We start from the raw sequence: 57,671 nt of genomic DNA, 5'->3' as shown, positions 1-57,671 counted from the left end.
ACCTCAACTCTCACAGATCCGGACGAGCCCAATTAAGGCATCCGGTTCCTCATAGTTACTGGTTCACTAATTGATGCCCATGGTAGTACTGATGCAGGATTCTTGGCGGTGTCAGGGGGAAGCGTTTCAGGAACTGGGAGAATTGTTCCCACGGAATATAACTTGTCCGTGATCGGCGGCCCAGCCACTTATGCCAGATTCTTTGTACACGACGGTGTACTGCTTTCAGGGCTTTGTAGTTTCCCGTTATGCCGAAGTACGCAAAGTGTCCCCGTAATTTCCGGTTCAATTTGTCGTACTGTTCTTTCAATGAGTCATGTTTATGCTTACGACAATATTCATTGAATGACTTCAGCGCTTTGGCTACTAGCCCTTTGGCTGTTTTCCGGAATATTGCAAACCCACCTTTCCGGGTTTTACCCCAGTAATGTGTGAACCCAAGGAAGTCAAAGCTGATCGGAAGTCCACAACGCTTATTTTCTCTCCGGTGCTGAACCCGAAAGTCAATTCTTTGCGTCTTTTCCGGGTGCAGTGTCAAGCCATATACGCTAAAACGCTCAGGCAGTACCCTCTCTATTCGACGACAATCGTCAGGGTTTTGAAACACCATGACAAAATCATCGGCATAGCGGGTCAGACTACACCTTCCCTGAATTCTTGGCTGTACAGTTTGAATAAACCAGTCATCCAGTACATAGTGCAGGTAGATATTGGCTAGCAGTGGTGAAATAACACCACCCTGAGGGGTTCCCATTGTCGGGTAGCAGAGCTGCCCTGACTCAAGTATACCGACCTTCAGCCATTTATCGATCAGTTTTCGTACCACACCATCAATTACTCTTCTGGCAAGAAACTGCCTTAATTGGTTGTGGTCAATCGTATCGAAATACTTTTGGATGTCCACATCCAGTACCCACTGACCTCCATCTCGCATTATGTGGCTACGTAGACTTTGTAAGGCATGATGCGCTGACTTGCCTTTGCGGAACCCAAACGAGCAGTTATAGAAATCTTGCTCGTAAATAGGCTCCAATAACATCGCCACCGCTCTCTGGGCAACCTTGTCCTCGAAGGTCGGTATGCCCAAAGATCGTTTCTGACCTTTCCCTTTTGGAATATAAACGCGTCGTAACGCAGGGGCCCGATATTGACCGGATTTCAGTCGATCCAGCAGATTAAGGAGATTACTCTCCAGCTGTCGCTCATACATCTCGGCCGTTTGATTATCTACGCCTGTCGCACCATCCTTGCGGGTCAGTTGATAGGCCTGTAAAAGCCAGTTGTAGTCCATGTATTGATTTAGCGAGGTGAAAGCCATGGCTTGGTTGTCTCTGGCCAGTTTGGCTATCCGTCTCTGTTTCGTTGACACAAACATAAGGTTTCAATGTACCTCTTGTGTTTCCCACAAACGGTTCAATAACTATGATGTCCCCTTTCCTCGTCCGGGTCCTCCTGAGCAGAGTTCCCCGTTGTCATCAGTACTATGGGACACTAAGACTTCCAGCACCTACTATCCGGTCACTTATGGATTCGCTTCCAGACTCCTGAGTGTTGCTTCATGTTTTGTCTCATCAGGCCTGAAGCGAAGCCTGACGACACTGGGTTCTGTTCAGCCATAGAACCAATGGCCAGTTAACTCAGGTCAGCACTGGATCTCGCAGGTTCCTGAGAAATCCATCCTGTACCTTTGCCCCGGTCTCGGACTCCGGTCGGACTGATTATGTCTCACCAATTCGACATTTCAGTGCTGACCCCATACCCTTCAGAATGAAGCCTCCAACAAGGTGTCCATTTCGGAGCTCAATCCCGCGGCTTTAGTACCCGCTGTTTACGCTTCACAACCAGGATTACCCCTGACTATGCAAAACTCACTTCCGGCTGATGGTTAGTCTCTACCGGGTGGGAGTCGAACCCACTGGATTTCAACGAATGATTTCAGTTCATAGAACCTCCCACATTCTCAGGCTTAGCCTGTCGCGAGAAGGGCGGAAACTCCGAACTCTGATAGATCGTGCCAAGCACCCTTCGACTCCGCCTCAGGATGAACGGGGTGTACGGGTATTAACGCTTTTCTGCGCTAATCCCTCGGCACTAACACCTCCTCCATGGGAGGGCTGGCAGAATCATCCCGGGAACCGAAAAAGTCTGGTAGCGGTGGCAACAGGTAATTGGTAATTAATGAGGTCGCGATTATAGCCACCAGGCTAAAGGTTACAGAGCTGATTGATCCGGGCAGCATTCGCCGGAGGTACTCCGATAAAAACTCCGACTCTGAAACGAATTGCCGGGCATTTTCCAGGGAAACGCCAGCTTGCAGGGCGTCGGTCATGACCACTCTATCAAGTAGCTCGTCCAGGCCAATATAAGGCAGTAATGATCGAGCCAGGCGGTCAGCCAGTGGTTTGACAAAGCAGGGAATGTGGGCGTTGCAGTCAGTCTGGGGGCAACACCGGAAGCAATCCCGCTGAATCAGGCAGCTACGGTGGAATGCGTGCCCCCCGGCGCATTTGACCATATCATCGTCAGCGGGTGGGGTGCTGCTATCAGGAGCATGAGTGTCAAGGCACAGAAAACAACTGCTGGCCGAATGTACATTATCCATGTGGCAAGAAACTCCGGGTGATGAAATTCATCAGTTGCCAATTGTTTTTGAATTTTCATTAGACCCCTTGTTTTCCCAAAAGGTTCAATGAAATGCTGTTTAAGGATGCCTTTTTTGACAGGTCAGCCAACTATTGACTGCTGCCTTGCCGGCCTTGATGGTGCGTACGGTATTCTCAGGCAGCCTTTGATTTCTCCCCGGAATTCTGCGCTGCTTCAACCACTGAACCAGAGGTCAGCAGTGACTCACCGGATTCATCAGGTGAATTGGCGCAAAAGCCCTGATAATAGGTACAAATGCCGGTTCAATGGGACTCCTCGCTGATCCACTATTAGGCCAATCATCTACAATGATCTGGTTGATGACAGAAAGACATCCCCAATGGCCTGACAGCCTCCAGGGACATCTGTGCCCCTGGCAGATGCTCAAAGGCGGGATGCTGGAAATTACCGAGAACAGGAGTCGAAATGAAGGCTGATTTTTATCAAGGGCTGCGCCGGCAGCTGGATGAGCTCAAACAGGAAGGGCTTTATAAAAGTGAACGGGTGATCAGCTCCCAGCAACAGGCTGAAATCAAAGTGCTCGCCAATGGTGAGAGCGGTGATGAAGTGCTTAACTTCTGTGCCAATAACTACCTGGGCCTGGCCAATGCACCGGAGCTGATTGAAGCGGGTAAACAGGGGCTTGATCAATATGGCTTTGGCATGGCTTCCGTACGCTTTATCTGCGGTACCCAAACTGTCCATAAAGATCTGGAAGCTCATATCTCCCGGTTCCTGGGCATGGAAGATACCATCCTCTATCCTTCCTGTTTTGATGCCAATGGTGGTCTGTTTGAAACCATCCTGGGGCCGGATGACGCCATTATCAGTGATGCGCTCAACCATGCCAGTATTATTGATGGTGTGCGCCTGTCCAAAGCCAAACGTTTCCGCTACGCCAATAACGATATGGCCGATCTGGAAGCGCAACTGCAGGCGGCAGAAGCTGCCGGTGCCAAAACCAAACTGATTGCTACCGATGGCGTATTCTCCATGGATGGGGTTATCGCCAACCTGAAAGGCATCTGCGATCTGGCCGATCAATACGGTGCGCTGGTGATGGTGGATGACTGTCATGCCACCGGTTTTATTGGTGAGAAAGGGGTTGGTACTCCGGAGTTCTGTGATGTTATGGGACGTGTGGATATTCTCACCGGTACCCTGGGTAAAGCACTGGGTGGTGCTTCCGGTGGTTACACCTCCGGTAAAAAGGAAGTGATTGACTGGTTGCGTAACCGTTCCCGTCCATACCTCTTCTCCAACACGCTGTCACCCAGCATTGCTGCCGCTTCGGTCAAAGTGTTTGAGATGCTGGCTGAAGGCGCAGAACTGCGCCGGAAAGTACGTGATAATGCCGACTATTTCCGCGCTGAAATGACCAAGCTGGGCTTTACCCTGGCCGGTGCCGATCATCCGATTGTACCGGTGATGCTGGGCGATGCGTCACTGGCTGGCCAGTTTGCCGACCGTATGCTGGAAGAGGGGATTTACGTGGTTGGTTTCTCCTTCCCGGTGGTGCCAAAAGGGCAGGCGAGAATTCGTACCCAGATGTCCGCTGCCCACAGCAGAGAGCACCTGGACAAAGCCATTGCTGCTTTCGCCAGGGTTGGTCGAGAGTTGGGCGTTATCCACTGATTTAAGCCATTGATTTACAAAACAGCCGGCTTGCTATTCTGAATAGCAGGCCCATTGAGAAAACTGACACTGTGAAGACATTAGCCAAAAGCAAAGCAGAACCCGGAATCTGGATGGAAGACCGCCCCATGCCAGAAGTGGGTTACAACGATGTACTGATCAAAATCCGCAAAACCGCCATTTGTGGTACTGACATGCATATCTATCACTGGGATGAGTGGTCGCAGAACACCATTCCGGTGGGTATGCACGTTGGCCATGAATTTGTCGGCGAAATTGTTGACATGGGTGACGGTGTGCGTGGCTTTGAGGTCGGTCAGCGGGTTTCCGGTGAAGGCCATATTACCTGTGGCCACTGTCGTAATTGCCGTGCTGGCCGCCGTCATCTCTGCAACTTTACTGTGGGTGTTGGCGTCAATCGTGACGGTGCGTTTGCCGAATACCTGGTGATTCCGGCGGTCAATGCCTTCCCGATTCCTGATGATATCAGTGATGACCTGGCCGCAATTTTTGACCCGTTTGGTAATGCGGTGCACACCGCACTCTCTTTTGACCTGGTGGGAGAAGATGTACTGATCACCGGTGCCGGCCCCATCGGCATTATGGCGGCAGCCATTTGTCGGCATGTTGGTGCCCGCAATGTGGTGATTACCGATGTCAACGAATACCGTCTGGATCTGGCTCGTAAAATGGGTGCGACCCGCGCCGTGAATGTTGCCAATACCGGTCTGCCGGAAGTGATGGCTGAGCTGGGCATGGTTGAAGGCTTTGATGTGGGCCTTGAAATGTCGGGCAATGGTCGTGCATTTAAGCAGATGCTGGAAAATATGAACTACGGTGGCAAGATTGCACTGTTGGGCATTCCAGCCAGTGACACGGTGATTGACTGGAACCAGGTGATCTTCAAAGGTCTGGTGATCAAAGGTATTTATGGTCGCGAGATGTTTGAGACCTGGTACAAGATGACCAGCATGTTGCAGTCTGGTCTGGATATTTCTCCAATCATTACGCACCGCTTCCCGGTTGATGATTTTGACCAAGGTTTTGCAATCATGGGGTCCGGACAATCTGGAAAAGTGATTCTGGACTGGTGTTGAATCCAGACCACAAAAAGCCAGCATTCGCTGGCTTTTTGTGGTCAATGATCAGGTTTGTCACCGAATAAAACGCAGAAACTCTTCCCGGGTTGGCTGATTATCTTTCATCAGGCCACGCATGACCGAAGAGGTCATGGATGAGTTTTGTTTTTCTACACCGCGCATCATCATGCACATATGTTGCGCTTCAATGACCACGGCAACTCCTTTGGCGTCGGTGACTTCCATAATGGCATCGGCAATCTGTTTGGTCATGTTTTCCTGAATCTGCAGGCGGCGGGCGAACATATCCACAATACGGGCAAATTTGGATAGGCCGAGCACCTTACCATTGGGTACATAGCCAATATGACACTTGCCAATAAAGGGCAGCAGGTGATGCTCACACATTGAGTACAGTTCAATGTCTTTGATCACGACCATTTCGCTGATGTCGGATTCAAACACCGCACCATTAACGATCTCTTCCAGTGTCTGGCTGTAGCCTCTGGTCAGGTATTGCATTGCTTTGGCAGCGCGAAGCGGCGTATCTCTAAGGCCTTCCCGATGAATATCTTCACCGACGGACTCAATAATGGCCTTGTAGTGTTCGCTGATTCTTTGAGACATTGGAAGAATTATCACTGCATGGTTATCGAAGTGGACGGCAGTTTAACACAATTAATACATAACCCGGAAAGCAGCTGAACGACTTTCTTTGCAAGGTTTGGCACAGGCTGAGCAATTTGAACAAGAAGAAGGGATGGCCAGGACAAACATGAGCGGCATAACAGTTGCTAGTGTTTTTGCTTGCAGGTATGGTTGAAAAACCATGAGCCAAAGCGCGGTTGCAATGGTCAGGTGGTTGAGCAGGATTAACCTGTGCCGGACATCCCGTGCTGAAAATAATAACAACACCAAAGGAAAGATCTCATGCTGAAAAGTCTGAAAACAGTCGCTGCGCTGGGTGCATTGGCGGCAGCGGGTTTGGCACCGGTTGCCAGCGCTTCGGCAACGCTGGAGTCGGTAAAGGAAAAAGGTTATGTGGCCTGTGGTGTCAGCACCGGCCTTCCGGGCTTCAGTAACCCGGATGATAAAGGGCAGTGGAGTGGGCTGGATGTTGATGTCTGTCGTGCCGTTGCTGCAGCGACTTTAAAAGATGCTGACAAGGTCAAGTTTGTCCCGCTTACCGCTAAAGAGCGTTTTACCGCTCTGCAATCAGGAGAGATTGATGTGCTCTCCAGAAATACCACCTGGACCCTGACCCGTGATGCCTCCCTGGGCCTGAACTTCACCGGCGTCTCTTACTACGACGGCCAGGGCTTTATGGTGAAGAAAGACCTGGGTGTGAAAAGTGCCAAAGAGTTGGATGGTGCTTCTATCTGTATCCAGTCCGGTACCACCAGTGAGCTGAATCTTGCCGATTATTTCCGGGCTAATAATATGGAGTATCAGCCCGTGGTCTTTGATACCTCTGACGGTACGGCAAAAGGCTTTGATGCAGGGCGTTGTGATGTCCTGACGTCTGACCAATCTCAGCTTTATGCCTTGAGAGTTCGTCTGTCCAAACCTGATTCCGCAGTGGTTCTGCCCGAAGTGATTTCAAAAGAGCCGCTCGGCCCCGTAGTACGTCAGGGTGACGACCAGTGGTTCAACATTGTCAAGTGGAGCCTGGCCGCCATGATTAATGGTGAAGAGCTGGGCCTGAACTCGGGCAATATCAACGCGCAAAAAGCCTCTTCTGATCCCAATGTACGTCGTTTGCTGGGTATTGACGGCCCTAAAGGTAAAGGCCTTGCCCTGGATGATGACTGGTCTCTGCGGATTATCGAGCAGGTGGGTAACTATGAGGAGATCTTTGAGCGTAACGTGGGTGCGGAATCACCGCTTCAGATCGATCGTGGCCTGAACGCCCTCTGGAACGAAGGTGGTATCCTCTACGCTCCTCCCTTCCGTTAATTCAATCTTTATGACATATACCCCGCTTGCACGCAACGCGTGCGAACGGGAGTATGGATAGTCCTGCATTTTTTGCAGAACTTATGAAGCGCGGGAACAAGATAAGAAAAAGGGAGTTAGGTCGTGAGTGATCCTGAGCACGTATCCCATAAAAAGTATAAAAGACCTTCCTTATTGAATGAGATATTGAGGCTATGGCGTGATGCCTCCTTCAGACCGCTGTTGATGCAGGGGATTGTGGTGCTGTTGGTGGTGATGCTCGGTGTCTGGGTGATCAATAACACCATGAACAACCTGGAGCATCGGGGCATCAGCACCGGATTCGATTTTCTTTCCCAGGAAGCGGGCTTTGGCATTATTCAATCGCTGGTGGCCTATGACGAATCCCACAGCTACGGCCGCACCTTTGTTGTAGGCATACTCAATACCCTGCTGGTGTCCGGATTAGGCATCTTCTTCGCCACCCTGCTGGGTTTTCTGGTGGGTGTTGCCAGACTGTCGTCTAACTGGCTGCTGGCCAGAATGGCATCGGTGTTTATTGAAACCTTTCGCAATATTCCATTACTGCTGCAAATCTTTTTCTGGTATTTCGCCGTTCTGGCGGCGTTACCCCATCCCCGGCAAAGTTATGCCCTCGGGGATACCATTTTTTTAAATCTGCGTGGTCTTTTTCTGCCCAAACCCATTATTGAGCAGGGGCTGCTGCCGGTTCTGGTCAGTTGCCTGGTGGCCATTGGTCTGGCGTTATTGTTAAGGGCCAGAAACCGGCAGAGAAGAGTGGCAACCGGTAAGGGCATTTCCGGTGCGCCCTGGTATATGGCTGCACTATTAATGGGCGTTCCTGCGCTTGTCTGGCACTTTTCTGGTGCATCGTTGGTTCTGGATACGCCAGCGCTGAAAGGTTTTAACTTCCGTGGTGGTATTGCCATCATTCCTGAGCTGGGCGCATTGTTACTGGCCCTGACCATTTATACCGCTGCCTTTATTGCCGAGGTAGTGAGAGCCGGTATTGAGTCTGTCCAGAAAGGGCAGAAAGAAGCTGCCGCATCACTGGGGCTAAAGCCAGGGAAAGTGTTGACCCTGGTGGTGATTCCCCAGGCGATGAAGGTGATTATTCCACCATTGACCAATCAATATCTGAATCTGGCCAAAAACTCTTCACTGGCGACAGCGATTGGTTATCCGGACCTGGTCAGTGTCTTTGCCGGCACTACTCTGAACCAGACCGGGCAGGCGGTGGAAGTGATTGCCATGACCATGGCCGTTTATCTCACCATCAGTTTGAGTGTATCTCTGCTGATGAATATCTATAACAGACGTGTGGCGCTTATCGAGCGGTAAGGTTGAGAGAAATGATCAGTCACGATAGCAACATGATCCCTGCCCGTGAGCCACCGGCAACAGCCGTCGGTGTACTGGCATGGGTAAAAATTAATCTGTTTGCCAACCCGCTGAGTGCGCTGACCACGCTGCTGATTGCTTACGGTCTGTATTTATTGGTACCACCGCTGGTGCAGTGGGCATTTATCGAGGCTACCTGGTTTGGCACCGACAGCACTGCCTGCAGCAGTGACGGGGCCTGCTGGGCTTTTATCACCGCAAGGCTTGATCAGTTTATTTACGGGTTCTATCCAGAAGAACAGCAGTGGCGGGCAGATCTCTTTTTTGCTCAACTGGCCCTGTTGATTGCCTGGCTGTCGTTTAAAGTGACACCCGGTAAAAAGTGGGTGTTGGGCTACAGCCTGGTACTGATGCCGGTGGTTTCCTGGTTTTTGCTTTATGGCGACCTGTTGGGGCTTGAGAAAGTGGAGACCCATCAGTGGGGCGGGGTGATGCTGACACTGTTGCTGGCACTGTGCGGGATGATCGCCTCTTTACCATTCGGTGTGCTGCTGGCCCTTGGCCGTCGTTCCAATATGCCGGTCATACGGTCTTTATGCACCGGGTATATTGAACTCTGGCGGGGTGTTCCCCTGATCACTGTGCTCTTTATGGCCTCGGTCATGCTGCCACTGTTTGTGCCGGAAGAGGTGGTGTTCGATAAACTGCTGCGGGCGCTGATTGGCATTATTCTGTTTCAGGCGGCCTATATGGCGGAAGTGGTGCGAGGTGGGTTGCAGGCTATCCCCAAAGGACAGTTTGAAGCGTTTAACAGCCTTGGCCTGAGTTACTGGCAGGGGATGATTATGATTATCCTGCCCCAGGCCATGAGACTGGTGATTCCCGGGGTGGTAAATACCTTTATTGCCCTGTTTAAAGACACCAGTCTGGTACTGGTTATCGGCTTGTTTGATCTGCTGGCCATTATTCAGGCCGGGCTGAATGACCCCGCCTGGCTGGGTAACTCCATAGAGGGCTATCTGTTTGCCGGGCTGGTTTTCTGGGTCTTCTGTTTTGGCATATCAAAGTACAGCCAGCGACTGGAACAACAATTACAGCGATAATGAAATCAGGGATGCCAATGGTATGAGTGATTATCTTGATGAGCCTCGTCTGCAAAAGCCATTACCGAAAAGTGGCCAGCCAGAGGTGACGATTCAGCGTGAAGCCGCTGTTGAGCAGGCCAGCCTGATTGAGATCAGTGGCCTGAATAAATGGTATGGTCAATTTCATGTGCTGCGTGATATTAACCTGAACGTTAAGAAGGGAGAGAAGATCGTTATCTGTGGGCCTTCCGGCTCCGGTAAGTCCACATTGATCCGTTGCATTAATTGCCTTGAGGAGCATCAGGAAGGCAGCATTGTGGTGGATGGCACCCGACTGACCAATGACCTGAAAAATATAGAAACCATCCGTCGTGAAGTGGGGATGGTATTCCAGCAGTTTAATCTGTTTCCACATCTGACCATTCTGGAGAACTGTACACTGGCACCTATCTGGGTCCGTAAGCAGTCAAAAAAGGCTGCGGAAAAGGTGGCCATGGAATACCTGGAGCGGGTGAGGATTCCGGATCAGGCCAATAAATATCCCGGACAACTGTCTGGTGGCCAGCAGCAGCGGGTGGCGATTGCCCGAAGCCTGTGTATGAATCCGGAAGTCATGTTGTTTGATGAGCCCACATCTGCCCTTGATCCGGAGATGATTAAAGAAGTGCTGGAGGTTATGGTCGAGCTGGCGCAGGAAGGGATGACCATGCTCTGTGTTACCCATGAAATGGGCTTTGCCCGGACGGTGGCTGACCGGGTGATCTTTATGGATGAAGGTCAGATTATTGAACAGGCTCCGCCGGAAGCGTTTTTCAGCAACCCACGTTCAGAGCGAACCCGCAGGTTTCTTGGGCAGGTGTTGAATCACTAGTCCTTCGTTTTTCTCCACTTGAAAGATCATTACTGGAGAAAGCACATTAACCGCTTGGTGATTATCGGTGTCCAGGCTGGAGTATGAGTTGCTTATTTATCTGATGCTAGGTGCTTCATAATTTGCATAAATCCTACTTTGTGGTACGTTTTTTGTTAAAATGCAGGATTAAATATGGAATTTGTAGAAGCCAGCATATTTACCAAAATCATCACCCAGCTCATGTCTGATGATGATTATCGAGCCATGCAGGAAGCCATGATCGCACAGCCTGATATAGGCAGTGTTATCAGGGGTACTGGGGGGCTACGGAAGTTCCGCTGGAAGTTGGGTGACTCGGGCAAGCGAGGAGGTGTGCGAACCATCTATTACTGGCAGGTACATGAAGAGACCTTCTACATGCTGTATGCCTATACCAAAAACCGGCAAAAAGACTTAACAAGTGTTGAGAAAAAAGTACTTTCAGAACTGGCGAGGGAGTTTTGCAATGAGCGACCATGAATTTAACTTTGATGAATTGGTGGAGAGCGTCAGGGAAGCGATTGACATTAATAAAGGCATTAAGAAACCTTCACGGTCGTTCAAATATGAAGAGATTGATGTCTTTGCTATCAGGAAAGCAACACACCTTTCGCAGGAGAAGTTTGCGGCGCTTATTGGGGTGAGCATCAAGACAGTGCAGAGTTGGGAACAAAAGGTGAGAAAACCGCTCGGGCCAGCCAGATCGCTACTGATTATGTTTCGCAACAACCCTGACCAGGCAATGGCTCTACTTCATCAATCAAGATAGACCCTTTAATCAAAAAATACCGGCACGAATGGTTCACGCCGGTATTTTATGCCACTTGGCAATCGAACTTAGAACTTGTAGCGCAGAGTGGCGTGCAGTGCCCAGGCATTGGTGTCGTACTTGCCAGAGGGAGATTTTGATGAACTAGTTTGTTGACCACCACCTTTTACCGAATCGTTTTCAGCAAAGTTGTATTCTGCGCCCATATCAAGTGCCAATTTGCCGCCCATCAAGGTAGTACCTGCACCCATGGTAAAGGTATGAGCACCAGCAGGAGTAGAGAAGGTTGGAGCCGCGAATTTTTCTGGCGTCACGGCTGTTGTGTAGATATAACCCGCTCGCAACGCCCAGTTGTCCATGCCAGTGTACTCAGTAGCAAAGCGGAAGTTCCACTGGTCATCCCAGTTAGTATTAATGCTGTCAACAGACAGATTTCCTTCACTGCTGACAAACTTGATCGCTTCAATAGAGCTGTACTGCGACCAGGTAACTTCACCAAACAGCTTCCAGTCATCATTCAGGGTGTAGTCCACACCTGTGGAAATCTGGGTTGGTAATGCTGTTTCAGCGGTAGCGTTTACGCCTGCATAGTCCAAAGGAATCATCCCACCAAAACCCGGTGCCCCCGATTCAAAACTGGCTTTACCGTCTGCTTCTATACTGACATCTGAACGGTAATTCAGACCCCAGCCCCAGCGGTTATCATCGGAGCGATACATCGCGCCGAGACGTAAACCAAATGTGTTAAAGCCAGAGAGGTCGTTATAACCCACGAGCGCACCAACAGTACCACCACCAACAGCAGAAGCCAGATTAATATCAGCCAGGGCATAGGTAATACGGTAGGTGCCACCGATGGACCAGTTGTTATTGATCTGGTATGCCAGGGCCAGTCCGGCTTCCATTATCTTGATATCGGTTGAATACTCGCCAGTCATTGGTGCGAGACTACCAACAGTAACCCCTTCATAACTGGTATTAGAACCACCGGCACCGTAGAACCCATAACCCATAACCAACTGGTCATTCAGGCGATAAGCACCCGTCAAACCGGCATTGGGCACAAAGTTTCTCTCACCTTTCATATAGGTGTCACTGCCAGCGGCAGGACCATTGGTCTGAACAAAGGTAGGGGACACATTCAAGGCAATTTCATTGCCCTCAAGACGGGCCAAACCAGCCGGGTTGTAGAAAACGGCACTGGAAGTATTAACGGAAGAAACAGCGGCACCCGCCAGGGCAGCGTATTTCGCGTCCCACATGGTCGCTTTTTCAAAGCCACCTGCAACGGCATTACCGGTGAATACGGCAAAAGCCAGAGAGGAAAGAACAAATAAACGGCCTTGGCGCGAAACCATAGACATGAAACTCCACAAAAGTCTATTGAGCAGTACTCTGACCAGTCGCTTCTTGAAATCGACCGTCAGTGGATGATACCGCTAAGAAAGAAGCACGCAGAAAATGTGCCGCATAAAACTGACAGGAATATTATTCAGATTTAAAAAAAGTTTCTGTTATGTTTTGTTTCTAACATGTTGTAAATTTTAACTTTTTTAATACTTTATCATCTTAGTAAAGTAGAAGCCGAGATAGGGGTACGCGTTTGTAAGCGGAAAACCGGCACAAAGACCTGAGAGACGGTTATAATTGCATTTTCATAATCATAAAGCTCAAAGAACCCCGCAGGCATGACAGATACGGGAACGTTATCGCCTAAAGGCGACATTACCGTTCAGCCAGGTTACATAGGACTCACCGGAATGTGTGGTGCTCAGTTAAGCCCGTCTTGTTCGTCTTCTTTGTCTTTATCATCATCATTGGCTTGTCTGATTGGAAACAATTTCTTTCTCAGAGAACCAAACAGATCATTGGGGTTGGGTGTCTGCTCTTTTTTTTCCTTTGCCTCTTTTTTTGCCTCTTGGATTTGTTGCTCAATATCCTTGTCGCTGCTCTGACGTTTGTTTTCCATGGCGGTAGCAGCGCTTTTCAGGGCTGTTTTGAATATCTCACTGCCAAAGAAGCCCTGGTCGGATGGCTTGCTTTTAGCTACGTTACCTGATTCCGTTTTGTTTGCATTGTCTGGGCTATTGGCCGGAGCAGAGCTGGTTGATGCCGGAGCCTTCCTGGTCCTGGCGGACAAAATTTCCTGGGATATTGGTGGAGGTACTGGTGGTGCAGCGGGAGCCAATGGCGTTGTGGCTTCATTGTTCAAAATTGGCTGAGCGGTTTCTCCCGGTTCTTCTGGAGAGAGGGCAGCATTTATGTTGTTCAGGTCAGCGGTTACATCCTCCGGGAGCTGGTCATCAGATACCGACGAGTCTGTGATGTCGTCAGCATCCATGGTATCTGAACTTCTTCTCAGCATCTTTGCCACGGCGGCTTCCAACTCTGCTTTAAACTGGGCATCGTTAAACGTCTTGTTACCGGATGATGTGTTTTTCGTTTCGCTCTTTGGTACGGCAATGTTATTGGTTGCCTTGCTATTCGTCTGGGAAGAGCTTCTCTGCCCGGCCGGTAACGCATCCGCCGCAGGGAACGGTGGAAAGGAAACCGTTGTTTCAGCAGGCTTGTAACCGTTGGATGATAGTGCCGACTGGGAGGGCTGAGCCGTTTCTTCCATTGCTCTGTTTCTTGCCGCTACTTTTTCCATCAGTTCATCGATAAAGGGAAGGTGGCTATTTTCCAATCTCTCCGCCGTCTTAGCCCATTTCCTGGCAACATTGCTATCCAGAGTGTCAACTTCTTCCGGTGTTTTTGGTCTTCTGTCGGCCAGTTTTTTGGTCAATTCCGCCATCAGTTCGGGGTGACTTCCGGGCCGAGAGGCTTTTGGTGTGTTTGCCGTATCGTCATTGGGTGAAAGTGTATCACTGGTTTGTGTGCTATTGCCTTCGATTGGCTGGTTTGGCTTAGTTGATTTTAGTTCCCTTTGTCTATTTTTTAGCTCTCTGAGCAGTGCTGCATGCAAGTTTTCTTGTTTTTCTGGCTGTCGGACTTGTGATTTGGCCGTCTGTTCCGTTATCGGGTCCGTTGACGACTCTGCCTGTTGCAGTGCCATTGCCTGCTCAACGTCAGATTGCTCTGCCGGGATAGAGGCTGTTTCCCGGATTTCTTCCCGGGCGAGGGGTGGTGCTGGTATCGTTTCCGGCAAGGGGGAGTGACTATCAACGGGCACTGTTTCCTGCGGACTCTCTGTACTGTCTGGTACGGCGTCAGTTTGCTCTTTCTGAGCTGAAACGGGCTCGGTGACAGCGCGGTCTTCTTCTGTTGGAACACTCTCGGTATGTTCAGCTGCGGGAGTGCTTTCTTGTTCTGTCTCCTGAATAAGTGGAGTGCTTTGTACGACGAAGCCAGTAGCCCGCTGCTGTGGTAAAGCCGGTTTGGCCTCCTCAGGCTGAGGTGAAGCGGCGGTTTGCGAACTATCCACTGAAGGGAGTGGCACTGGATAAACCGGAGTTGCTTGCTGAGTGTCTTCAGGTGGATCGGTGACTATGGGGGCAGTTTGCTTCTGCGCACCGGAAGCAGTTGTTGTGGTTAAGTCTTGCTCTTCAGGGTGAGCATTACCCTTCTCAATACCCGGAGAATCTTCTCTGGCAGTGATAGCCGAACTTTCCCCTGTTGCTGGCCGGGCGCTTGTATCATGGTGCCTGGTCTCGACATAGCTTTTCTCAACGGGGTTTCGATGATGAACGGTGATTGCACACTTTCTGTTACTGAGCTTGTCAAACGCCTGTGCGCCTTCCCCCTGGCCCAGGGTTTCTCTGCCCGTAATCTCGTTGTCGTTGCGCACAAGGGACTGCCTTATTTCTTCGGCTTCACTGGCACTGGCTTCTGTATTGGCGTACTGCTGATCTTGACGCTTAAGGGCATCAATGGTTTTTTTCATTAACTGGTCAAGATTCTTCTGGTTCTCCAATTCATCGCCCGGGGGGATCAGGCTCAGTGGTTTTTCGGACTGAGACTTAAGGGTGATTTTAACGCTAAGGCCAGCTGGGAACTCCATACTCTTAAGCATTGCCAGCACCTGCTCAGGGCTATCAGCTTGAGCTTTATCCAGCGCTTCCAGCGAAATACCGACGACTTTCCTGGCGTTAATGGCACCAAGAACACTGTCTGCCCGTTGCAGTAAATCAGTCCGTTCCTGCAAAAGTTTTGCAGCCTGGCTATCCGGTTTATTCTCTTTTAAACCCGTCGTGTGATGAGCGGGTACCTGGGTCGCTTCTGTTTTTAGCGGCGATGGACTGTCTGCACCGGTTACCACGCTTTTCTGTTCCGCCAAGTAGCTTGTGGTATCGGCATTTTCAATTTTCCTGCCTCTATGGCTACCAACCGGTGCCTCCGCCTCTTTTGGCGTTGGCTCATAATTGGTGTGGACAGGGCCTGAACCCCCGACTCCTGGCGTTTGGTGACAAAGTGGGTTTCTGGGTAGTTTGAACATAATTAAGTAGGCTGGCCGGTAATATTGTTAGTGATATCGGCAGCAGGAGAAAATTGTTACCGGTCAGCTTTATTTAGCTGACCGGCTTTTTTATGTATTTTCTGTTCTATCTCCTTCCCGGGTGAAAACCCATTCTTTATCCGAGGACATGGCCTCATTAAAAGCATAACCTTCGTAGTCAAAACTTTTCATTTTTTCTGGCTGGCCAATATTGTGGTCGATAATGTAGCGACACATCAGGCCCCGGGCTTTTTTGGCGTAGAAACTGATGATTTTGTATTGACCGTTCTTCCAGTCTTTAAATACCGGCGTAATAATCTGGCCATTAATCTGCTTTGGCTGAACAGACTTGAAGTATTCATTGGACGCGAGGTTGACCAGTACCTGGCTCTTCTGACTGGCCAGTTCGTTGTTCAGCTGCTCTGTAATCCTGCTTCCCCAGAACTGGTAAAGGTCTTTCCCCCGCTGATTGGCAAATCGCGTGCCCATTTCCAGACGGTAAGCCTGCATTAAATCCAGCGGGCGAAGCAGGCCATAAAGGCCAGAGAGAATTCGCAGGTGTTCCTGGGCAAATGACAGCTGCTGATCATTCAGTGTTTCTGCATCGAGACCGGTGTATACATCCCCCTTGAAGGCCAGTACCGCCTGCTTGGCATTATCCGGACTGAACGGTGTTGACCATGCCTGGAAACGGGCGGCATTGAGCTGGGACAGCTTATCACTGATGCTCATCAGGCCGCCAATCGCTGCCGGGCTTAATTCACGGAGCTCTTCAATCAGCAGGGCGGACTGGTCAAGAAAGTCTGGCTGAGTGAATTTTTTTGTTGTGGACGGCGTTTCGTAGTCCAGGGTTTTTGCTGGAGAAATAACGAGCAGCATTCAACACTCCCTGATTTTTCAAACTGTTGGCAATGATGACAATAGTAGAGCAGCGAGCGTTCCTTTAATAGGGTCGAGTATAAGGATTTCAACAAACATTGGTTGAAACAGAACCACTCCTCATCAGGATAGCTGTTACCACTCGGGTTAAGGCATTCATCAGCGAGATTAAAGGAAATGTTGAATTATTTGCACCGAGATTGAGGCGGCCATTGATGTTGTAAAAACGGTCTTTAGTTATTTCCGTTTTATTGGCCTCAGGATACAATTTCGAGCTTAATTTTCCTTGCTCAATATGATTAAGGTAGCACTCATTATGATTAAACAAACTCTGCCTGAAGCTTTCATATCCTTCTTCTCCGGGCTGTAGTCCTGTCCAGTAAACCAGCTCTTGTGCAGCACGTTGTAGCCATTGGTGATAACCCGCATCGGTGATTTGCAGCTTCTTCTTTAGATAGTTTTCCGGTGGGTTTACTGACTCAATTAAACGTGCTGTCTCTGTAACAGCTTCGGGGTTTTGGTAATGATAATCTTCAAATTGCTGGCGCAATCGTGAACGGATTAATAATGCCGCCAGAATATTTTCACAAATGGCATTAGCCAGTGCCAGATTTTGTGTAGTGGAATGTGTGTGTGCAGTCATTAGTGTCTTTATGCTGAAACAAGCTTTTGATCTGGCCAAAAAACTCATAATCTCCAATATCCCGAATTCCACAGTACCCTAAGTCAGGTTTCCCTGTGGCATCGGTATTCCAGGCACCGAAAGTACCAGGGTGCACCCCGTTTCGTTCGTTGAAAGCATTGTGCAGAGCAATCCAGCGCCGGGTGCTGACGGTATTATGGAAGGCAGGTAACATGCTGGTGAGAATCAGACCCATGCTGGCCAGAAAGCCAGCATCGTGGCAGGCATCAAGTATGCCTTGTTCAGGCTTTTTGCAATAAATATTGGTCAGTGCCTGAATCGGGGAGGTAACCGTATTTTGAATAATCCGGAGGTGCTGCGTAAGAAAATGCATTAATAAACCGTTCTCCACTGTACTCATAAATGTCCAATGCGTCAGGAAAGTTTTTGATGGTCGTCTCCAAATACGGATCCAAAGGGATTTTCATAAATCCTCGGAGTGTGGGTAATTCACTTTTAAAGTACCGTTGAATATCTGGATGGTTATGAATATTAGTGGTTGGCCAAATGGAATCGTATTTGCTGGCTAAGTGGGCAGTTACTATGCAAGGCACAACGCAGGGAGCATAGCCGTAGCTATGTGACCGGAGTTGTAACGCAGCAGAGTGACTGATCACTTAGCCAGAAAATACAATTCATTTGGTTAACTACTTAATGAGGTATGAGGTTGATAATTGATGCGCTCAATTAAATTAATCAAATGTAATTTGTCATCAGTGCTTTTTTTAGCAATCTCAATAAGTTCTTTGATAAATTCTGGTGATGGTTCTTTTAAGGCAATATCTAAAAGAGTTGTAGTTCTGTATCGGCTTGGGATTTTAAAGTAGGCCTTGCAATTTTTTTTGATGGCTGAGATCCACATATTCAATGTGAGCGTGTAAAGCTCATCTGTTTTCATGTCATCAGGGATATATTCGAAGGCATCACCTTCAGAAGAAATACAGGCGATTTTATGAAGCTCTTTCAACTCTTCTTTGCTGAGGTGCTTAGGTAGATATTCTATTTTGTAACCCTTATCAAGGTGCAGGCACGCTTGTTTACACAAATCATAAGTTTTAAATCTGTCAGGGATATAAGCCAATGCCGAAGCGTTAAATGCAGTGGCCATGCCATACAGCTCGCCACGATCTTTATCGGTCAGCGATGAGGGAAGTGCTTCCAGTACCCTGTAATCTGTTTGACACGCTATACGATATAAATCAAGCGTTTTATGCCGGTTTGGGATGTACCGGAAATAAAAACCATCTTCTTCACAGGCAGCCTGGCTCATCTCAGGTGTTATCATATCATCCGGAATGAATTTAATCGCACCACGGTCAAATTCAAAGGCCGACAATAACAATTCTTTTCTATTTGGATGGTCTTGTGGAATAAGGTCGCATATACCTGAGGTTGTTTTACAGGCACGAGTTAGCATATCGTCTGTGATGTAACCTTTGGGAATATATTGGAGAAATTCTCCTCCCTTTAATGAACACAGTGGCTCAAAAAAACCATTATTTGACCATTCTGATAGTACATGTTCGGGTACGTATTTCATCACGAGGCCAGAAACAGCATTTTCACAAACTAATTGACATAGATCAGCATCTTTAAAGTCCAAAGGAACATATTTCAGGTTTCTGCAATCAGATAAACAGGCAATTAAGCAAAGATTTTTAGTAAGTCTATCGGCAGGTATTTCACTTAGCCAAAAGCCTGGAGCCTTCAGAGCGATCTCAAGATCATCATTGTCAAATTTATGAAGGTCCATTTCGGGAAGGGGGCAACGGAAGTAATTAAGTAATATTTTATAGTCAGTGAAAGGAATAGGGGTGTTTTCCTTTCTCTCAACATACCTTGTTATCGCAGCTTTCAATTCAGGATTCAATTTGCCCTGATCCGGTTTTTGAAGACAAGGATGATTAGCCGCAGTAACATGAGATTTTGGCGAGGTGACACCGCTGGCACTACGTGAACTCAGGTTCAGTTTATCAGTGTTTTGAATATTATATGGAGATTCATTTATAAAAAATCTCTTCATGTTTTGAGTTGCATCAGTACTAGCAGTAATGTTTTTTGAATTACTGGTTGTTGGATGCAATTGATTGATTGAACTCGGGTATGTGAAAGGATCTGATGTAGGATTCACAATAACTTCCCTCTAAAGTTGATTTGTAATAGGCGGCGCGGCAATTAACAAAGAAAATGAAATACTGTCACTGTATTACAAAGCCTGAGATTATGTATGATTCGAATAACCGTTAAATGATGGACTTCTTATCAAATTTTGTAAAGTATCTTACCAATCTATTGGTTTGCACAGTTTGTGAACTATTTGATTGCTATGGAGGTTCTAAAGTTCCTTTACTTCGTCCTTACTCAAAAATATAGAAAGCCCCGGCTGTTAAGTTCCAGGGCTTTGTAGTGATGGCAATGAATGAATCAAAGATGGGTTTCAGCATACGCTGCCAGTGGTGACCTTGGTACGCCCTGAAGCTGCATTGAACCTCCATGGGGGAAATGCTTCAGGCGCTCAGTCATATAGGTTAAGCCGGAGCTGGTGGCGGCCAGATAAGGGGTGTCGATCTGGGCCAGGTTGCCAAGGCAGATCACTTTACTGCCGACACCGGCGCGGGTGATGATGGTTTTGATCTGGTGGGGAGTCAGATTCTGACATTCATCAATGATGATCAGACTCTGCTGGAAACTCCTGCCACGGATGTAGTTCAGGGATTTGAAATGCAGCGGTACCCGGTCGAGTATGTACTCCACACTGCTGTTGGTGGATTCGTCATCATTGTGCAGTGCTTCCAGGTTGTCGGTTATAGCGCCCAGCCAGGGTTCCATTTTTTCAGCCTCGGTACCTGGCAGGAAGCCAATGTCTTCATCTAGTCCCCGGGTGGAACGGGTGGCAATAATTCTCCGGTATTGTTTTGTGGCAATGGTCATTTCAATGGCAGCTGCCAGGGCCAGAATGGTCTTGCCAGAACCGGCGGCACCATTGAGATTCACCAGATGCACATCTGGGTCAAGCAGCAGATTCAGGGCCATGGCCTGGTTGATGTTCAAGGGTCTCAACCCCCAGGCTTCCTGATGCATCAGGCTTTCTCTGCTGTAGTGTTGAAGACTTACCTGATCGTCCGATAGGTCAATGACTTTTGCTACAAACCCCTGGTCGTCTAAAAGGAACTTGTTGAGATACAACTCTTCGGCAAACTCACTTTTATCCAGGGTGTGAATGGTTTTACCATCAAGCTGTACTGTTTTTACTTCATTGACCCGGTCCCAGAAGTTGCCTTCATAGTGGATATAACCTTTGGTCAGTAAGCCAATATCACTGACCAGCTGGTCACTGTGATAGTCTTCGGTAAGAATACCGCAGCCCCTGGCTTTGAGGCGCATATTTATGTCTTTGGTGACCAGTATGAACTGCCGGTCCGGATGGGCTTTCTGATACTGACAGATGTCGTTAATTATCTGGTTGTCGTTGTTACTGCTGGGGAGTGTGGTGATTTTATCGTCGGCATGACTCATCATAATGGAGAGTGTGCCGGATGTTTCCTTGCTGTGGCTTCTCTGGATAGGGACTCCCTGCTCTATCTCCGCAGGGGTTGCAGTACCCAGAATATTATCAATCAGTCGTATGGCCTGACGACAGTCGGCGGCTATGGTTTGTTTGCCGTTCTTGAGTTTGTCCAGTTCTTCCAGAACGGTGATGGGAATGATTACCTGATGTTCTTCAAAGTTGAGGATAGAGTTAGGATCGTGAATCAGGACGTTACTGTCCAGTATGTAGGTGGTTGTGATGGGTGAGTTTTCTGGCCTGGTTTCCAGGGCATGTCCCATAGGCAGCTCCCTTGTCTGTTTTTGGGTTACTCATATTTGATTCTTATCGAAAAAATTTAATCCGGCAAGGCTAAATTTCGATGAAGAATAAAAAAAAAATTTTTCTCCTCCTAAAGGGTTTAAATTGATGTGTTTTACTCTTATGCTTGAAAAGATATATCGTATTTTTTTATAAAAATTTTACTGTTTTTTTGATTGATATTTCTTTTAATTCTTACTGTTCTCTCCCATGTCAGCAGGCGAATCGTTAGTATTCGCCTGCTCTGTTAGCTTATCGGTGCTTAGTGTTTCGGGGATCAACAAGAAGCTGTTCCGGTGGGTAGTCCTTCTTCAGTTTATCCCCCAGCAGTGCTTCAAGATCCGGAATCAGAAACGAATCATCTTCACAGGCAAAGCTAATGCTGGTTCCGCTCGCCCCCGCTCTCCCGGTTCTGCCAATCCTGTGGACGTAGTCATCAGGGTCTTCAGGCAGGTTGTAGTTGATCACATGGCTGATTCCGTCAATGTGGATGCCGCGGCCAGCAACATCGGTAGCCACCAGTACTGAAATTTTTCCGGAGCGGAAATCTTCCAGAGTTCTGAGGCGCTTGTTCTGGGGAATTTCGCCGGAGATTTGGTCTGCCCTGATCCCAACCTTTTGTAGCTGTTCGGTCAGCTTGCGGGTCTGGTCCCTGCGGTTGGTGAAAACAATGACTTTTTCCAGCTGGTGATGGTTAATCAGGTTTACCAGCAGGGGAAACTTCTGCTCCGATGAGAGAATGTAAACCTTTTGTTCCACCGTGTCGGTGGCCACACTGTCAGGCTCAATCTCAACCTTTACCGGGTTCCAGGTCCACTGTTCTCCAAGCCTTAATACATCATCTGTGAATGTCGCCGAGAACAGCAGCGTCTGACGGTCTCCAGGTCTTGGCGTCATGCGGATAATACGCCGTACCTGCGGGATAAAGCCCATGTCCAGCATGCGGTCCGCTTCGTCGATCACCATGACTTCAACCAGGTCCAGAAACAGGTCTTTACGCTCACAGTAGTCCAGCAGACGCCCGGGCGTGGCAACGAGAATATCCACATAATTTTCGCCGATACGTTTACGCTGTTTCTCATAATCCATACCACCCACCACGGTGACAACGTGCAGCGGCAGGTATTGGGTCAGGGCTTCAGCGTCCTTACCGATCTGCAATGCCAGCTCCCGTGTGGGGGCGATAATGACCGCGCGTGGCTCGCCCAGGTAGCGGGTATCCGGTGCCGGGGTGTCAATCAGCTGCTTGATCGTGCTGATCAGAAATGCTGCCGTTTTACCGGTTCCTGTCTGCGCCTTGCCGATCGCATCCCGACCCGCCAGAGTGCTGCCCAGCACCTCTGCCTGAATTGGTGTGCAGTACTTGAAGCCCTGGTCAGCAATCGCATGCATCAGTTCGTCGGGCAGGGCAAAATCATGAAAGCGGGTCTTTTCAGGGTCAGGCGCTACCTGGAACTGATCAATACTCCAGCTTTCCTGAGCCCGGGCAGGACGGTCTGACTTTCTGCTGCTTGTCCGCTTCGGACGCTTTGATGATTTGACGTTGTTTCTGGAATGCGCAGCCTGTTTTTTGCTGCCGGAAAGCGCTTTCTTCCCTTTTTCAGGGGAAGCGTCTTTACTCGCGCTGCTTTTCTTAAAAAATCCTAGAAAACCACTCAATGCCTTAATCTCGTTCCTTTCAGTCCTGAACAATGGCTTTACCAATTGGCAGCCGGGTGAGCCAGCTATAAGGATACAATCTTTATCCTGATCGTCGCAGAGATGGGCGAGGAAGAAGTTAGCTGGTTAATACCATGCCCACGGTGGGAGTGGGTACGGTATAGCGTGAGAGCAACCTTGAGAGGATCTTCACGGTAAATGACATGGCGTATTATCGCGCCGATTTAATGGACAAATCAAACGAACTGTACGGATTCGCGCGAATCATGGATATAGTGTCTTTCCACCAGGCAAATCCGGCGACGGCTAAATGGGATGCATTGTGGTTAACACGGTCTGGTCAATCGTCCTCGAATTTTCCCCACTCGCCAGATGGCTCATCATCCGCACGCTTGCCCAGCCACAATTGTTCAGACTTGCCTTTCTTGGACACTTTCCTTTTTTTCCTTTCCAGCCACTGCTTGTTAAGAACCATCATCAAGCCAGGATCAGGCACTGGTCGTACCGTGAGATTTTTGAACAAGGCGGTGAAAAAGCTGGCTTCTTCAGCAAATTTCTGGTTTTTTTCTCCAACAGACTCCGCTCTTACAGGGTCTGGCATGCAGCGATTACCGATAAAATTAGATATTGGACAAGAACTCATCGTTGTTACCCACCATCTGGCTGAAAATTAAATAATAGGCAGAGATGCCGTGTCTGGAAGTTAGACATTGGTGGGAAAGGAAGGATTTTATTTTTTATTTCAATCAGTTGTTTGATCAGGCTAGAAATAGAGGGCGCTCTTTACTGGGTGCTGAACGCCCTCTTGCCGTTATCTCAGCTCTGCCACAATTTCCTTGCTGAAGGATTTTTCGCAATAGTGGCACTTCAACTGGATATCATGACTTTTCTGACGCAGGTAGAAATAGCTCGCCACTGGTTCATTATGCGTAATGCAGTTAGAGTTGGGGCAGGCGAACGCGGCTCTCAGTGTTTTCGGAATGGCCATGGTGAACTTATCCACCACCCGGTAATCATCAATCACGTTGATGGTTGCGCTGGGTGCGAACAGTGCCAGTTCGTTGGCCTCCTGTTCGGTAAACATCCGTCCCTCGACTTTTATAATATCTTTGAAGCCCAGGGCTTTACTGGGCAAATTAAAGCCCACGGTAATGCGTGCTTCACTGTTCAGCAGATGCAGACGGTCGAGGATTTTTACCCCCTGTCCTGCCGGAATATGGTCGATGACAGTGCCCTGGCAGATGGCTTCAACCTGAAGTTTGTTACTCATCGATCACTCCTCACATCTTGTCATCAAAGGATTCATTGAGAATCAGGGCCAGCAGGGCCTGACGGGCAAATACCCCGTTTCGGGCCTGTTCAAAGTAATAGGCGTGGGGGGTTTGATCGACTTCAACGGCTATCTCATCAACCCTTGGCAGCGGGTGCAGTACTTTCAGGTGTGCAGGTGCCTGTTTCAGGGTTTCATTGGTCAGTACATAGTTTGAGGCGATGTGCTTATACTCGGTTTCATCAAATCGCTCTTTCTGAACCCGGGTCATGTAGATGATATCTGTATCGGCAACCACTTCTTCGATGCTTTCCGCCCGACGCCAACGGATGCCTTTTTCATCCAGTTCCTGCAGGAGGTAGCCCGGCATTGCCAGTGCATCCGGGGCAATAAAATTAAATTCTGCGTTAAAGTGGGTCAGGGCCTGAGCCAGGGAGTGCACCGTCCGGCCATATTTCAGGTCACCGACAAAGGTGACTGTCAGGTTATCCAGTCGACCCTGGCACTCGCGAATACTAAACAGATCCAGCAGGGTTTGGGTTGGGTGCTGGTTGGAACCGTCGCCGCCATTGATAATGGGGACACTGGAGAATTCCGAGGCCAGCCGGGCAGCACCTTCCTGAGGGTGGCGCATTACCACCGCATCGGTATAGGAGCTGATGATTTTGATGGAGTCCGCGAGGGTTTCCCCTTTTTTGGCAGAGGTGTTGCCACCGTCGGCAAAACCAATCAGGGTGCCGCCTAACCTCTGAACGGCTGTTTCAAACGAGAGGCGTGTGCGGGTGGATGCCTCAAAAAAACAGCTGGCAATCACTTTGCCCTGCAATAGACCGGGACGTTGCGTGTGTTTGAGTTCAGCTGCCACTGCAAGAATCTGTTCCATATCTTCCCGGGTAAGGTCGGCTATGGAGATAATGTTCCTGTTAAAGAACCTGTTTCCCATGGGGGTAATACCTGTCGCCTTTGGTCATTTTCAAGTCAAAAAAAAGCCCCTGGATCAAGGGGCTTTATTTTGCAATACAGATAAAGTGGTTAGCACCAGTAATAAGGATTCTGCTTGTTCTTTTGATTGACTGACGGTTCATGTGCAGTGTCATCGAAACCTTATCCCGGGTGAGTGTCGTTCAGGTTAACTATTTTTGGTCAATCAGTCAGCTTCTTTGTTGGGTAAAAGCAGTCCGGTTGACAAATTGTCTGGCATTTTACACTTCAACTGTCGTTGGTCAAGGGATTTCAGCGTTCTGGTCAGGGGCGGCGGCCTGACCAGAAACTGGCCAGCCCTGCTCATGCTCTTGTCTGAAGAATTACCAGGGGAGATCAAGCTTTAAATTTGCCTCAAATGCCCTTAGAACCGACTCTTTGGAGTGTAAGATCCAGATGCTGGTGACAAAGTTATAAAAGGTGTCCAGCCAGCTGTCATGATGGTTCAGCTGGTAGATATGTCGTATGTTGGGTTCAAGCCCGCTGGAAGGAATCTTCATCCCGGCAACCGCTACCTTGTTCGGCGACAGTTTCCATCGGGAGTATCGGCTGAGCGGGTTATAGTCTTGTCCATGAAGAAAGCTGCCTTCAACATAGGAGTGATGAATTCTGGCCAATCGGCTGTCGGGCATACCTGCCAACCAGCTTGGGTGAATACCGTAGCTGTTGAAAATGTAGGCTTGCTCAATGGTCTCGGATATTGACATGGCGGCCTGGGCAATAGCGCCGCTGAAGGAGTAACCGGTTATCTCCACCGAATGGTTCGGATACATGTCTTTCAGGGAATCAGCGAGATCGCTGATATCCTGCAGCTGTTTTACCGCAAGAGAGCAGGGAGAGCTGCCGGGGTGAGCGGGTTTTGATTGGGTAACCAGGCATTGGACAGCCTCATCGGACTTTTCACCGGCCAGGGCCAGAACGATCTTGCTCTTGGTCTGGGCGTTGGATGAAGGATCTTCAGTCAGTTTAAATACCCTGACCTTGATGTTCGAGTCCGGGATAGTGACCTGGCCGACTATCTGGTGGCGGGTCTGGCCAGATTTTCGTTTCTCCTCGGCGGTGCTGGTAAAATGGGGTTGCCATTGCTCAGGGATGGCTTCCGGGTCCGCCAGGAATAGAAAATGTCTGGAGCCCAGGTAAGAGAGCCTGAAAATAGCAAATATCTGTTTTTCCGGATCATCGGAGGTCAGGATTGCGTCCATTTCGGAAAAATAGCTCATCAAGGCATAGGGGTAACGCTCTAATAGCAGTTCAGTGCTGGCCCGGTAATCTACGGTTCTTTTTTGAACGGTTTGCTGTTGATCATTTTCGTTGGATTCGGGCGTTTGTTCAGGCTCCATGCCGGAATTGGTGGGTGGCGGCGCAGTCCATTCAGCGGTGATGCCAGACGCCTGTGGCGTGGCGTCAGCAATAGCGAACCAACTGAGAATGCTCAGCAGTAAGGGGACTGCAATGATTAGGCGTATAGAGTTAGGGTGCATGGGGCTTTCCTGACCAATATAAAACCAGAGGTTAATAACTATGACCAGAAAAAGAGGCTAACGTTCAAATTTAAAGGTGTGGAGGATTAATCAAAGCGCCTGATCCGCTGATGAGGGTGGAATAACAGGCTTACAAGTCGTGTTTCTTCATTTTGCACCCGCCCGGGATTTCAATGGTGACGTCACTGTTCAGCTGGCAGCAGCAGGTCAGTATTTTTCCTTCCGGAATAAAGGCGATGGGGTCGGTGGTATAGGTGACTTCACCATCAACAAGGGTGACCTGGCAGCTGCCACAAAACCCCTCACGGCATTGATACTCCATGTCGACGTTTTCCTGCTCAAGGGCTTCCAGAAGCGTCAGCTCTTTGCGGGGAATAAAGCTGAATCCTTCAAGAATCTTAACAATATGAGCCATGGTGTTTCGCCTGTATCAGCCAGGCCTGAAACAGGCCTGGCTATGGGACGTTGGGTATCGGAACTGCTTACACTGTTTTTAATGCAGGACTTATAACGAAAAGTTACTGAAATCTTCGGACTGCACTTCGCTGTCTATTTGACCAACCAGGTAGGAGCTGACCTCCACCTCCTGAGGCGCAACCTGAACGTTGTCACTGTTCAGCCAGCTGTTCATCCAGGGCAGAGGGTTCTGTTTGATGGCAAACGCCGGTTCAAAGCCGACGGCAACCATCCGCTGGTTGGTGATGTATTCAACGTACTGGCCAAGAATGTCCCGGTTCAGGCCAATCATGGAGCCATCACGGAACAGGTAGTCTGCCCAGTCTTTTTCCTGTTCTGCCGCGTCGATAAAAATCTGTCTGGCCTGGTCTTTCAGCTCACGGGCAATCACCGCCATTTCCGGGTCATCTTTGCCATCGGCCAGCAGTTGCAGGATGTGCTGGGTGCCGGTCAGGTGAAGGGCTTCATCGCGGGCGATCAATTTGATGATTTTGGCGTTGCCTTCCATTGTGGAGCGCTCGGCAAAGGCAAAGCTACAGGCAAAACTGACGTAAAAACGGATCGCTTCCAATACGTTCACAGACACCACGGTCAGGTAGAGCCTGTGCTTCAGGTCGGTAATGCTGATGTTGATTTCTTCGCCGTTAACGGTGTGTTTACCTTCACCCAGCTGATGGTAAAGGCTGACACCTTCGATCAGGGCGTCATAGTAGCGGGTGATGTCCCTGGCGCGTTTGGTAATCGCTTCATTGGTCACGATATCGTCAAAGATACGGGCCGGTTCGGTGACGATATTGCGGATAATATGGGTATAGGAACGGGAGTGGATGGTTTCACTGAAGGCCCAGGTTTCGATCCAGGTTTCCAGTTCCGGCAGGGAAACAATGGGCAGCAGGGCAACGTTTGGTGAGCGTCCCTGCACCGAGTCCAGAAGGGTCTGGTATTTCAGGTTGCTGAGAAAGATGTGCCTTTCATGATCGGGAAGCGCAGCAAAGTCACGGCGATCGGTTGAGAGGTCCACCTCCTCAGGGCGCCAGAAAAAGGAGAGCTGCTTCTCAATCAGCTTCTCAAAGATCGGGTACTTCTGGACATCATAACGGGATACATTGACATTACGGCCAAAGAACATGGGCTCCTGAGTAGCATTGAAGTGTTCCCGGTTAAATGTGGTGTATGTCATTGTTCGATTTGCCCCAATTCAGTGGTTTCCGCGTATGGTTTGCTGGCCTAAGCGAACCGCGTTGTTTATCTATAAGCATTTGCGCTATAGACAGGATTGGTGTTCGCTATTGATCAATAGTTCTGACAAGGGATGTTCATCAGATTTTGCAGGCTCCCCCTGCGCAGTCATCATCCATGTCACTCTGAGCGTCAGCGGCACCATCACGGGTATTGTGGTAATACAGTGTTTTTACACCCAGTTTGTAAGCGGTCAGCAGGTCTTTCAGCAGCAGCTTCATTGGAACTTTGCCGCCTTCAAAGAGACCGGGATCATAGTTGGTGTTGGCTGAGATCGTCTGGTCGATAAACTTCTGCATGATGGCAACCAGCTGAAGGTAGCCATCGTTGTTCGGGATGTTCCAGAGCAGTTCATAACGATCCTTAAGCTCGACGAAATCAGGAACAACCTGCTTGAGAATGCCATCTTTGCTGGCCTTGACGCTGACAAAGCCCCGGGGTGGCTCAACACCGTTGGTGGCGTTACTGATCTGGGATGATGTCTCGGATGGCATCAGGGCGGTCAGTGTTGAGTTGCGCAGGCCGAACGACTTGATCTCCTCACGCAAGCTTTCCCAGTCAAGGTGCAGGGACTCTTCACAAACCGTATCAAGGTCACGTTTGTAGGTATCGATAGGTAAGATACCTTTGGCATACGTGGTCTCATGGAATTTGGAGCAGGTGCCTTTCTCTCTGGCCAGCTTGTTTGATGCTTTCAACAGGTAGTATTGAATGGCCTCAAAGGTGCGGTGGGTCAGGCCATTGGCGGAGCCATCTGAATACCGGACATGGTTTTTGGCCAGGTAGTTGGCGAAGTTAATCACCCCGACACCCAGGGGACGCCGTCCCATGGTTGAGTTGTAAGCAGCAGCAACCGGGTAGTCCTGGTAGTCCAGCAGGCTGTCGAGGGCACGCACAATCAGTTCCGACAACTCTTCCAGTTCTGCCAGATCCTTCAGGGTGCCCAGGTTGAACGCGGCCAGGGTGCACAGGGCAATCTCGCCCTCTTCGTCATGGATATGATCCAGGGGTTTGGTGGGCAGGGCAATTTCCAGGCACAGGTTACTCTGGCGAACCGGGGCCACTGCCGGATCAAATGGGCTGTGGGTATTGCAGTGATCGACATTTTGCAGGTAGATCCGCCCGGTACTGGCCCGCTCGGAGGCAAACAGTGAAAAGAGTTCAATCGCCTTCAGCGTGGTCTTGCGGATGCTGCTGTCCTGCTCATATTGCTTGTAGAGCCTGTCAAACGCTTCCTGGTCAGCAAAGAACGCATCATACAGTCCCGGCACATCGCTGGGTGAAAAGAGGGTGATATTACCGCCTTCGATCAGGCGCTGGTACATCAGCTTGTTAAACTGCACGCCATAGTCCAGGTGGCGAACGCGGTTATCATCGACCCCCCGGTTGTTTTTCAGAACCAGCAGGTTTTCAACTTCCAGGTGCCAGATCGGGTAGAAGAGGGTCGCTGCGCCACCGCGAACGCCACCTTGAGAGCACGATTTTACGGCCGTCTGGAAGTGCTTGTAAAAAGGGATACAGCCGGTATGGAAGGCTTCTCCCCCGCGGATCGGGCTGCCCAGGGCGCGAATATTACCGGCGTTGATACCAATCCCCGCCCGCTGGCTGACGTATTTAACAATAGCGCTGGACGTGGCATTGATGGAGTCCAGTGAGTCCCCGCATTCAATCAGCACGCAAGAGCTGAACTGACGGGTAGGTGTACGTACCCCGGACATGATCGGGGTGGGCAGAGAGAGTCTGAAGGTGGACACCGCATGGTAGAAACGCTCAATGAAATCCAGGCGAGTCTCTTTCGGGTATTGTGCAAACAGGCAGGCACCAATGAGCATGTACAGAATCTGGGGGCTCTCGTAGTATTCGCCGGTTACCCGGTTCTGCACCAGGTATTTGCCCTCAAGTTGTTTGACCGCCGCATAGCTGAAGTTCATATCCCGGCTGTGATCAATAAAGCGTTCCATCTGATCAAATTCAGCCTCACTGTAGTCCGTCAGGAGGTGCTGGTCATACTTCTTCATCTCCACCAGTTTGACCACATGGCGATACAGCCCGGGCGGTTCAAACTGGCCGTAGGCCTTTTTCCGCAGGTGGAAGATGGCCAGGCGGGCAGCCAGATACTGATAGTCCGGAGCCTGGGCCGAAATCAGGTCGGCAGCGGATTTGATCAGTGTTTCATGGATATCCGTGGTCTTGATGCCATCGTAGAACTGTATGTGAGACTTAAGTTCAACTTCAGAAACGGAGACGTTGTCCAGGCCCTCGGCTGCCCAGGTAATCACTTTATGGATCTTCTCAAGATCCAGTTGTTCCTTATCTCCGTCACGCTTGGTGACCAGGATATTTTTATTCATTCAGCCCTTACCTGTGTATTCAATGAACACGCTTGATCAAGCGCGGCTATCAATGACCTTGCAGCACGCTTCATGGCCCGGCCAGGCCTGCAGACAGTATTGCTGCGCGTGCTGTTCATCACTGTCTTATCGCCAGCCACTGTACACTGCGGTGGCTGTGAGACTATGAGTCTGTCCGGGATATACCTGATGAGTCAGATCCCCGCCTCTGCGAGACAGGCTGTAGCGGCGGAACCGCGAGGCCGCGCAGCTGACAATCTGTATAAGCATTCTTCCCTGATTACCGTCCGCTCTTCCGTCATGTGCTGCTGCCAACAGTAAATCCGCTGTTTGGCTGGACTGTTGCCTGAGGCATTTCCGGTATGCCGGGTTGCTCAGGTGGCAATGTGTTACTCAGCAGCGAGGGGTACCATATATAGTGTAGCGGCCGTTTATCTACACAAGATAATGCGCAGTCGGGAGAAATTCAAGCCGATAAAACCGGGGGCGTGCTGTGGATAAGATGTGGATTTCTTCCGGTGTTGGTGCCCACTAACTCCCGGGTAACTTTTTCAGACAGAACGAGAAATTTGCAAGCTCAAGATGGGATTTTGTCAAAATAAAAAAATATTCTGAGTCCGCTTCGGAGAAAAAAATCATGAATACTCTAGGAGTAGGAGCCTGATTCAGAAATGTTTGGGCCTGCTCCGGTTCCGGGGAGGACGTTCGATTGTCGGTAGTGTAACATCTACGCCCCATAAACCATTAGATTGCCAGTGAAGTGCCGGTTTTTTGCCGCTTTCAATATTTCGTCTCTTAAACCCCCGGGGTGTAAAACAATGGCTTTGGATAATGCAGAAACGGGTCGCATCCTGATTGTTGAGGATGATGAGCGTCTGGCAACCCTGACCCGTGAGTATCTTGAAAATAATGGCCTTCAGGTGTCGGTGGAAGGTGATGGTGGTAAGGCCGTTGAACGTATTTTGAGTGAGCGCCCCGATCTGGTGGTACTGGATCTGATGCTGCCGGGGGAAGATGGGGTGTCCATCTGTCGCCGGGTGCGAGGCCAGTACCATGGTCAGATACTGATGCTGACCGCCCGCACCGATGACCTTGATGAAGTGCTGGGGCTGGAAATGGGCGCGGATGATTATGTTGCCAAACCGGTCCGTCCAAGAGTATTGCTTGCCCGTATAAGAGCCCTGCTGAGAAGGGGCACGGCACCGGTAGAAGACGAGCCGACAGTGCAGAACAGCCTTCGCTTTGGCGCGCTGGTGGTTGATAACTCCATGCGTGAGGCCTGGCTGGATGACCAGAGCGTCGACCTCACCAGTGCTGAATTTGATCTGCTCTGGCTGCTCTGTTCAAATGCTGGCCGGGTGTTGAGCCGGGAAGAGATCTTTGCCCAGTTGCGCGGGATTGAATACGACGGTCAGGACCGTTCCATCGATGTCAGGGTTTCACGTATTCGCCCCAAAATTGGCGACGACCCGATGCACCCTCGTCTGATCAAGACGGTGCGCAGTAAAGGGTATCTTTTTGTGAAGAGCATGTGACAAATGAGTAAGTTGCTGGCATAGCGTCATGAGCAGTATTTTTCTTCGTATCTATGGCGGCCTGCTGTTTTCCCTGGTGCTGGTCTCCGTGCTGTCTGGCATAGTGGTCACTATTGTCAATGGTGTTCGATTGGCCGAGTACCGGGAAGATATGGCCCGAGGGACCTTCCGTCTCATCTCTGAAGTACTGGCCGCCATGCCAGAAGAGCAGCGGCATAAGTGGCTGGGAGAGTGGGGACATAAACTGTCGATTCCGTTTTCAATGTTGCCTTTGGAGCGATCCGACTTCACACCTAAAGAGATTGAGCAGCTCTCTTTAGGGGGGATTGATGTTCAGATGCTGACGGAAAAGGCCGCCGTTATTACCGCCTTGATTGATGACCGCTGGTTGTTGCAGGGACGGGTGGCGGAGATATCAGAACAAATGGCAAGTGGTACCATTGTTTTTCTCAGACACCTGCTCAGCCATTACTTTGCGGATGAACGAGTGACGGTATTGGCCCAGCGATCCGGAGAATCGTTGAGCTTTCCTGTGTCCATTGTCCACTCCGCTACGTCGTTAACGCCTCTGCAAAGCACCCAGTTGCAGCAGGGCAGTATTGTGACTGTGTTGAACATCAGGGATGAATCGCTCCAGCTCTATGCCCAGATGAAGGACAGTGATCAGATACTCCATCTTGGCCCATTGAAATTACTGAACCCTTATCCTTTTAAACTGATCTTGACCCTGGGGCTGTTCGTCTTGATCTCTTTGAGCCTTGCCATCTATATCCTGGTCAGGGGAATGGAGAAGCGACTGCGAAAACTGGAAAGAGCGGCGACACGCTTTAGCCGGGGAGACTTTGAGGTACGGGTTAATGTTGGCGGGGCGGATTCCATTGGTCGCCTGGCCATGGCGTTTAATGCCATGGCCGACCATATTCAGCGTCTGCTGAGTCTGCAAAAGAGATGATTCGTGGCGTGTCCCATGAATTAAGAACCCCCGTAGCAAGGTTGCGTTTTGGCCTGGATCTGATTGCCGATGCCAGAACACAGGAAGCGCGGGAGGCCCAGCTGGAGGGCATGGACCAGGACATCCAGGAACTGGATCATCTGGTGGATGAGTTTCTGACCTATGCCAACCTGGAACAGGGAACCCCAACCCTCCGTTTGAAACGTCATGACGTTGATAAAGTAGTGGCCCAGGTGGTTGGCGAGCATCTCAGATTACAGAACCGGGTTGAGATCGAGCATATTCCCTGCAATGTGTTAAACCCGAGGCGTTTTGTCGAAATTGACCGGCGCTATATTCATCGGGCGATACAGAACCTGGTAGGCAATGCCTGTCGCTACGCGGACAGTAAAGTTCAGGTGCGTTTTTCATCCACCCAGGACACTTGTCGTATTGATGTGGATGATGACGGGGCCGGGATTCCGGAAGAGCAGTGGGAGCGGGTGTTTTCTGCTTTTTCCCGACTGGACGACAGCAGAACACGCAAGTCAGGAGGCTACGGTCTGGGGCTCTCAATCGTCCGGCGCATTATGTACTGGCATGGGGGCCGCGCCCTGGTCAGTCACAGTCCCCTGGGGGGAGCCCGGTTCAGTCTGGTCTGGCCCAGGAAGCAGAGGCATTAAAGTTTCTGATGTTCCCGGGAACGTCTCCCCGGGAACATCAAGAAGATCTTGAAGAATTTCAAGAAAGTCCTCCTGGATGCCTTCCTCTTTGAGAATATGGAAGGCAACGTTCTGGGTTGAGAAGCCTGGTTTCAGGACATAATCATACTGCAGGCCTTCACTGTTGATCTCAGCGCTGACATGAAGATTTTGAAACCTGTCCGGGAACTGACCTGCCAGTGAGGTCAGCCGGGCATAGTGGGTAGAAGAAATGCTGATCGTCCCGGGTAAATCGCCAATCGATTTTATATAGGCGAGTGCACCGATCTCCCCTTCTTCAGGGCTGGTATTGCTGAAAATTTCATCCAGAAAAGTAATGCTGAACTGACCAGTCTCCAATGCGCGTAATGCCTCCAGCAGCTTGATAGCGCGTTTTGATTCTGCGCTGAAACTGGAAACGCCAGTAATCATTTCCGGCTCAATGACCCTATGGGTATGAATAAAGGAAAACGGTGTCAGTTTAAAGGATGCAGCCGGAGATATACCCAGTGTCTGCGCCATAATGACGTTAAGTGCGGCAGCAATCATGGCATTGGATTTTCCTGCAGCATTCGGTCCGGTAATAATGATATTGGCCGGTGCTGTGGTGTCGCTGGCGGCGAGATCGCTGGAAACCGCAATGGCAGGGGAGAGCAGAGGGTTCCAGAAGCCCTGAAGCTCGATACCCGGTTGTGCTGATACTTGATATTGTGCAAAACACAATGGATTCGTTGCCCGGTAAGAAGACGACCGCAGCAGCTTGGCAACGGTCAGCCAGGCATCAATCTCACCGGTGGCCTGCATAATCCTGATCAGTGGGATGTGGTTTCGGCGCAGCAGCATCAGGCTTCTTTTGTAGCGTCCCATGTTGGTTGCCAGATAGGCGAGTGTGTCGGTGTTTTCTCCGGTGCATCGTTTAACAGTGTGGCTATTTCCTGAATCTGGGTGGAATTGCGAAATTTCAGGAAGCCGCTGTCATGGTCCAGAATGTCCTCAAGGGCCGGGTGATGCCGGGCCAGTTGCTTTAATTCTCTGGCACTGGCCAGTGCTCTTCCGGGTCTGCGGCTGCGCTCCATGACAAACGTGTAAGCGGCCCGATTATCCTGAAAGAGCCAGTATGATTGATAAATGGCGATCATTTGCAGTACCGCAAAGCTGCCGAAGGTGAAAATTTTGACCGGTGGTGGAAGCCCCTGAAAGTGATCGTGCATTTCAGAGATGACCAGGTTCATATTGGCTGGCAGGTTGATGGCGGAATTGAGAAGCCCATGAATAATCCCGTATTGCGAGTCAAACTTGCCAAGCAGCGTCGACCCGATCAGGCCAATAGGCACATTCAATGCACTCATAACACTAATGATGTCGTTTAATCGGCGGGCAATCTCTTCATAGAAGGCATCGGAGGTGAGCCCCGGAATGTATGTCTGGTAATCAATCTCATCAAAATGGGGGCTGTTCACGGCATCAGAAGGGTCGAGCAGGGCAATGAGTCCATCTTCATCCGCGGCGTAGCGGATCAGTTGCTCCTCAATCTGAAAGATGACTTTAGGGTGATCCAGCAAGTATTGAAGTGCGTTTTGGCGTTTTTCAAGAATCTCTATATCCGTAATAGGGGATATCAGCAGGTTGGCCAACATGATTTCACCAGCGACCGTCATCGGAGAGCCTAAATTGCTGAGCAGGCTATGTCCGGGGTTTTGTCCGGTGCCACTGAGAATATGCAGGTCTTTAACGGCATGATGGGTCATTATCTCGTTGCCCGTTTTATGAGTCCGGGAAAAATTTTGCAAAAGAATGCTGCGTCTTTCTCCCGGGGACAGAAGAATTTCAGGTAACTCCTGTTTCTGGTTACGCGAGTTTATGGCGTTTTTGTATTTATCTGCGGAGTGGATTTTTGCCAGGTGATCATGTATCAGCTGATAAGTGTTGGTGATCTCCATGCCTCCGTCAGCATTAAGACTTGCGCTAATGGTTGTGATTAACAGGAATATTAAATAATCAGTGGCTCTTGATTTCATTGGGTGTTTTCGATGGACAGTTTTTATTGTTTAACATTTCATGTTGCACATCAGAGGCCTTTGGGTAATCAGGGTTCAAATCCCGGTTTTTTTAGGCCAATGAGCGGATTTATTGTCAATTGAGCAACCAATATCCCCGTAAGCTTGTGTAAAAATAGATGAGAAGCCATAGTCTCGCCATACACTGATGGTGTGATCCATTTCAAGCGATTGATCGAGAGAGTAAAGCATGCCATTTCGTCTGGAGATGAAGGTTCGCGACTATGAGTGCGACCTGCAGGGCATCGTCAACAACAGTGTCTATTTCAATTATCTGGAGCATGCACGGCATGAGTTTCTGCACGCTAACGCGATCGACTTTGCCAGGCTGGCCGCAGAGAAAATTCATCTGGTGGTGCTGAGAAGTGAGATGGACTACAAAATGTCGCTGGTACCCGGGGACGAGTTTTATGTAGAAGTAGAACCCGTGCGACTTTCCAACTGCCTTTCACCACCCCGATTGATATTTTCCTGAAACCTGATGTCAAAGGACTGATCAGATCTTCAGGAGCACCGATATGCCGCCAGTTCAATACCAGTCTAAGAACCTTAATCACCTTGGCCTGGTTGCCGCCATGTGCCGGGAGCTAAAGATAGCCGAATATTTCGATGCACGCATAACCAATGACTCTGATGCACGCAATGTCACCATTGGACAGGCTGTGGTCGCAATGATCATCAATGGGCTGGGCTTTACAGGGCAGACCCTCTATCTGGTCCCTGAGTTTTTTGAGGACAAGCCGATTGATCGCCTCATTGGGGAAGGCATCCAGGCAGAACACTTAAACGACAAAATACTTGGCCGGGCTCTCGACAGTCTTTATGAAGTTGGCGTCAGTGACTTATACCTGAATCTTGCCATTAAGGTCGTCAACCATCTAAAGCTGCCCTGCAAGGCATTAAACCTGGACGGCACCAGCCTTCATACAGACGGTGTCTATAACAGTAATGAAAACCCTGATGACTTGAACTGCATCCATATCTGCCGCGGCTATAGCCGTGATCACCGGCCTGACCTGAATCAGGTTGTCTTGCAGTTAATCACCGAAAATGAGGCGGGTATCCCTGTGTTTATGGCACCTGCGAGTGGTAATGTAAACGACAAAACTTGCTTTCAGGAAATTATCAAAAATCATTTGTCGTGTTTTAAGGCAGCTTTGAATAACCGTTATCTGGTCGCAGATGCAGCCATGTACGTTGCTGAAACCCTCCAGTTGCTTGATAAGCAAAAACAGCTGTTTATCTCCCGGGTGCCGCTGAATATCAAGGATGCCAAGGAGCTGGTCGGCAAAGCGCCTGCGATGGCACTGGAGCCTGTTGAAGGCTATGAGGATTATTCTTTTACTGAAGTACCTGCCTGTTATGGTGATGTTCGACAACGATGGTTCTTGTTTCTCAATAAAAAGCGAAGGCTCAGTGAACAGAAAACGCTAACCAGAAAGATGCAGAAACAGTCACTGAAAGAAGCCCGCGATCTGGAAAAGTTGGGTAAAAAGGCTTTTCTGTGCCGGGACGATGCATTGGAGGCTTTTGCCTTGTGGCAGAAACAATCGAAACTCTGTCAAAGTGAAACGGAACCTGAGGTTATCTGTAAACCCTGCTATCCGGGCAAAGGGCGTCCATCGTCAGATAGTAAGCCTGATCACTTCGAATATTTTGTACAGAGCACATGCTTTGTTTCCTGCGAGAAAGAGAGAATTCGCTGGCCTCACTGGGTTGCTTTATCTTGGGCACCAATGATTTGGACCAAAAGGGTTTGAATACCCACAAGGGCATAAATGCCGCTGAGCTGTTGTCTACCTACAAGTCACAACAGAAGGTTGAAGGTGGCTTTCGATTCCTGAAGAGCCCGGACTTTCTGGTTTCCTCACTCTACCTGAAGAAAGCGGAACGAATTGAGGCCCTGTTAATGGTGATGACACTGTGTCTGATGGTCTATGCTGCTATCCAACACAGAATAAGGTATGAATTGAAGAAGCAGAGCCGTGTATTCTTAAACCAGAAAAAAAAGCCCTGCCAGAATCCAACGGCGAGATGGGTGTTTTTCTGTTTTCAAGGGGTTAGTGTATTAACGGTCAATAATCAGGAACAACGTGTGGTCGGTTTGAAGGAAAGACAATGGACGATCATTCAAGTTTTAGGCATTTTATATGAGTCGGTATATTCCTGATTGGGGTGGTGAAAGGCGGTTCCAAACTGAAATTTGGTTTTAAACAGAAAGTCTTCCGGAAACGGGATAACAGGCTGGCCATCGATGCGCTGGTTATTGGTACATCAGTGAACGCTAAAGGGCGGCCTTTTCTATCAGAAGACATTGACCGGGTATTTCCACTGGTATGACAAAGGATAAAAACGTCAGCACTTGTCTGACGTTTCTGATCGTTATCTGTTCAGCAGTTTCCTTCCGGCAAAATAATCCAGACTGACATAACGCCCGGCTCCCTGGAAAACCAGCACCAGCAACATCACCAGGTAGGTGGCGGCAAACTCAATGCCATTATTCAGAATCACCGGCTTGCCAAACTCGGTAATATAGTGGTAGCGGCCGGGATGGTTTGACTTCAGCCAGCCCAGAAACCCATTCAGTCTCTGGGTAGCTTCAGCGGCGTGTTCATTGGCAGCAAAGCTGCCGGGATCCGCAATGGCCTGCCAGCCATGGGGCCAGTGCACCGCGAAAATAGCCACCAGCATGGTGATGATCAATGGGACTGAAATCAACCGAATGCCCAGGCCGGCCACCAGTAGCACAGCACCGATAATCTCTGTCCAGGTCGCCAGAGCCGCCATCAGCCAGGGGAAGGGGAGGACCAGTCCATGCTCAAACCACATCACAATATCGTCAAAGTGCGCCAGTTTGTTGGTGCCGGCAATCCAGAAGACGGGGGCAAGGTACAGGCGCAGGGCCAGCAACGGAAGTCCATCAGCGTGATGGAGGTAACCTGCTGTTTTTTGGTAGAGTGACAGGATCTTATTCATGGCTGATTCCCTGGATGTTCTTATTGAGTTATTCACTCAACGTTTCAGCCGTGGGATTGTTACAGTGTGCAGGTTATTTTTTCATTCCGGGTTTGTAACGATATGGACGATGAAGCGTTAATAATAAAACAGGCACAAAATGGTGATCAGCAGGCGTTTACAGTGCTGGTGAAGCATTACTATCGCTTGATGCGCTTCGTTGCCCTGCCGATTGTGGGCGAAAGTGATGCCGATGAGATTGTCCAGGAAGCCTGGTTGACGGTGCATCAGAAACTGCCTCAATGGCAGCCCAGGGGCAGTTTCAAGGGATGGTTGCTGACCATTACCGCCAATGAAGCCCGTTCCCGCTATCGTCGGCAAAAACGTGAGCTGCTGTCCGATGCCCCGGAAGAAGCGCCGCTGGCCCATCGTTTTAAAGAAGATGGCCATTGGCAGCAGCCGCCTTCCAACTGGCACATCGATGGGCCGGGGGCACTTTTGGAGAAACGGGAACTGATGGACTGCCTGAACCACAGGATCACCATGTTGCCTGAGAAACAACGTCTGGTGTTTGGCTTGAAAGATCTCAGCCAGATGTCACTGGACGATATTTCCGGTTTTATCGGTGAGTCCGCAGCCAATGTCAGGGTTCTGCTGTACCGGGCGCGGGCAACGCTGTATTCCGGTATTGAACAGTTTCAGGAGACAGGCCGATGTTGAAATGTCGGGATATCGAGCAAATGGCGGGTCAGCTTCAGGATGACGAGCTGAACTGGCGACAGCGTCTGAGTATGCGAATGCATTTGATCATGTGCCACCATTGCCGACGTTTTCTCAAACAGTTTGCCGCCATTAAAAAACTGGCAGAGCACTCTGTCAGTGAACCAGCGTCTGATGATGAAGTGAAGTCGGTCATGGATAAAATTAACGGTTCGCCCAAGGGGTAGAGTGCCCCTGGGTTTTTTAGTCAAAGGTATAACTGTCAAATCTTGCCTTTGGGTCAAAACCTCCTCTTAGCAACATTTGTCGTTTACCAGAATCCATCAGCAGTCATTGCCAATCCTGCATGTCAAATTTTTGCCCGTGATAGGCAGGCTAAGTAGTTGGCCAAATGGAATCGTATATTTCTGGCTAAGTGGGCAGTTACTATGCAAGGCACAACGAAGGGAGCATAGCCTTAGCTATGTGACCGGAGTTGTAACGCCGCAGAGTGACTGTCCACTTAGTCAGAAAATACGATTTCATTTGGTTAACTACTTACATAATCCAAAACACCAAAAAGCCAGCCCACCGGTTAAATGGAGCTGGCCCGATCAAAACAACGCTCAGGTTTGGGTGTTGCAGTGCCAACCGATCAGTCAGGTCGGCATGGAGAAGCTTACGCCTTCGCGCACACTGGCAGAAGGCCAGCGTTTGGTGATGGTCTTGCGCTTGGTGTAGAAGCGTACGCCATCCGGGCCGTAGGCGTGCAGGTCACCGAACAGGGAGCGCTTCCAGCCGCCGAAGCTGTGATAAGCCACTGGCACTGGCAGAGGTACATTAATTCCCACCATGCCTACCTGGACGTGGTCGGAGAAGTAGCGTGCTGCTTCGCCGTCACGGGTGAAGATACAGGTGCCGTTGCCGTACTCATGGTCATTGATCAGTTTCATTGCCTCTTCCATGGTGTCGACGCGAATTACCTGCAGTACCGGACCGAAGATCTCCTGGCGGTAGCTTTCCATTTCTGGAGTCACCTGGTCGATCAGCGTACCACCGACGAAGAAACCGTTTTTGTAATCCGGTACTTCAGGGTTGCGGCCGTCCACAACGATTTTGGCACCATCAGCCTCTGCACTGTCAATAAAACCCACTACCTTATCGCGGTGAGCACCGGTGATAAGTGGACCGAAGTCGTTGCTGCTCTCACTGTGGACACCGACCTTCAGGCTGGCCATGGCAGCTTTCATTTTAGAAATCAGAGCGTCGGCAGTAGTGTCACCTACCGCAACGGCTACGGACAGAGCCATACAGCGCTCACCGGAGGAGCCGAAAGCAGCGCCAACCAGCTGGTTGACCGCGTTGTCCAGGTCAGCATCAGGCATTATGATGGCATGGTTTTTGGCACCCCCCAGAGCCTGGCAGCGCTTACCATTGGCGTTGGCCGTGGTGTAGATGTATTCGGCAACAGGAGTAGAGCCAACGAAGCTTACGGCCTTGATTCGCTCGTCGCTTAGCAGTGTATCTACTGCTTCCTTATCACCGTTGACCACGTTGAGCACGCCATCAGGCAGGCCAGCTTCCTGCAGCAGCTGAGCGATGAGTAGAGTGGAGCTTGGGTCGCGCTCCGAAGGCTTGAGTATGAAGGGGTTACCACAGGCGATGGCCATTGGGAACATCCACATGGGTACCATTACCGGGAAGTTGAATGGGGTAATACCGGCTACCACGCCCAGTGGCTGGAATTCGCTCCAGGAGTCAATGCCAGGACCGGCATTGCGGCTGTGCTCGCCCTTGAGCAGCTCAGGAATGCCGCAGGCATACTCAACATTTTCGATGCCGCGCTGCAGCTCACCCATGGCGTCGTGAGAGATCTTGCCGTGCTCTTCACCGATGAGACTGCAGATCTCATCAGCGTTGGCTTCCAGCAGTTCTTTGTACTTGAACATGATGCGAGCACGCTTCATTGGCGGAGTGTTGCGCCATGCAGGGTAGGCAGCTTCAGCAGCGGCAATGGCATCTTCCACCGTTTCCCTGGAAGCAAGCAGGACTTCTTTTTCAGGAACACCAGTGGCGGGGTTGTAGACCGCTTGCTTACGAGCGCCTTCGGTAACAACCTTGCCATTGATTAGATGTCCGATAGTACTCATCGTATTTCCTCTGGGATGGATGTGAGCGACCCCGAGGGAGCCGCCGGTGATTAATTCGCTAATGCATTACAGAAGCTGGCGATAAATCTCGACGATCTGCTCGCTGCTGGGTACTCGCGGATTGTTGTTGGGGGAACCTGAAGCCAGGGCCTGCTCAGCCATGGTTGGTGCCATGTTAAGGAAGGTGTCGCGATCGATACCGAACTGCTCCGGAGACGGCACTTTGAGCTCGTCGTTCAGGGCGTGCAATTCGTCCAGCAGTTTCTTGTTGGCGGCATCGTCGCTGTCAGAAGCGCCGGCGACTCCCATAGCGCGGGCACAATCGGCGTAGCGTTCTGGCGCTTCAGGGATGGAGAACGCGGTAACAGCTGGCAATAGCATAGCGTTGGACAGTCCGTGGGGAACATGGAATGCGGCACCAATAGGACGACTCATGCCGTGCACCAACGCCACGGAGGCATTACAAAAAGCGACACCGGCGAGGGTGGAGCCCAGCATCATCGCTTCGCGAGCCTGCTTGTCGGATCCGTTGTGGTACGCCTGGCGTATGTTTGGCCCCAGCAGTTTGATTGCCGACAGAGCCTGGCTGTCACTGTACGGATTGGCCTTCTTGCTGACATAAGCTTCAATGGCGTGAGTCAGGGCGTCGATACCGGTATCGGCGGTGACCCGGGCTGGCAGGCTCAGGGTCAGGCTGTAATCCACCAGCGCAGCTACAGGCATAAAGCCAACACCGACACAGAGCATCTTCTCATCACTGGTTTCATCCGTGATGATGGTAAATTTGGTCACCTCGGAACCGGTGCCGGCGGTGGTAGGAATGGCGATAATCGGCAGCCCGGATTCATTCACCACACGGGGGAACTTATATTCCTGCATGATGCCGCCGTGTTTGCCGAGAATGGCGATCGCCTTGGCGCTATCGATGGGGCTACCGCCCCCCAGGGCGATAATGCTGTCATAGTCGCCCTCGCGCACCTTGTTGACACCGGCCTGAATAGAGGCAACGGTGGGCTCTGGCACAGTGTCATCAAAGACGTCAGCTGTCATGGAACTGTTAGATAGAGCGTCCTGGATACTGCCTGCATAACCCAGCTCCACCATCACTTTGTCGGTGATGATCAGTGGGCGTTTGCAGCCCAGGCTTGCCAGCACGTTGGAAACTTCCAGGCTGGCACCTTCACCTACCTGCATGATGCGTGGAAGAATCACTTGAGTAGACATGTTGACTCCGAAATTTGGGGTGATCACGGACAGCGGTGCCTCTAGGAGGCTGTCCGAGAATAGTCTGCCCTACTGCGGCGACAGCAAATTGGTCTAAAAATCCGCTTTTGTTCGGCAAATAGCCCCGCTATTCACCTCACAAAACCGAATTTTTATCCTCAATTTTCTGCCGTCCTCGCTACGGGCGCTATTCCCGGACAGCCTCCCAGGCTTAAAGTGCCCACAGAAATCCCCTTGATTGAGTGAGGCCCGCTGCCGTTCGGTAGCGGTGCCGATCAGCCTCCTGGCAGGTGTTTCTGCGTTCTAGCGGTGTCGGAAAACAGGAGCCCTTTTGGCAATAAAGGCGTGCATTCCTTCTTTCTGGCCTTCGGTAGCAAAGGATGCCTGGAACAGGCGGCGTTCGTGGCGCATTCCTTCATTAAGAGGGGTTTCGAAGGCAACATTGACGGATTCTTTCGCCATACGCACTGCCGGGTCGTTGTAAGCAGCGATGGTATGGGCAGCTTCCAGTGCAACCTGTAACAGATCTTTGGCTGGTACTACACGTGCTACCAGGCCTGACGCTTTAGCTTCCTCAGCGTTGATAGTTCGACCAGTCAGCACCATATCCATAGCCAGGGACTTACCAACCGCTTTGCTGAGACGCTGGGTACCACCGATACCCGGCAGGATGCCGAGCTTGATTTCTGGCTGACCAAACTGAGCATCATCGGCAGCGATAATGAAGTCGCACAACATCGCCAGCTCACAGCCACCACCCAGTGCGTAGCCGCCTACCGCAGCGATAACCGGTTTTTGAATGGCCTTCATTTCATCCCATGGAGCAAAGATATCGTCGCAATAGAACTCGGAGAAATTCAGGTTCGCCATCTCTTCGATGTCAGCGCCAGCGGCAAAAGCCCGGGCACTGCCGGTAATCACAACGGCACCGATATTATTGTCTTTATCAAACTCTTTGAGCGCATCCACCACTTCACGAGCCAGCTGGCGATTCAGTGCATTCAAACTTTTGGGACGATGCAGAGTAATGATCCCCACCCGTTCACGACGTTCAACCAGAATGACTTCCGGGGTTTGCGCTGTGGATGCAGCTACCACTGCCAGAGGGGACTTTTCTGCTTCAGTCTTCTGTTCGGAATTGACAGACTTAACGGTCAGGTTGGTTTTTTGCTTTTGCATCACAGGTACCTATAGTTCTCGGGTCTGTTAGTGAACGGCTGGAGCAACAGCTTCTTGCAGCTCAGGCTGATCAGCATGGTGGTCATCATTTTGACCTTTAACAACGGCGTCATAAGCTCCGTGGCTCGCCATCAGTTCATCAAGAATCGCTTCACGATGCTCATTCAGCATAGGTGCCTTGATTGGCACTTCAGGATCAAATTCGGTCAGGTTGCTCAATTTAACTGGGTTGCCTGCCGTACGTACCGGCCGGTCGTGCTCTCCTTGAACTTTGATGATCATGCCACGGGCCAGTAGCTGAGGATGGTCGAACAACTTGTCAATGGTATTGATGGGTGCACAGGGAACACCCTCTTTATTAAGGGCGTCGATCCAATGCTGCATTGGCCTGGTTTCGGTGATCGCCTCTACTTCCTTAACCAATTGCACACGGTTTTGAACCCGCAGGTCATTGGTCAGAAACTCTGGTTTCAGTGCCAGCTGATGTGATCCCAGAGCGTCGGCCATCAACATGAAAAGCGTGTCGTTGCCGGTGCAGATCACAAACTTGCCGTCCTCAGCCATAAAGGTCTCAAAAGGCGCCAGCGATGGATGGTTGTCACCGGTTCTGGTGGGTACAATACCTTCAACGTCAAAACGCGCCAGAGCGGTCTCCAGCAATGAGGCCTGACAATCGAGCATGCCGATGTCGACCCGTGCTCCCTGAGCATCATGGCTGCGGCTGTAAAGCGAAGCCAAAATACCTATGACAGCAAACAGAGCAGCACCCAGATCACCTATGCTGGTACCAACGCGGGCAGGCTCGGCATTAGGCCAGCCGGTCAAACCCATAATCCCGCCCATTGCCTGTACCACCATGTCGTAACCTGGCAGTTCACTGTACGGACCGCTGTGTCCATAGCCTGAGATGGAGGTATAAACAATATGTGGGTGGGTTTTGGCCAGGCGCTCCGGGCCGTAGCCAAGTCGTTCCATAACACCGGGACGAAAATTCTCAACGACAACATCGCTGGTGTCCAGGAGTCGTTCCAGCAGTTCCCGGTCACGGGGCGATTTAATATCGAGAGAGATGCTCTCCTTGCCTCGGTTGAAGCACATGAAATAGGCTGAATCGTTTTCAATAAAAGGCCCGAACGCACGAGTGTCGTCGCCAGTACCAAAACGCTCAATCTTGATGACCCTTGCCCCAAGATCCGCCAGAATCATTGTGCAATAGGGTCCGGAAAGTACGCGGGAGAAGTCTAATATCGTGACACCGTGCAGCGGGCCAGGTTTGTACTCTGTGTCGCTAGTAGGATCCATAGTGGCTACTCCAGGTTTTATACCTTGCCAAAATCGATACGGAATGTATCGTATTACACGCAGGTTAAAAAACAACCTTAATTAAATTAAGCAAGCTCGGAGACGCTCTCACCGGCAATACGGCCGAAGGTAAAGATATCAATGAGTGCATTACCACCCAGACGGTTACCTGCGTGGATTCCGCCGGTCACTTCACCTGCTGCGTATAATCCCGGGATAACATCGCCTGCTTTATTAATGACACGAGCCTGCGTATCGATCTTCAGGCCGCCCATGGTGTGATGAACGGAGGGCTGACGTGGAGTTGCATAGAATGGCCCCCGCTCAACTTTCAAGCCCAGGGCGCTCTTATGGAAATCCGGATCATGACCTTGCTCTACAAAGCCGTTGTAACGCTCAATGGTTTCAACAAACTCTGCCACGGGTACACCGATTTTCTCTGCCAGCTCCTCAAGAGTGTCTGCCTTGATGATGACACCTTCTTCAATTTCCCGTTCGATGGTTTCATCAGATGTATTCGCCGCGGTTTTACGAATCTCGCTGTCGGCAATCATGTAAACCAGACCACCGTTGTTGAAGAAGGACTCAGAAAGCACATCGCGGCTTTCACATTCATCAACGAACCGCTTGCCACTTTTGTTAACAAAGACAAAGTTTTCAGGCGGTACAATGAGCCCTGTCAGAAGTGCGCCAGACTTTGGATCGCCGATCGGCATTAGCTGGGCAAATCCCATACCCGTTAATTCAGCACCGGCTTTTTCACCCATCTCAATACCATCACCAATCAGGGCCGGTGAGTTAGTGGTTTTGATGTCATCAGCAATTTTATTCCAGTATGTGTTGTACTTCTTGAGCATTTGGGTATTGGCACCAAATCCACCGGAAGCCAGCACAACACCATGGTTGACATGCAGTATCAGTTTGGTGCCATTGGTCTGTGTCGCATTAATGCCTTCCACTTTGCCATCGTTGATAATAAGGTCGGTGGCACGGGTGTCGGTCATGATGCGACCGCCTTGCGCCTTAATGCATTTTTGCAGCTTATCAACAAACTCCAGGCCTTTTTGGCGTTTTGGTTTGTGTGCACGACGCCACAAAGCACCAACAGCAATATCAACCGCACTGCGGTTAAAGTCGATTCCTTTTTCGGTCAACCAGTCGATGGACTCCATAGAGCGACTGGTGAGCGTTTTAACCAGATCGTACTGACCATAAATGGCGTTACCTTTGAGGTCGGTACGTTTACCACCCAGATAGGTCTGAATCAGGTGCAGTTCAACCGAGTCAAACAGATATTTTTTGCCGTTTTCCAGATCGTCAAAGTAAGCAGTCAGTTGCTCTTTAAGTGTTTTAAAGTCGAACAGGTATTCTTCGGCAATTTCAGATTCTGGTGTTGCTGCAATGCCCTTCAGGTAGTCGGCTTCACCGGGCAAGGCAGAGAAATCGCTTTGCCAACCCGGCTCAGCAGCGTTCACCCAGCCACCGGTACGGACCGTATTACCACCAATGGCCGGGAATTTTTCCAGCAGGATAACCGATTTGCCTTTATCCAGTGCCGTTAGCGCCGCACTCAGGCCCGCACCGCCACCGCCAACAACGACCACATCAACGGTTTCTTCAATGGTTTCCGTTGACCATTCAATCGCCTTTTTGGCCTTGCAGCGAAGCGCTTCGGAGTGACCGCCAGCCAGGTCAACCGCATTGGATACACCGTCAATAACCGCCTGGCTACTGGCTGTAGCGCCAGAAATGACATCGACATTGAGCGATTGCTCATCAAGAATTTGTTGCGGAATTCGCTCAAACGCCGGGTTGGCAATACCTTTGGATTCGTTTGAAGAGTCGACAACGATATCAAGGATTTTATCTTCCGAGAAGGTAACCGTCACCGGCAGCTTGCCACTATGCCCAATACCATAAGCCGTGTACTGACCGGGCTCAAATTCAATTTTTACGTTTTGCAGTTCTTTGATACGCTCATTCTTAGCCTCCTCAGCCGCTCTATCGACAATCATGTAGTCCATGATGTCCCAGAGTGGGGAAGGAATATGCAGCTCATCTTGCTGGTTAATATCAGCAAACTCTGCGCAGACCTCGTTGTTGAGTGCCTTGGTGGCCCAGGCAGGTTCCAGCAGACAACCCTTGCCAACACTGATGAGATCATAACCTTGCTCAAGGGCTTTATCTGCATCTGCCCGCTGTGCAATACCGCCAACACCAATAATAGGTACCCCCACCAGGCTTTCGCTCTTTTGTCGTAGATATTTAGCGACGAGCGGTTCTTTATCGTCAGGGTTGACAATGGAATTACGCGCCCAGTTACCCATTGAGACGTGCAAATAATCCAGACCGCTGGTAGCCAGTTTATCCAGAAGATACAGGGTATCTTCAAAACGGATGCCTGGTTCCTCAATTTCCTCCGGAGAAAAACGATAGCCAATAATAAAATCAGGCTTGTCACTGGCTGCCACAACGGCTTTGGCTTTTTCCAGAATAGCCAGGGGGAAGGTGGTTCGTTTCTCGATATCGCCGCCCCATTTGTCACTGCGACGGTTCGAATGGGGAGAGAAAAATTGCTGGATAAGGTAAGTGTTTGCACCGTGGATTTCCACGCCATCAAAGCCCGCCAGAATAGCGCGATTAACAGCATTGCCGAAGCGCTCAATCATGTCATCGACTTGTGCTGCTGTCATCTCCAGCGGTGTTTCTGCATTATCACGCAGGGCGGCAACCGGGCTGGCTGATATAGGTGTATGACCACCGTTGTATTCTCCGTTCGCCATACGACCAGCATGGTAAACTTGCAGTATGGCTTTTGAACCTTTTTCTTTGATAGCCCGGGTTAGCTTTTTGAGGCCTTTGATTTTGTTGTCTGTGTCAATACCTAATGCCCCGGGGAATGCACGACCATAGTTCTCTACAAAAGCACTTTCCACAATGATTGCAGCAGCATCGCCCGCACGGGATGCGTAGTAATCAATCATCAGTTGAGTAACGCCGCCGTCAAAAAAGGCAGACTGAATTGTCATTGGTGCCATCATTATGCGATTTTTCAGCGTAGCCCCTGATCGAAGTATTAGCTCATCGGCTAGCTTAACCATGCACTCTTCCTCTTACAGATTGGTTAATCAGTAAGTTAATTATCATATCAAATGCACTTTGGTTTTATTAGAATAGAGTTTTTCTAATAAAAGTATTTGATATATCAAACCATCTATTTAAATAACAGATGTATAAATATAAAAAATGATGCATATAACTTTAAAATCTTAAATAAATAGGGATGAAAAATTTTCAAGATGGTATCACGCTAATTTAAATGCTTTTTGGTCTCGGTCAACGTCTTGATTTTTTGTGGTAGTAAACCGTCGTCTGAGTCGAAACTGTTATTTAAAAAGCTTTAATAAAATTATTTAGTTATTTTCTGAGTAGTGAGAGCAAAACAGGATTAACTTCCTCAGCTGCCTGCAAAGACAGAATTCGTGCTATATCCTGAATGAAGTCGCCATCGACGACATGAATCGACGACATGAAGTAGATCAAAATGACAGGAAATATGATTTCATTTGGTTAACTGCTTACCTTGTCTGCCTGTGGTAATAAGGCTTTTTTCTTCAAAAGAAGACTGGGAAACCTTCCCTGGTGAGTTGGATTGCATAGCATTTCAGTAAAGGTGAAAGACGTCAGTCGACAGGCGACAGGCGACAGAAGTAGCTTTAAGTGAGGTACCTATGATAACTGATATGAATCGTGGCTGGATCGTAGTGACGGCTGGCCTGACTATCAACTTAATGTTTGGCAGTCTTTACACGTGGAGTATCTTCTCGGAGAATTTTATTCAAACTCAGGGCTGGACCGCTTCTCAGGCATCCACGCCCTACGCAACGGCAATTGCCGCGTTTGCGCTAATCATGCTGGTAGGTGGTAAGCTGCAGGATCGCCTGGGGCCGCGCATTGTGATCACCATCGCAGCTCTGTGTACTGCGGCAGGTCTGTTCCTGTGTAGTGCCATGCCGACCAAAATGGGCGTTATTCTGGGTTTTGGTGTTCTGAACGGTGCAGGCATCGGTCTGGGCTATTCCGCAACGTCTCCGGCAGCGGTGAAATGGTTTAAGCCGGAGCAAAAAGGTTTAATTGTCGGTCTGGTTGTCACCGGCTTTGGTTTGGCACCGTTGTATGCGGCTCCGTTGGCCAAATACCTGATCGCAGAATACGGTCTGTTTGCCAGCTTTAATATACTGGCTGTGTTCTTCGGCGGTATGATCGTTGCCGGTGCTCAGTTCATGAGTGTTCCGGAAACAGCACCGAACATTGCTGATAAAAAGGCGAAAGAGATCCCGGTGGTTGCTGGTGGCTCGGAAACCGGTGAGTACAACTGGAAGCAGATGATCAAGACGCCACAGTTTGCTATGTTGTGGCTGATGTTCCTGGCGGGTTCCATGACCGGTCTGATGATCATTGGTCATATTGGTAACATTGCCAACCTGCAACTGACCGGTACGTTTAACATTACCCTGCTGGTTCAGGCGTTTTCTGTCGCCAATGCTCTGGGCCGCCCGGGTGCAGGCTTAATGTCTGACAAGATCGGTCGCGCACGCACTATGAGCATTCTATACATGTTGCAAGGTGCTGTGCTGTTGGTGTTCGGTCGTTTTGATACCTTTGGCATGATCCTGATGGGGTCAACGGTTATCACCTTCACCTATGGTGCAGCGCTGGCGGTATTTCCGTCTGCTGCGGGAGACTTCTTCGGTACCAGGAACATGGGTTTTAACTACGCTATCCTGTTCACTGCGTGGGGGGTTGCTGGCATGGCGGGCCCGAAACTGGCAGGTTATCTGGTGGACACCACTGGCGGTTATAAGAGTACCTTTATGATTTGCGCCGGAGTAAGTTTTGCAGCGGCTGCCATTGGTCTTATGGTCAAACCACCGAAAAAAATGGCTAATGTTGTGAAAGCGGAAGCTGTTTAGGCAGTTTGAGTATGTTGGAGGCACGGAGTCACAGAGGAAAAGATTTTTCTTTTCTCCGTGCCTCCGTGGCAAGGTTTTTTCTTTACTGGATAACTTCGGAAATGTGGAAGTTATTTCAGGACAGTTCCTTAGTTAGTGGCTGGAGCGGCAGCTTCGTAAAACTCATGCAGATCAGCGTGGTGGTCATTATTTTGACCTTTAACAACGTCATAGGCTCCGTGGCTGGCCATTAGCTCATCAAGAATCGCTTCACGATGCTGATTCAGCATGGGTGCCTTGATTGGCTTTTCAGGATCAAATTCGGTCATGTTGCTCAATTTAATTGGGTTGCCTGCAGTACGAACCGGCCGATCGTGTTCTCCTTGAACTTTGATGATCATGTCACGGGCCAGTAGCTGAGGATGGTCGAACAACTTGTCAATGGTATTGATCGGTGCACAGGGAACTCCCTCTTCGTTGAGGGCGTCGATCCAATGCTGCATTGGTTTGGTTTTGGTGATCGCTTCTATGTCCTGGACCAATTGAACACGGTTTTGAACCCGCAGGTCATTGGTCAGAAACTCTGGTTTCAGTGCCAGATGGGGTGACCCCAGAGCGTCGGCCATCAGCAGGAAGAGTGTGTCATTACCTGCACAGATGACAAACTTACCGTCCTCGGCCATAAAGGTCTCAAAAGGTGCCAGCGATGGATGGTTGTCACCGGTTCGGGTGGGTACAACGCCTTCAACGTCGTAACGCGCCAGAGCGGTCTCCAGCAATGCGGCCTGACAGTCGAGCATGCCGATGTCGACGCGTGCGCCCTGGGCGTCACGGTTGCGGCTGTAAAGTGAAGCCAAAATACCTATAACACCGAACAGGCCTGCACCCAGGTCACCAAAGCTGGTGCCAACACGGGCAGGCTCTGCACCGGGCCAGCCGGTCAAACCCATTACTCCGCCCATTGCCTGTACCACCATGTCGTAGCCTGGCAGTTCACTGAACGGGCCGCTGTGTCCAAAGCCTGAGATAGAGGCATAAACAATATGTGGATGGGTTTTGGCCAGGCGCTCAGGGCCGTAGCCAAGTCGTTCCATAACACCGGGGCGGAAATTTTCAACAACAACATCGCTGGTGTCCAGAAGTCGTTCCAGCAGTTCCCGGTCGCGTGGTGATTTAATATCGAGAGAGATGCTCTCTTTGCCTCGGTTGAAGCACATGAAATAGGCTGAATCGTTTTCAATGAAAGGACCAAACGCACGTGTGTCGTCGCCTGTTCCAAAACGCTCAATCTTGATTACCCTTGCCCCAAGATCCGCCAGAATCATTGTGCAATAAGGTCCGGAAAGTACGCGGGAGAAGTCTAATACCGTGACGCCGTCCAACGGGCCTGGCTTGTATTCTGTTTCGCTTGTGTGATCCATAGAGGCTACTCCAGTGTTTATAATCTAACAATAACGATACAGAACGTACCGTAATTTCACATAGGTTATAAAACAACCGTTTTTGTTCATTGTTCGGGTTTGACTGGAAAAACAACCCCTTCAGGTCAATAAAACCAATTTTATTTGCTTTGGTGGTTAGGTATTAATCCTGTTTTTGAATTATCAAAGAATCAGCTATTCGTATAGTCCTGAAAGCAAAAGACTTGCTCTCAAGGGACGTTAAAAATCCGCTGACTCTTTGAATGGTTTTAGCGGCAAGACGATGGTAGCGACTTCAGACAGCAACCGATCAGGCTAATGCTCTGCTGGTAATTTACTCCCCATGTGAATCGAGGTGGTTTAATCCCACATCCATCAGTTGTCAGTCAGAGCAGCAGTATAAGCCGCCCGCTATCCTCCAGGCCTTGCGTGCAATGAAGATCACCCTGCCTTGAAATAACGACAGCTTCAATATTTGACTGTTGGTTCAGATATGAAACCGACGCTTCAACGGAAGAAAGAAATCCCGCAGTGCTCCAGATTTCGCCATCGACAGAATGTTTGGAGATAATGGTCACACTGGCGATATCGGTTGAAATTGGCCAGCCTGTTTGTGAGTTGAGGAGATGGTGGTAATGCTGTCCGTTTGCCTGAAAAAAACGCTCGTTGATTCCTGAGGTCACCATGGAAGCACATCGGAGCAGAACGATACGGCAGGTCTCACCACGACTTGACTGTGGATTTTGAATGCCAACATGCCATGCCTTGGTTGCGTTTGCCGGCGAGTGGCCAATGGTCAAAACATTGCCGCCCAAATTAATGATTCCCTGTTTAACGCCTGCGTCCAGCAGATACCGTTTGATTTGATCGGCAAAGTAGCCTTTGGCAATGGCTCCCAGGTCAATCTCCATACCGGGCTGGGACAAGTACACAGAGTGATTGTGATCATTCAGAGTAATTTTTTGCGGATCAACTAACGATATTTTTTCAGCAATTTCATCCTTTGTTGGCACTCTGGCATCCTTAAAGCCGATGCGCCAGGTCTTAACCAGTGGGCCTATGGCAATATTGAATGGATTCCTCAGGTCATCACTGACCGCTTTTGCCTTTTTGATCAGGTGATACATGTCCGGCGGAACGGTAACCGGTTTTACTCCTGCATTTTGATTGACACGCATTAACTCAGAATCAGGTTGATTCACTGTGAAGCGCTGTTCGTATTGGTGGAGTTGAAGGTAGGAGTCCTGAATAAGCTGCACACCATTGGGGTGATGAATCTCCAGGTCAATGAAGGTTCCCATCATGTGAAATCGGGTTTTAAATCGTTTCATTGAGGTCTGCCTTTTCACGCTCTGCAAGACGCTCTATAAGACAAAGGGAGAGCACTGCTCCCCTATGAATGATGTAATTCAACATTTATTCAATGTTGCTTAAGCATGGCTGGCAACGCTCTCGCCGGCAATACGACCGTAGGTAAAGATATCAATAAGTGCATTACCACCCAGGCGGTTGCCTGCGTGGATTCCGCCGGTCACTTCACCTGCTGCGTATAAACCGGGGATGACGTCACCTTCTTTATTGATAACACGCGCCTGCGTATCGATCTTCAAACCGCCCATTGTGTGGTGAACGGAGGGCTTGTGTGGAGTGGCATAAAACGGAGCCTGCTCAACTTTCAAGCCAAGGGCGCTCTTATGGAAGTCAGAATCATGACCCTGCTCAACAAAGCCGTTATAACGCTCAATTCATGTAAATCAGACCACCGTTGCTAAAGAAAGATTCAGAGAGCACGTCGCGGCTTTCGCATTCGTCAACGAACCGCTTGCCGCTTTGGCTAACAAAGACATAGTTTTCAGGCGGTACAATCAGTCCTGTCAGAAGTGCGCCAGACTTTTTCAGTTAGCCAGTCGATGGACTCCATAGAGCGGCTGGTCAGCGTTTTCACCAGGTCGTACTGACCATAAATGGCGTTACCGTTGAGGTCGGTACGCTTAGCACCGAGATAGGTCTGAATCAGGTGCAGTTCAACCGAGTCAAATAGATAGTGTTGGCCGTGTTTCAGATCGTCAAAATAAGTCGTCAGTTGTTCTTTCAGTGTTTTGAAGTCGAACAGGTATTCTTCGGCAATTTCAGATTCTGGTGTGGTGGCAATGCTCTTCAGGTAGTCAGCTTCACCGGGCAGGGCGGAGAATTTATTTTGCCAGTCAGGTCTACAGCGTTTGATACACCGTCAATAACCGCCTGACTACTGGCGCTAGCACCAGAAATAACATCGATGTTCAGCGATTGATTATCAAGAATTTGTTGCGGAATTCGCTCAAAAGCGGGATTGGCAATGCCATCGGATTCGTTTGAAGAATCAACGACAATATCAAGGATTTTATCTTCGGAGAAGGTAACCGTCACCGGCAGTTTGCCATTATGACCAACGCCATATGCCGTGTATTCACCGGGTTCAAACTCGATTTTGACATTTTGCAGTTCTTTGATGCACTGGTGTTTGACCGCCTCAGCAGCACTGTCCACAATCATGTAGTCCATGATGTCCCAGAGTGGGGAAGGAATAGTCAGCTCTTTTTGCTGGTTGACGTCAGCAAACTCTGTACAGGTCTCGTTGTTCAGTGCTTTGGTGGCCCAGGTGGGTTCTACCAAATAGCCTTTACCAACACTGACGAGATCATAACCCTGCTCAAGCGCTTCATCTGCCCGCTGGGCAATACCACCCACACCAATAACAGGTACTTTTGCCAGGCTTTCGTCTTTGAGCTGGTGATATTTAGCGATGAGAGTTCAGGGTTGACGATGGAGTTACGCGCCCAGCTACCCATTGAAAAGTGCAAATAATCCAGACCGCTGGCCTGGCTATCAACTTAATGTTCGGCAGCCTGTACACGTTGCCATGCCGACCGAAACCGGCGTTATTCTGGGTTTTGGTGTTCTCAATGGTGCAGGCATCGGTCTGGGCTATTCCGCAACGGCTCCGGCGGCAGTGAAATGGTTTAAACCGGAGCAAAAAGGTTTAATTGTCGGTCATTGGTAAGTAGTTGGCCAAATGGAATCGTATATTTCTGGCTAAGTGGGCAGTTGCTATGCAAGGCGCAACGTAGGGAGCATAGCCGTAGCTATGTGACCGGAGTTGCAACGCCGCAGAGTGACTGACAACTTAGTCAGAAATATATGATTTCATTTGGTTAACTACTTAACATTGCCAACCTGCAACTGACCGATACTTTCAGCATTACCCTGCTGGTTCAGACGTTCCTGATTAACAACACCAGAAGTCCGGATAGAGCCGCTTTAACTCGGATATTTCATAAACTGCCCAGAATCAAACCCAGTTGATAAAAACTCATCAAAGCCTGCTCAGCATAAGGCTTAACCCGGGTTCGCTCGGCCGTCGTCAGGTGTTGCAATGTCTGCTTGATAAGCTGCTTATGGTTCACCGGCTGGTCAAGGGTGGAGGCAGTTTGAAAAAGCTGCCAGGCCAGTGCATCCACCGTCAGAAAGCGCGTTTCATTTTCCTGACGGTAAACAATCAGCAGGGTTGGTTGTTCGGGCGCAGTCTGTGGTTGAAAGTCACGGCTGATTTTATGGACAGGGTATTGGTAGGCGGCGGCCACAGCATTAACCGACCATATCAGTGCATCTTCACAGTCTGAAAAAACTGCGATTGCTGTGGCGGGTGGTTCGTCCTGTTCATTGCCCAGCAACAGGGTTTCCAGCCACTCATAGTGGGCCAGTTCCCGGAGGAACGGTGGCAGTGTGTGCGACTTATCAGTCACTGGATTAGTATTAAGCCAGGCCAGAAACTCCCCGGAGATATCAATAAAGTAGGGGGAGCTGGCAGGGTGATCGGCAATAAAGCGATCCACCAGATGATTGAACGCCTCCTCCGGCAATAACTTTTTCAGCACCGGGAAGCCCTGACTGACAAAGTTAGAAATATTGTTTCGGATCAGCCGGGAGTAAACGGCAAAGCGTTCCGGCTTTATCTGCTCAAATGGATTATCAGTCTGATGACGTATAGCCTCGGTAAACTGCTGTTGAACTATCTGGAAATCATCCACAGGCGTACTCCTTCTGCTGATGCATCACAGAGTGCTGAATCCGGTGTATGGAATCGAGCTCTTCAACCAGCTTGTCCAATGGCGGAATATTAAAGTCCCGCTCCAGTAGCGTTGGGAAAACGCCGTGGTATTGGTAAGCTTTGCCAAGCAGCTGCCAGACATCATCGCGAACCGGTGCGCCATGACTGTCGATAATAAGGTCCGGCTGCTCAACATAATGGCCGGCAATATGGCCGTAGCTGATACGTTCAGTGGGCAACTGCCTCAGAAACGTATCTGCGTCATAACCATGATTGACGCTGTTGACAAAAATATTATTGATATCCAGCAGCAGCTCACAATCCGCCAGTTCCAGAACCCGATGAATAAACTCAATTTCCGGCATCTGCTGCCCGGGAGCGCAGTAGTAAGAGACGTTCTCCACCGCAACGGGCTCACCCAGAAAGTCCTGGGTCTGTTTTATCCGGTCCGCCACGTAATGTGCAGCCGCTTTGGTAAAGGGAATAGGCATCAGGTCATAGAGATGCCCCTGGTCAGAGCAGTAACTCAGGTGTTCGGTGTAACGAACTACCTGATGCGCCTGAAGAAATGCCCTGATATCGTGCAGCAGATTCATATCCAACGGTGTCGGACCACCCAGTGACAGGGAGAGACCGTGGCAAACCAGCGGTATCTGATCGAGAATCTGCTCCAGCAGCTGACGTCTCTGTTGCGGCGCTTTAATCCAGTTTTCCGGAGCAACCTCCAGAAACTGAACAGAGGAGGGCACCTTTTTGGCCAGGCTCTGAAGATGCTCCCGGCGCAGGCCAAGGCCTGCACCGCTGAGTGAAGGAACAGGCTTCATCAGGCGGCTCCGCACTTGCCTTCGCCGCATTTGCCTTCTTCATCCTTGCTGGCTGATTCGCCGCACTTGCCTTCACCGCATTTGCCTTCGCCCGCTTTCATGGCACTGTCGCCACCGCATTTGCCCTCACCACACTTCCCTTCGTCCGCTTTGGCCGATGCCGAAGATGCACCACATTTACCTTCACCGCATTTGCCCTCATCCACCCGTTTTTCCGCCAGCACAATGCCCTCGTAGCCCTGGCTCAAAGAGCTGATCGAGCCGGTCATATCGGCACTGACAGTGACGGATGCAGCGGAAACCAGGGTGGCAGCAACCAGATTGGTCAGTTTGTTGGTTTTTGTTGTCATGGTGACTCTCCTGTCGTTTTTTAACCGACCGCAAAGTGCGGACTTATCAATACAACGGGAAAGTCGGCGGGATGTTACAGATTCGTTGAAAAAAAATGGAAAAATAATTTCAGGCCGGTGGTTCCGGCCTGAAACGATGATTCTTATAGAAGGCCAAAGCGGAAAATGGTTTTTTCCTGATAGGTTTCACCGGGATTCAGCCGGGTTGAAGGAAACTCCGGCCTGTTGGGGGAGTCCGGAAAATGCTGGGTCTCCAGACAGAAACCTGCCCGCATACCATATTGGCTGCCGCCCCGTGCAGGCTCACCTGCCAGATAGTTGCCGGTATAGAACTGCACTCCCGGTTGACTGGTAAGCACTTCCAGGGTACGACCACTGTCTGGTTCTTCTACCCGGGCGACAGGTGTCAGAGAGCGATCACTCCCCCTCTCCGTCCAGATAACCCAGTTATGGTCGTATCCCCTGGCCTGCTTCAGCTGAACAAAGTCCTGGGCAATATCCTGACCAATAGGCTTCATGGTGGTGAAATCCATGGGGGTGTTAATGACTGACTCAATCTCACCGTAGGGAATGGATGTTTCATCAGTTGGGGTGAACTGGCGGCAGTGCAGCTGCAGCCGGTGG

At 50.0% G+C, this 57,671-nt stretch carries 51 protein-coding genes and 1 pseudogene (1 of these 52 only partly in view); 18 read left to right on the top strand and 34 right to left on the bottom strand.

Annotated elements, in window-relative coordinates; translation table 11 throughout:
- Nucleotides 1-55: 55 nt before the first annotated feature.
- Both ltrA and O3276_RS10700 read right to left on the bottom strand, forming a co-directional pair.
- Nucleotides 56-1,375: a group II intron reverse transcriptase/maturase gene (gene ltrA, locus O3276_RS10705; RefSeq protein ID WP_269672590.1), complete on the bottom strand. Its 1,320-nt coding sequence runs from the start codon at nt 1,373-1,375 to the stop codon at nt 56-58.
- Between the two features lie 702 nt (nt 1,376-2,077).
- Nucleotides 2,078-2,602, bottom strand: coding sequence for a hypothetical protein (locus O3276_RS10700; RefSeq protein ID WP_269675611.1), 525 nt, complete (start codon nt 2,600-2,602; stop codon nt 2,078-2,080).
- A gap of 467 nt (nt 2,603-3,069) precedes the next feature.
- Here O3276_RS10700 and O3276_RS10695 point away from each other — a divergent pair, with 467 nt between their 5' ends.
- Both O3276_RS10695 and tdh read left to right on the top strand, forming a co-directional pair.
- Nucleotides 3,070-4,278, top strand: coding sequence for a glycine C-acetyltransferase (locus O3276_RS10695; RefSeq protein ID WP_269675610.1), 1,209 nt, complete (start codon nt 3,070-3,072; stop codon nt 4,276-4,278).
- A 71-nt stretch (nt 4,279-4,349) separates the two neighbouring features.
- The gene (gene tdh / locus O3276_RS10690; protein ID WP_269675609.1) at nt 4,350-5,375 is read left to right on the top strand and encodes an L-threonine 3-dehydrogenase; all 1,026 of its coding nucleotides are present in this window, start codon (nt 4,350-4,352) and stop codon (nt 5,373-5,375) included.
- 57 nt (nt 5,376-5,432) lie between these two features.
- Here the strand turns inward: tdh and folE are convergent, their stop codons facing one another.
- Entirely contained in the window at nt 5,433-5,984 is a 552-nt protein-coding gene (gene folE / locus O3276_RS10685) for a GTP cyclohydrolase I FolE (RefSeq protein ID WP_101745113.1), read from the bottom strand.
- Nucleotides 5,985-6,287: 303 nt separating this feature from the next.
- On the opposite strand from folE, the gene O3276_RS10680 reads away from it, so the two are divergent.
- From O3276_RS10680 to nadS, 6 genes are all read left to right on the top strand, one after another.
- A complete protein-coding gene (locus O3276_RS10680) occupies nt 6,288-7,313 on the top strand; it encodes an amino acid ABC transporter substrate-binding protein (RefSeq protein WP_269675608.1) in 1,026 nt (341 codons plus the stop codon).
- Between the two features lie 174 nt (nt 7,314-7,487).
- A complete protein-coding gene (locus O3276_RS10675; protein WP_442876597.1) occupies nt 7,488-8,654 on the top strand; it encodes an amino acid ABC transporter permease in 1,167 nt (388 codons plus the stop codon).
- Between the two features lie 14 nt (nt 8,655-8,668).
- On the top strand, nt 8,669-9,757 hold the full coding sequence (locus O3276_RS10670) for an amino acid ABC transporter permease (protein WP_442876596.1): 1,089 nt from the start codon (nt 8,669-8,671) through the stop codon (nt 9,755-9,757).
- Entirely contained in the window at nt 9,708-10,610 is a 903-nt protein-coding gene (locus tag O3276_RS10665; RefSeq protein ID WP_442876581.1) for an amino acid ABC transporter ATP-binding protein, read from the top strand. Before O3276_RS10670 ends, O3276_RS10665 begins: the two co-directional genes overlap by 50 nt.
- A 174-nt stretch (nt 10,611-10,784) precedes the next feature.
- A complete protein-coding gene (locus O3276_RS10660) occupies nt 10,785-11,111 on the top strand; it encodes a type II toxin-antitoxin system RelE/ParE family toxin (RefSeq protein ID WP_269675606.1) in 327 nt (108 codons plus the stop codon).
- Entirely contained in the window at nt 11,098-11,400 is a 303-nt protein-coding gene (gene nadS / locus O3276_RS10655; protein ID WP_269675605.1) for a NadS family protein, read from the top strand. Before O3276_RS10660 ends, nadS begins: the two co-directional genes overlap by 14 nt.
- A 68-nt stretch (nt 11,401-11,468) precedes the next feature.
- Here the strand turns inward: nadS and O3276_RS10650 are convergent, their stop codons facing one another.
- The 15 genes from O3276_RS10650 to nrdA form a co-directional block, all read right to left on the bottom strand.
- Nucleotides 11,469-12,758, bottom strand: coding sequence for an OmpP1/FadL family transporter (locus tag O3276_RS10650; RefSeq protein ID WP_269675604.1), 1,290 nt, complete (start codon nt 12,756-12,758; stop codon nt 11,469-11,471).
- Between the two features lie 413 nt (nt 12,759-13,171).
- Nucleotides 13,172-15,835 (bottom strand): hypothetical protein, encoded by a 2,664-nt coding sequence (locus O3276_RS10645; RefSeq protein ID WP_269675603.1) that lies wholly within the window; start codon nt 15,833-15,835, stop codon nt 13,172-13,174.
- 90 nt (nt 15,836-15,925) lie between these two features.
- The gene (gene yaaA, locus O3276_RS10640) at nt 15,926-16,714 is read right to left on the bottom strand and encodes a peroxide stress protein YaaA (RefSeq protein WP_269675602.1); all 789 of its coding nucleotides are present in this window, start codon (nt 16,712-16,714) and stop codon (nt 15,926-15,928) included.
- An 88-nt stretch (nt 16,715-16,802) separates the two neighbouring features.
- The gene (locus O3276_RS10635; protein WP_269675601.1) at nt 16,803-17,357 is read right to left on the bottom strand and encodes a hypothetical protein; all 555 of its coding nucleotides are present in this window, start codon (nt 17,355-17,357) and stop codon (nt 16,803-16,805) included.
- Entirely contained in the window at nt 17,311-17,730 is a 420-nt protein-coding gene (locus O3276_RS10630) for a hypothetical protein (protein WP_269675600.1), read from the bottom strand. The genes O3276_RS10635 and O3276_RS10630 overlap by 47 nt, the downstream gene beginning before the upstream one ends.
- Nucleotides 17,731-18,039: 309 nt before the next feature.
- The gene (locus O3276_RS10625) at nt 18,040-19,527 is read right to left on the bottom strand and encodes a hypothetical protein (protein WP_269675599.1); all 1,488 of its coding nucleotides are present in this window, start codon (nt 19,525-19,527) and stop codon (nt 18,040-18,042) included.
- 293 nt (nt 19,528-19,820) lie between these two features.
- A complete protein-coding gene (locus O3276_RS10620; RefSeq protein ID WP_269675598.1) occupies nt 19,821-21,224 on the bottom strand; it encodes a PhoH family protein in 1,404 nt (467 codons plus the stop codon).
- Nucleotides 21,225-21,495: 271 nt separating this feature from the next.
- Complete coding sequence (gene rhlB / locus O3276_RS10615; RefSeq protein ID WP_269675597.1) at nt 21,496-22,902, bottom strand: ATP-dependent RNA helicase RhlB; 1,407 nt, start codon at nt 22,900-22,902, stop codon at nt 21,496-21,498.
- A gap of 340 nt (nt 22,903-23,242) precedes the next feature.
- Nucleotides 23,243-23,503, bottom strand: a complete 261-nt coding sequence (locus O3276_RS10610) for a hypothetical protein (RefSeq protein WP_269675596.1) — start codon at nt 23,501-23,503, stop codon at nt 23,243-23,245.
- A gap of 210 nt (nt 23,504-23,713) precedes the next feature.
- Nucleotides 23,714-24,172 carry an aspartate carbamoyltransferase regulatory subunit gene (gene pyrI / locus O3276_RS10605; RefSeq protein ID WP_269675595.1) on the bottom strand — a complete coding sequence of 153 codons (459 nt, stop codon included), beginning with the start codon at nt 24,170-24,172 and terminating at the stop codon, nt 23,714-23,716.
- Between the two features lie 10 nt (nt 24,173-24,182).
- A complete protein-coding gene (pyrB, locus tag O3276_RS10600) occupies nt 24,183-25,115 on the bottom strand; it encodes an aspartate carbamoyltransferase (RefSeq protein WP_269675594.1) in 933 nt (310 codons plus the stop codon).
- Between the two features lie 361 nt (nt 25,116-25,476).
- Entirely contained in the window at nt 25,477-26,634 is a 1,158-nt protein-coding gene (locus O3276_RS10595) for a hypothetical protein (protein ID WP_269675593.1), read from the bottom strand.
- A 130-nt stretch (nt 26,635-26,764) separates the two neighbouring features.
- A complete protein-coding gene (gene yfaE / locus O3276_RS10590) occupies nt 26,765-27,049 on the bottom strand; it encodes a class I ribonucleotide reductase maintenance protein YfaE (protein WP_269675592.1) in 285 nt (94 codons plus the stop codon).
- A gap of 90 nt (nt 27,050-27,139) precedes the next feature.
- A complete protein-coding gene (gene nrdB / locus O3276_RS10585) occupies nt 27,140-28,270 on the bottom strand; it encodes a class Ia ribonucleoside-diphosphate reductase subunit beta (RefSeq protein ID WP_269675591.1) in 1,131 nt (376 codons plus the stop codon).
- Between the two features lie 139 nt (nt 28,271-28,409).
- Nucleotides 28,410-30,680, bottom strand: coding sequence for a class 1a ribonucleoside-diphosphate reductase subunit alpha (gene nrdA / locus O3276_RS10580; RefSeq protein WP_269675590.1), 2,271 nt, complete (start codon nt 30,678-30,680; stop codon nt 28,410-28,412).
- Between the two features lie 818 nt (nt 30,681-31,498).
- On the opposite strand from nrdA, the gene O3276_RS10575 reads away from it, so the two are divergent.
- From O3276_RS10575 to O3276_RS10565, 3 genes are read left to right on the top strand one after another with little or no spacing between them, the layout of a single operon-like run.
- Entirely contained in the window at nt 31,499-32,215 is a 717-nt protein-coding gene (locus O3276_RS10575; protein ID WP_269675589.1) for a winged helix-turn-helix domain-containing protein, read from the top strand.
- Nucleotides 32,216-32,243: 28 nt separating this feature from the next.
- On the top strand, nt 32,244-33,167 hold the full coding sequence (locus tag O3276_RS10570; protein WP_269675588.1) for a HAMP domain-containing protein: 924 nt from the start codon (nt 32,244-32,246) through the stop codon (nt 33,165-33,167).
- On the top strand, nt 33,164-33,829 hold the full coding sequence (locus tag O3276_RS10565; protein WP_269675587.1) for an ATP-binding protein: 666 nt from the start codon (nt 33,164-33,166) through the stop codon (nt 33,827-33,829). Before O3276_RS10570 ends, O3276_RS10565 begins: the two co-directional genes overlap by 4 nt.
- Here the strand turns inward: O3276_RS10565 and O3276_RS10560 are convergent.
- Both O3276_RS10560 and O3276_RS10555 read right to left on the bottom strand, forming a co-directional pair.
- Entirely contained in the window at nt 33,719-34,714 is a 996-nt protein-coding gene (locus O3276_RS10560; protein ID WP_269675586.1) for a MutS-related protein, read from the bottom strand. The genes O3276_RS10565 and O3276_RS10560 overlap by 111 nt on opposite strands.
- The gene (locus tag O3276_RS10555; RefSeq protein WP_269675585.1) at nt 34,690-35,865 is read right to left on the bottom strand and encodes a hypothetical protein; all 1,176 of its coding nucleotides are present in this window, start codon (nt 35,863-35,865) and stop codon (nt 34,690-34,692) included. The genes O3276_RS10560 and O3276_RS10555 overlap by 25 nt, the downstream gene beginning before the upstream one ends.
- A 229-nt stretch (nt 35,866-36,094) precedes the next feature.
- Between O3276_RS10555 and O3276_RS10550 the strand changes: the two genes are divergently transcribed.
- From O3276_RS10550 to O3276_RS10535, 3 genes and pseudogenes are all read left to right on the top strand, one after another.
- Nucleotides 36,095-36,379 carry an acyl-CoA thioesterase gene (locus O3276_RS10550; RefSeq protein ID WP_332328209.1) on the top strand — a complete coding sequence of 95 codons (285 nt, stop codon included), beginning with the start codon at nt 36,095-36,097 and terminating at the stop codon, nt 36,377-36,379.
- Nucleotides 36,380-36,422: 43 nt separating this feature from the next.
- A pseudogene (locus O3276_RS10545) lies at nt 36,423-38,074 on the top strand (IS1634 family transposase).
- Between the two features lie 8 nt (nt 38,075-38,082).
- Nucleotides 38,083-38,244 (top strand): hypothetical protein, encoded by a 162-nt coding sequence (locus O3276_RS10535; protein ID WP_269675584.1) that lies wholly within the window; start codon nt 38,083-38,085, stop codon nt 38,242-38,244.
- 42 nt (nt 38,245-38,286) lie between these two features.
- On the opposite strand, the gene O3276_RS10530 is transcribed toward O3276_RS10535, so the two are convergent.
- Nucleotides 38,287-38,880: an HvfX family Cu-binding RiPP maturation protein gene (locus O3276_RS10530; RefSeq protein WP_269675583.1), complete on the bottom strand. Its 594-nt coding sequence runs from the start codon at nt 38,878-38,880 to the stop codon at nt 38,287-38,289.
- Between the two features lie 66 nt (nt 38,881-38,946).
- Between O3276_RS10530 and O3276_RS10525 the strand changes: the two genes are divergently transcribed.
- Nucleotides 38,947-39,579, top strand: a complete 633-nt coding sequence (locus O3276_RS10525) for an RNA polymerase sigma factor (RefSeq protein ID WP_269675582.1) — start codon at nt 38,947-38,949, stop codon at nt 39,577-39,579.
- Nucleotides 39,573-39,806: an anti-sigma factor family protein gene (locus O3276_RS10520; RefSeq protein WP_101747824.1), complete on the top strand. Its 234-nt coding sequence runs from the start codon at nt 39,573-39,575 to the stop codon at nt 39,804-39,806. The genes O3276_RS10525 and O3276_RS10520 overlap by 7 nt, the downstream gene beginning before the upstream one ends.
- A gap of 411 nt (nt 39,807-40,217) precedes the next feature.
- Here O3276_RS10520 and O3276_RS10515 read toward each other — a convergent pair whose 3' ends face one another.
- The 5 genes from O3276_RS10515 to O3276_RS10495 form a co-directional block, all read right to left on the bottom strand.
- On the bottom strand, nt 40,218-41,708 hold the full coding sequence (locus O3276_RS10515) for a CoA-acylating methylmalonate-semialdehyde dehydrogenase (protein WP_269675581.1): 1,491 nt from the start codon (nt 41,706-41,708) through the stop codon (nt 40,218-40,220).
- A gap of 66 nt (nt 41,709-41,774) precedes the next feature.
- Nucleotides 41,775-42,932, bottom strand: a complete 1,158-nt coding sequence (locus O3276_RS10510; protein WP_269675580.1) for an iron-containing alcohol dehydrogenase — start codon at nt 42,930-42,932, stop codon at nt 41,775-41,777.
- A gap of 303 nt (nt 42,933-43,235) precedes the next feature.
- Nucleotides 43,236-44,111 (bottom strand): enoyl-CoA hydratase, encoded by an 876-nt coding sequence (locus O3276_RS10505; protein ID WP_101747822.1) that lies wholly within the window; start codon nt 44,109-44,111, stop codon nt 43,236-43,238.
- 27 nt (nt 44,112-44,138) lie between these two features.
- A complete protein-coding gene (locus O3276_RS10500; protein ID WP_269675579.1) occupies nt 44,139-45,413 on the bottom strand; it encodes a CaiB/BaiF CoA transferase family protein in 1,275 nt (424 codons plus the stop codon).
- Between the two features lie 86 nt (nt 45,414-45,499).
- The gene (locus tag O3276_RS10495) at nt 45,500-48,514 is read right to left on the bottom strand and encodes an NADH:acrylate oxidoreductase (RefSeq protein ID WP_269675578.1); all 3,015 of its coding nucleotides are present in this window, start codon (nt 48,512-48,514) and stop codon (nt 45,500-45,502) included.
- Nucleotides 48,515-49,156: 642 nt separating this feature from the next.
- On the opposite strand from O3276_RS10495, the gene O3276_RS10490 reads away from it, so the two are divergent.
- On the top strand, nt 49,157-50,386 hold the full coding sequence (locus O3276_RS10490) for an L-lactate MFS transporter (protein ID WP_163372101.1): 1,230 nt from the start codon (nt 49,157-49,159) through the stop codon (nt 50,384-50,386).
- A 128-nt stretch (nt 50,387-50,514) separates the two neighbouring features.
- Here the strand turns inward: O3276_RS10490 and O3276_RS10485 are convergent, their stop codons facing one another.
- The 4 genes from O3276_RS10485 to O3276_RS10470 all read right to left on the bottom strand — a co-directional run bounded on the left by O3276_RS10485 (nt 50,515) and on the right by O3276_RS10470 (nt 54,513).
- Nucleotides 50,515-51,786 carry a CaiB/BaiF CoA transferase family protein gene (locus tag O3276_RS10485; RefSeq protein WP_101747817.1) on the bottom strand — a complete coding sequence of 424 codons (1,272 nt, stop codon included), beginning with the start codon at nt 51,784-51,786 and terminating at the stop codon, nt 50,515-50,517.
- A gap of 386 nt (nt 51,787-52,172) precedes the next feature.
- Nucleotides 52,173-53,117, bottom strand: a complete 945-nt coding sequence (locus O3276_RS10480; protein WP_269675577.1) for an FAD:protein FMN transferase — start codon at nt 53,115-53,117, stop codon at nt 52,173-52,175.
- Between the two features lie 99 nt (nt 53,118-53,216).
- Nucleotides 53,217-53,531 (bottom strand): FAD-binding protein, encoded by a 315-nt coding sequence (locus O3276_RS10475; protein ID WP_269675963.1) that lies wholly within the window; start codon nt 53,529-53,531, stop codon nt 53,217-53,219.
- A 412-nt stretch (nt 53,532-53,943) separates the two neighbouring features.
- Nucleotides 53,944-54,513 (bottom strand): FMN-binding protein, encoded by a 570-nt coding sequence (locus tag O3276_RS10470; protein ID WP_269675576.1) that lies wholly within the window; start codon nt 54,511-54,513, stop codon nt 53,944-53,946.
- Nucleotides 54,514-54,613: 100 nt separating this feature from the next.
- Between O3276_RS10470 and O3276_RS10465 the strand changes: the two genes are divergently transcribed.
- Complete coding sequence (locus tag O3276_RS10465) at nt 54,614-54,826, top strand: hypothetical protein (RefSeq protein ID WP_269675575.1); 213 nt, start codon at nt 54,614-54,616, stop codon at nt 54,824-54,826.
- A gap of 271 nt (nt 54,827-55,097) precedes the next feature.
- On the opposite strand, the gene O3276_RS10460 is transcribed toward O3276_RS10465, so the two are convergent.
- The 4 genes from O3276_RS10460 to O3276_RS10445 all read right to left on the bottom strand — a co-directional run.
- The gene (locus O3276_RS10460; protein WP_269675574.1) at nt 55,098-55,853 is read right to left on the bottom strand and encodes an HvfC family RiPP maturation protein; all 756 of its coding nucleotides are present in this window, start codon (nt 55,851-55,853) and stop codon (nt 55,098-55,100) included.
- Complete coding sequence (locus tag O3276_RS10455) at nt 55,846-56,697, bottom strand: HvfB family MNIO-type RiPP peptide maturase (RefSeq protein ID WP_269675573.1); 852 nt, start codon at nt 56,695-56,697, stop codon at nt 55,846-55,848. The genes O3276_RS10460 and O3276_RS10455 overlap by 8 nt, the downstream gene beginning before the upstream one ends.
- Entirely contained in the window at nt 56,697-57,047 is a 351-nt protein-coding gene (locus O3276_RS10450; protein ID WP_269675572.1) for an HvfA family oxazolone/thioamide-modified RiPP metallophore, read from the bottom strand. The genes O3276_RS10455 and O3276_RS10450 overlap by 1 nt, the downstream gene beginning before the upstream one ends.
- Nucleotides 57,048-57,190: 143 nt before the next feature.
- A protein-coding gene (locus tag O3276_RS10445) for an aldose epimerase family protein (RefSeq protein ID WP_269675571.1) crosses the window boundary here: on the bottom strand, nt 57,191-57,671 show its 3' portion. 665 nt of this gene lie beyond the right edge of the window; 481 of the gene's 1,146 nt are visible here — the last part of the coding sequence; its start codon lies off the right edge, out of view; it ends in the stop codon at nt 57,191-57,193.

The sequence above is a fragment of the Endozoicomonas sp. GU-1 genome, assembly GCF_027366395.1.
In the GTDB taxonomy this organism is placed as follows: Bacteria; Pseudomonadota; Gammaproteobacteria; order Pseudomonadales; family Endozoicomonadaceae; genus Endozoicomonas.
Note: the sequence above shows the minus strand (reverse complement) of the source record. Positions and strands in the feature narration are given on the sequence as shown.

What these genes read in the sequence shown, in the direction of transcription:
- O3276_RS10490 (WP_163372101.1), top strand. Translation starts at nt 49,157, where the DNA reads ATGAATCGTGGCTGGATCGTAGTGACGGCTGGCCTGACTATCAACTTA.
- nrdA (WP_269675590.1), bottom strand. Translation starts at nt 30,680, where the DNA reads ATGAATAAAAATATCCTGGTCACCAAGCGTGACGGAGATAAGGAACAA.
- O3276_RS10680 (WP_269675608.1), top strand. Translation starts at nt 6,288, where the DNA reads ATGCTGAAAAGTCTGAAAACAGTCGCTGCGCTGGGTGCATTGGCGGCA.
- pyrB (WP_269675594.1), bottom strand. Translation starts at nt 25,115, where the DNA reads ATGGGAAACAGGTTCTTTAACAGGAACATTATCTCCATAGCCGACCTT.
- O3276_RS10595 (WP_269675593.1), bottom strand. Translation starts at nt 26,634, where the DNA reads ATGCACCCTAACTCTATACGCCTAATCATTGCAGTCCCCTTACTGCTG.
- O3276_RS10485 (WP_101747817.1), bottom strand. Translation starts at nt 51,786, where the DNA reads ATGGATCACACAAGCGAAACAGAATACAAGCCAGGCCCGTTGGACGGC.
- pyrI (WP_269675595.1), bottom strand. Translation starts at nt 24,172, where the DNA reads ATGAGTAACAAACTTCAGGTTGAAGCCATCTGCCAGGGCACTGTCATC.
- O3276_RS10555 (WP_269675585.1), bottom strand. Translation starts at nt 35,865, where the DNA reads ATGAAATCAAGAGCCACTGATTATTTAATATTCCTGTTAATCACAACC.
- O3276_RS10500 (WP_269675579.1), bottom strand. Translation starts at nt 45,413, where the DNA reads ATGGATCCTACTAGCGACACAGAGTACAAACCTGGCCCGCTGCACGGT.
- O3276_RS10660 (WP_269675606.1), top strand. Translation starts at nt 10,785, where the DNA reads ATGGAATTTGTAGAAGCCAGCATATTTACCAAAATCATCACCCAGCTC.
- O3276_RS10495 (WP_269675578.1), bottom strand. Translation starts at nt 48,514, where the DNA reads ATGGTTAAGCTAGCCGATGAGCTAATACTTCGATCAGGGGCTACGCTG.
- O3276_RS10645 (WP_269675603.1), bottom strand. Translation starts at nt 15,835, where the DNA reads ATGTTCAAACTACCCAGAAACCCACTTTGTCACCAAACGCCAGGAGTC.
- O3276_RS10510 (WP_269675580.1), bottom strand. Translation starts at nt 42,932, where the DNA reads ATGTCTACTCAAGTGATTCTTCCACGCATCATGCAGGTAGGTGAAGGT.
- yfaE (WP_269675592.1), bottom strand. Translation starts at nt 27,049, where the DNA reads ATGGCTCATATTGTTAAGATTCTTGAAGGATTCAGCTTTATTCCCCGC.
- O3276_RS10520 (WP_101747824.1), top strand. Translation starts at nt 39,573, where the DNA reads ATGTTGAAATGTCGGGATATCGAGCAAATGGCGGGTCAGCTTCAGGAT.
- O3276_RS10560 (WP_269675586.1), bottom strand. Translation starts at nt 34,714, where the DNA reads ATGGGACGCTACAAAAGAAGCCTGATGCTGCTGCGCCGAAACCACATC.
- O3276_RS10530 (WP_269675583.1), bottom strand. Translation starts at nt 38,880, where the DNA reads ATGAATAAGATCCTGTCACTCTACCAAAAAACAGCAGGTTACCTCCAT.
- folE (WP_101745113.1), bottom strand. Translation starts at nt 5,984, where the DNA reads ATGTCTCAAAGAATCAGCGAACACTACAAGGCCATTATTGAGTCCGTC.
- yaaA (WP_269675602.1), bottom strand. Translation starts at nt 16,714, where the DNA reads ATGCTGCTCGTTATTTCTCCAGCAAAAACCCTGGACTACGAAACGCCG.
- nrdB (WP_269675591.1), bottom strand. Translation starts at nt 28,270, where the DNA reads ATGACATACACCACATTTAACCGGGAACACTTCAATGCTACTCAGGAG.
- O3276_RS10565 (WP_269675587.1), top strand. Translation starts at nt 33,164, where the DNA reads ATGATTCGTGGCGTGTCCCATGAATTAAGAACCCCCGTAGCAAGGTTG.
- O3276_RS10450 (WP_269675572.1), bottom strand. Translation starts at nt 57,047, where the DNA reads ATGACAACAAAAACCAACAAACTGACCAATCTGGTTGCTGCCACCCTG.
- O3276_RS10455 (WP_269675573.1), bottom strand. Translation starts at nt 56,697, where the DNA reads ATGAAGCCTGTTCCTTCACTCAGCGGTGCAGGCCTTGGCCTGCGCCGG.
- O3276_RS10610 (WP_269675596.1), bottom strand. Translation starts at nt 23,503, where the DNA reads ATGCCAGACCCTGTAAGAGCGGAGTCTGTTGGAGAAAAAAACCAGAAA.
- O3276_RS10480 (WP_269675577.1), bottom strand. Translation starts at nt 53,117, where the DNA reads ATGAAACGATTTAAAACCCGATTTCACATGATGGGAACCTTCATTGAC.
- O3276_RS10515 (WP_269675581.1), bottom strand. Translation starts at nt 41,708, where the DNA reads ATGAGTACTATCGGACATCTAATCAATGGCAAGGTTGTTACCGAAGGC.
- O3276_RS10635 (WP_269675601.1), bottom strand. Translation starts at nt 17,357, where the DNA reads ATGACTGCACACACACATTCCACTACACAAAATCTGGCACTGGCTAAT.
- O3276_RS10650 (WP_269675604.1), bottom strand. Translation starts at nt 12,758, where the DNA reads ATGGTTTCGCGCCAAGGCCGTTTATTTGTTCTTTCCTCTCTGGCTTTT.
- O3276_RS10620 (WP_269675598.1), bottom strand. Translation starts at nt 21,224, where the DNA reads ATGGGACATGCCCTGGAAACCAGGCCAGAAAACTCACCCATCACAACC.
- nadS (WP_269675605.1), top strand. Translation starts at nt 11,098, where the DNA reads ATGAGCGACCATGAATTTAACTTTGATGAATTGGTGGAGAGCGTCAGG.
- O3276_RS10700 (WP_269675611.1), bottom strand. Translation starts at nt 2,602, where the DNA reads ATGGATAATGTACATTCGGCCAGCAGTTGTTTTCTGTGCCTTGACACT.
- O3276_RS10575 (WP_269675589.1), top strand. Translation starts at nt 31,499, where the DNA reads ATGGCTTTGGATAATGCAGAAACGGGTCGCATCCTGATTGTTGAGGAT.
- O3276_RS10550 (WP_332328209.1), top strand. Translation starts at nt 36,095, where the DNA reads ATGCCATTTCGTCTGGAGATGAAGGTTCGCGACTATGAGTGCGACCTG.
- O3276_RS10570 (WP_269675588.1), top strand. Translation starts at nt 32,244, where the DNA reads ATGAGCAGTATTTTTCTTCGTATCTATGGCGGCCTGCTGTTTTCCCTG.
- ltrA (WP_269672590.1), bottom strand. Translation starts at nt 1,375, where the DNA reads ATGTTTGTGTCAACGAAACAGAGACGGATAGCCAAACTGGCCAGAGAC.
- O3276_RS10695 (WP_269675610.1), top strand. Translation starts at nt 3,070, where the DNA reads ATGAAGGCTGATTTTTATCAAGGGCTGCGCCGGCAGCTGGATGAGCTC.
- O3276_RS10630 (WP_269675600.1), bottom strand. Translation starts at nt 17,730, where the DNA reads ATGCATTTTCTTACGCAGCACCTCCGGATTATTCAAAATACGGTTACC.
- O3276_RS10505 (WP_101747822.1), bottom strand. Translation starts at nt 44,111, where the DNA reads ATGCAAAAGCAAAAAACCAACCTGACCGTTAAGTCTGTCAATTCCGAA.